General features: G+C 70.7%; 40 protein-coding genes and 2 pseudogenes (2 of these 42 cut by a window edge). 29 read left to right on the top strand and 13 right to left on the bottom strand.

Features of this window, described 5'->3' with window-relative positions:
- Nucleotides 1–1,437 carry the 3' portion of a DNA alkylation response protein gene (locus M2157_RS41905; RefSeq protein ID WP_280868346.1) on the top strand. 219 nt of this gene lie to the left of the window's left edge, so only the last 1,437 of its 1,656 coding nucleotides appear in the window; its start codon lies beyond the left edge, outside the window; the stop codon is at nucleotides 1,435–1,437.
- 677 nt (nucleotides 1,438–2,114) lie between these two features.
- Here M2157_RS41905 and M2157_RS41900 read toward each other — a convergent pair.
- Nucleotides 2,115–2,702 (bottom strand): hypothetical protein, encoded by a 588-nt coding sequence (locus M2157_RS41900; protein WP_280855924.1) that lies wholly within the window; start codon nucleotides 2,700–2,702, stop codon nucleotides 2,115–2,117.
- Between the two features lie 285 nt (nucleotides 2,703–2,987).
- Between M2157_RS41900 and M2157_RS41895 the strand changes: the two genes are divergently transcribed.
- Together M2157_RS41895 and M2157_RS41890 are read left to right on the top strand one after the other, a co-directional pair.
- Entirely contained in the window at nucleotides 2,988–4,073 is a 1,086-nt protein-coding gene (locus M2157_RS41895; RefSeq protein WP_280867785.1) for an exo-alpha-sialidase, read from the top strand.
- A gap of 2 nt (nucleotides 4,074–4,075) precedes the next feature.
- A pseudogene (locus M2157_RS41890) lies at nucleotides 4,076–4,141 on the top strand (uracil-DNA glycosylase); the annotation flags it as partial.
- A 102-nt stretch (nucleotides 4,142–4,243) separates the two neighbouring features.
- On the opposite strand, the gene M2157_RS41885 reads toward M2157_RS41890, so the two are convergent.
- Nucleotides 4,244–5,098 carry a class II fructose-bisphosphate aldolase gene (locus tag M2157_RS41885; protein WP_280855927.1) on the bottom strand — a complete coding sequence of 285 codons (855 nt, stop codon included), beginning with the start codon at nucleotides 5,096–5,098 and terminating at the stop codon, nucleotides 4,244–4,246.
- Nucleotides 5,099–5,298: 200 nt separating this feature from the next.
- Here M2157_RS41885 and M2157_RS41880 point away from each other — a divergent pair.
- Nucleotides 5,299–6,089: pseudogene (locus M2157_RS41880) on the top strand (DeoR/GlpR family DNA-binding transcription regulator).
- 62 nt (nucleotides 6,090–6,151) lie between these two features.
- On the opposite strand, the gene M2157_RS41875 reads toward M2157_RS41880, so the two are convergent.
- The 3 genes from M2157_RS41875 to M2157_RS41865 are packed head-to-tail and all read right to left on the bottom strand — an operon-like array spanning nucleotide 6,152 to nucleotide 9,287.
- Nucleotides 6,152–7,039 (bottom strand): carbohydrate ABC transporter permease, encoded by an 888-nt coding sequence (locus M2157_RS41875; protein ID WP_280855928.1) that lies wholly within the window; start codon nucleotides 7,037–7,039, stop codon nucleotides 6,152–6,154.
- The gene (locus M2157_RS41870) at nucleotides 7,036–8,001 is read right to left on the bottom strand and encodes a sugar ABC transporter permease (protein WP_280867784.1); all 966 of its coding nucleotides are present in this window, start codon (nucleotides 7,999–8,001) and stop codon (nucleotides 7,036–7,038) included. Before M2157_RS41870 ends, M2157_RS41875 begins: the two co-directional genes overlap by 4 nt.
- Before the next feature lie 5 nt (nucleotides 8,002–8,006).
- A complete protein-coding gene (locus M2157_RS41865; RefSeq protein ID WP_280867783.1) occupies nucleotides 8,007–9,287 on the bottom strand; it encodes an extracellular solute-binding protein in 1,281 nt (426 codons plus the stop codon).
- Between the two features lie 173 nt (nucleotides 9,288–9,460).
- On the opposite strand from M2157_RS41865, the gene M2157_RS41860 reads away from it, so the two are divergent.
- From M2157_RS41860 to M2157_RS41815, 10 genes are all read left to right on the top strand, one after another.
- Nucleotides 9,461–10,360 carry a sugar isomerase gene (locus M2157_RS41860; RefSeq protein ID WP_280867782.1) on the top strand — a complete coding sequence of 300 codons (900 nt, stop codon included), beginning with the start codon at nucleotides 9,461–9,463 and terminating at the stop codon, nucleotides 10,358–10,360.
- Nucleotides 10,361–10,776: 416 nt separating this feature from the next.
- Nucleotides 10,777–13,749 carry a TIM-barrel domain-containing protein gene (locus M2157_RS41855; protein WP_280868344.1) on the top strand — a complete coding sequence of 991 codons (2,973 nt, stop codon included), beginning with the start codon at nucleotides 10,777–10,779 and terminating at the stop codon, nucleotides 13,747–13,749.
- Nucleotides 13,750–13,856: 107 nt separating this feature from the next.
- A complete protein-coding gene (locus M2157_RS41850; protein WP_280867781.1) occupies nucleotides 13,857–15,725 on the top strand; it encodes a DUF4091 domain-containing protein in 1,869 nt (622 codons plus the stop codon).
- Nucleotides 15,722–19,375, top strand: a complete 3,654-nt coding sequence (locus M2157_RS41845) for a beta-galactosidase (RefSeq protein ID WP_280867780.1) — start codon at nucleotides 15,722–15,724, stop codon at nucleotides 19,373–19,375. Before M2157_RS41850 ends, M2157_RS41845 begins: the two co-directional genes overlap by 4 nt.
- A gap of 35 nt (nucleotides 19,376–19,410) precedes the next feature.
- The gene (locus M2157_RS41840; RefSeq protein ID WP_280855934.1) at nucleotides 19,411–20,601 is read left to right on the top strand and encodes an SGNH/GDSL hydrolase family protein; all 1,191 of its coding nucleotides are present in this window, start codon (nucleotides 19,411–19,413) and stop codon (nucleotides 20,599–20,601) included.
- Nucleotides 20,602–20,682: 81 nt separating this feature from the next.
- Complete coding sequence (locus tag M2157_RS41835; protein ID WP_280867779.1) at nucleotides 20,683–22,758, top strand: GDSL-type esterase/lipase family protein; 2,076 nt, start codon at nucleotides 20,683–20,685, stop codon at nucleotides 22,756–22,758.
- An 11-nt stretch (nucleotides 22,759–22,769) separates the two neighbouring features.
- On the top strand, nucleotides 22,770–24,218 hold the full coding sequence (locus tag M2157_RS41830) for an alpha-L-fucosidase (RefSeq protein WP_280867777.1): 1,449 nt from the start codon (nucleotides 22,770–22,772) through the stop codon (nucleotides 24,216–24,218).
- 5 nt (nucleotides 24,219–24,223) lie between these two features.
- Nucleotides 24,224–25,168: a hypothetical protein gene (locus M2157_RS41825; RefSeq protein WP_280867776.1), complete on the top strand. Its 945-nt coding sequence runs from the start codon at nucleotides 24,224–24,226 to the stop codon at nucleotides 25,166–25,168.
- A complete protein-coding gene (locus M2157_RS41820) occupies nucleotides 25,165–26,070 on the top strand; it encodes a beta-glucosidase (protein WP_280867775.1) in 906 nt (301 codons plus the stop codon). Before M2157_RS41825 ends, M2157_RS41820 begins: the two co-directional genes overlap by 4 nt.
- A gap of 20 nt (nucleotides 26,071–26,090) precedes the next feature.
- Nucleotides 26,091–29,189: an alpha-N-acetylglucosaminidase gene (locus tag M2157_RS41815; protein WP_280867774.1), complete on the top strand. Its 3,099-nt coding sequence runs from the start codon at nucleotides 26,091–26,093 to the stop codon at nucleotides 29,187–29,189.
- 70 nt (nucleotides 29,190–29,259) lie between these two features.
- Here the strand turns inward: M2157_RS41815 and M2157_RS41810 are convergent, their stop codons facing one another.
- Nucleotides 29,260–29,937 carry a uracil-DNA glycosylase gene (locus M2157_RS41810; protein ID WP_280855940.1) on the bottom strand — a complete coding sequence of 226 codons (678 nt, stop codon included), beginning with the start codon at nucleotides 29,935–29,937 and terminating at the stop codon, nucleotides 29,260–29,262.
- An 81-nt stretch (nucleotides 29,938–30,018) separates the two neighbouring features.
- Between M2157_RS41810 and M2157_RS41805 the strand changes: the two genes are divergently transcribed.
- Together M2157_RS41805 and M2157_RS41800 are read left to right on the top strand one after the other, a co-directional pair.
- A complete protein-coding gene (locus tag M2157_RS41805; RefSeq protein ID WP_280867773.1) occupies nucleotides 30,019–31,011 on the top strand; it encodes a BadF/BadG/BcrA/BcrD ATPase family protein in 993 nt (330 codons plus the stop codon).
- Nucleotides 31,012–31,106: 95 nt separating this feature from the next.
- Nucleotides 31,107–32,030 (top strand): hypothetical protein, encoded by a 924-nt coding sequence (locus M2157_RS41800; RefSeq protein ID WP_280855942.1) that lies wholly within the window; start codon nucleotides 31,107–31,109, stop codon nucleotides 32,028–32,030.
- Between the two features lie 80 nt (nucleotides 32,031–32,110).
- On the opposite strand, the gene M2157_RS41795 is transcribed toward M2157_RS41800, so the two are convergent.
- Together M2157_RS41795 and M2157_RS41790 are read right to left on the bottom strand one after the other, a co-directional pair.
- Complete coding sequence (locus M2157_RS41795; RefSeq protein ID WP_280855943.1) at nucleotides 32,111–33,142, bottom strand: lactonase family protein; 1,032 nt, start codon at nucleotides 33,140–33,142, stop codon at nucleotides 32,111–32,113.
- A gap of 113 nt (nucleotides 33,143–33,255) precedes the next feature.
- Nucleotides 33,256–34,743: an FUSC family protein gene (locus M2157_RS41790; RefSeq protein WP_280867772.1), complete on the bottom strand. Its 1,488-nt coding sequence runs from the start codon at nucleotides 34,741–34,743 to the stop codon at nucleotides 33,256–33,258.
- Between the two features lie 210 nt (nucleotides 34,744–34,953).
- Between M2157_RS41790 and M2157_RS41785 the strand changes: the two genes are divergently transcribed.
- Both M2157_RS41785 and M2157_RS41780 read left to right on the top strand, forming a co-directional pair.
- A complete protein-coding gene (locus M2157_RS41785; RefSeq protein ID WP_266524116.1) occupies nucleotides 34,954–35,430 on the top strand; it encodes an Lrp/AsnC family transcriptional regulator in 477 nt (158 codons plus the stop codon).
- A 20-nt stretch (nucleotides 35,431–35,450) separates the two neighbouring features.
- Complete coding sequence (locus tag M2157_RS41780; RefSeq protein WP_280855946.1) at nucleotides 35,451–36,140, top strand: HAD family phosphatase; 690 nt, start codon at nucleotides 35,451–35,453, stop codon at nucleotides 36,138–36,140.
- A gap of 39 nt (nucleotides 36,141–36,179) precedes the next feature.
- Here the strand turns inward: M2157_RS41780 and M2157_RS41775 are convergent, their stop codons facing one another.
- Nucleotides 36,180–37,595 (bottom strand): FAD-binding oxidoreductase, encoded by a 1,416-nt coding sequence (locus M2157_RS41775; protein ID WP_280855947.1) that lies wholly within the window; start codon nucleotides 37,593–37,595, stop codon nucleotides 36,180–36,182.
- A 100-nt stretch (nucleotides 37,596–37,695) separates the two neighbouring features.
- Entirely contained in the window at nucleotides 37,696–40,332 is a 2,637-nt protein-coding gene (locus M2157_RS41770) for a LuxR family transcriptional regulator (protein ID WP_280867771.1), read from the bottom strand.
- Between the two features lie 292 nt (nucleotides 40,333–40,624).
- On the opposite strand from M2157_RS41770, the gene M2157_RS41765 reads away from it, so the two are divergent.
- Nucleotides 40,625–43,429 (top strand): beta-L-arabinofuranosidase domain-containing protein, encoded by a 2,805-nt coding sequence (locus M2157_RS41765; RefSeq protein ID WP_280867770.1) that lies wholly within the window; start codon nucleotides 40,625–40,627, stop codon nucleotides 43,427–43,429.
- Between the two features lie 60 nt (nucleotides 43,430–43,489).
- On the opposite strand, the gene M2157_RS41760 is transcribed toward M2157_RS41765, so the two are convergent.
- On the bottom strand, nucleotides 43,490–43,987 hold the full coding sequence (locus M2157_RS41760; protein WP_280867769.1) for an FBP domain-containing protein: 498 nt from the start codon (nucleotides 43,985–43,987) through the stop codon (nucleotides 43,490–43,492).
- Between the two features lie 70 nt (nucleotides 43,988–44,057).
- On the opposite strand from M2157_RS41760, the gene M2157_RS41755 reads away from it, so the two are divergent.
- Both M2157_RS41755 and M2157_RS41750 read left to right on the top strand, forming a co-directional pair.
- A complete protein-coding gene (locus M2157_RS41755) occupies nucleotides 44,058–44,639 on the top strand; it encodes a TetR/AcrR family transcriptional regulator (protein WP_280867768.1) in 582 nt (193 codons plus the stop codon).
- Nucleotides 44,640–44,643: 4 nt separating this feature from the next.
- Nucleotides 44,644–45,813, top strand: coding sequence for a GDSL-type esterase/lipase family protein (locus M2157_RS41750; RefSeq protein ID WP_280867767.1), 1,170 nt, complete (start codon nucleotides 44,644–44,646; stop codon nucleotides 45,811–45,813).
- A 440-nt stretch (nucleotides 45,814–46,253) separates the two neighbouring features.
- Here the strand turns inward: M2157_RS41750 and M2157_RS41745 are convergent, their stop codons facing one another.
- Entirely contained in the window at nucleotides 46,254–47,048 is a 795-nt protein-coding gene (locus tag M2157_RS41745; RefSeq protein WP_280855953.1) for a LysR substrate-binding domain-containing protein, read from the bottom strand.
- 58 nt (nucleotides 47,049–47,106) lie between these two features.
- Here M2157_RS41745 and M2157_RS41740 point away from each other — a divergent pair, with 58 nt between their 5' ends.
- Together M2157_RS41740 and M2157_RS41735 are read left to right on the top strand one after the other, a co-directional pair.
- Nucleotides 47,107–47,490 carry a DUF5997 family protein gene (locus tag M2157_RS41740; protein ID WP_280867766.1) on the top strand — a complete coding sequence of 128 codons (384 nt, stop codon included), beginning with the start codon at nucleotides 47,107–47,109 and terminating at the stop codon, nucleotides 47,488–47,490.
- Between the two features lie 90 nt (nucleotides 47,491–47,580).
- On the top strand, nucleotides 47,581–49,752 hold the full coding sequence (locus M2157_RS41735) for a hypothetical protein (protein WP_280867765.1): 2,172 nt from the start codon (nucleotides 47,581–47,583) through the stop codon (nucleotides 49,750–49,752).
- Between the two features lie 262 nt (nucleotides 49,753–50,014).
- On the opposite strand, the gene M2157_RS41730 is transcribed toward M2157_RS41735, so the two are convergent.
- Complete coding sequence (locus tag M2157_RS41730) at nucleotides 50,015–50,881, bottom strand: fructosamine kinase family protein (protein ID WP_280867764.1); 867 nt, start codon at nucleotides 50,879–50,881, stop codon at nucleotides 50,015–50,017.
- 192 nt (nucleotides 50,882–51,073) lie between these two features.
- Here M2157_RS41730 and M2157_RS41725 point away from each other — a divergent pair, with 192 nt between their 5' ends.
- From M2157_RS41725 to M2157_RS41695, 6 genes are all read left to right on the top strand, one after another.
- Nucleotides 51,074–52,408: a sugar ABC transporter substrate-binding protein gene (locus M2157_RS41725; RefSeq protein WP_280867763.1), complete on the top strand. Its 1,335-nt coding sequence runs from the start codon at nucleotides 51,074–51,076 to the stop codon at nucleotides 52,406–52,408.
- Nucleotides 52,405–53,325: a sugar ABC transporter permease gene (locus M2157_RS41720; RefSeq protein ID WP_280867762.1), complete on the top strand. Its 921-nt coding sequence runs from the start codon at nucleotides 52,405–52,407 to the stop codon at nucleotides 53,323–53,325. The genes M2157_RS41725 and M2157_RS41720 overlap by 4 nt, the downstream gene beginning before the upstream one ends.
- Complete coding sequence (locus M2157_RS41715; RefSeq protein ID WP_280867761.1) at nucleotides 53,322–54,266, top strand: carbohydrate ABC transporter permease; 945 nt, start codon at nucleotides 53,322–53,324, stop codon at nucleotides 54,264–54,266. The genes M2157_RS41720 and M2157_RS41715 overlap by 4 nt, the downstream gene beginning before the upstream one ends.
- A 26-nt stretch (nucleotides 54,267–54,292) precedes the next feature.
- Complete coding sequence (locus M2157_RS41710; RefSeq protein ID WP_280867760.1) at nucleotides 54,293–55,201, top strand: 5-dehydro-4-deoxyglucarate dehydratase; 909 nt, start codon at nucleotides 54,293–54,295, stop codon at nucleotides 55,199–55,201.
- Nucleotides 55,198–56,451 carry a glucarate dehydratase family protein gene (locus tag M2157_RS41705; protein ID WP_280867759.1) on the top strand — a complete coding sequence of 418 codons (1,254 nt, stop codon included), beginning with the start codon at nucleotides 55,198–55,200 and terminating at the stop codon, nucleotides 56,449–56,451. The genes M2157_RS41710 and M2157_RS41705 overlap by 4 nt, the downstream gene beginning before the upstream one ends.
- A gap of 826 nt (nucleotides 56,452–57,277) precedes the next feature.
- Nucleotides 57,278–57,671 carry the 5' portion of a hypothetical protein gene (locus M2157_RS41695; protein ID WP_280867758.1) on the top strand. 26 nt of this gene lie beyond the right edge of the window, so the window shows 394 of its 420 coding nt (coding positions 1–394); the start codon lies at nucleotides 57,278–57,280; its stop codon lies off the right edge, out of view.

Genomic DNA, 57,671 nt, shown 5'->3' with positions numbered 1-57,671 from the left:
GTACTGCGTACGCACGACCGCTATGGCAACCGCGTCGACGAGGTCGACTTCCACCCGAGCTGGCATCACCTGATGAGGACCGCCGTCGCCGAGGGACTGGCCGGCACCCCGTGGTCCGAAGACCGGCCCGGCGCCCATGTCGCGCGTACGGCCGGCGGGTTGGTGTGGGGGCACACGGACGCCGGCCACGGCTGCCCCACCTCGATGACGTACGCGGCGATCCCGGCGCTGCGCAAGGAGCCGGAGCTCGCGAAGGTCTACGAACCGCTGCTGACCGGCCGCGAGTACGAGCCGGAGCTCAGGGTGCCGGCCGAGAAGCGCGGTCTGCTCGCCGGCATGGGGATGACCGAGAAGCAGGGCGGCTCCGACGTCCGCACGAACACCACGGTGGCGACGCCCACCGCGGAGTCAGGCGTGTACCGGCTGCGCGGGCACAAGTGGTTCACGTCGGCGCCGATGTGCGACGTGTTCCTGGTGCTGGCGCAGGCGCCCGGCGGGCTGTCGTGCTTCCTCGTCCCGCGCGTCCTGCCGGACGGCAGCCGCAACACCTTCCGCATCCAGCGCCTCAAGGACAAGCTCGGCAACCGGTCGAACGCCTCCTCCGAGCCCGAGTTCGACGGGACGGTCGCCTGGCTGGTCGGCCCCGAGGGACAGGGCGTCAAGACGATCATCGAGATGGTCAACTGCACGCGGCTGGACTGCGTGATGATGTCGGCGACCCTGATGCGCAGGACGCTCGTCGAGGCGGGACACCATGCCCTGCATCGCAGCGCGTTCGGCGCCCGGCTGCTGGACCAGCCGCTGATGCGCAATGTCCTGGCCGATCTGGCGCTCGAGTCCGAGGCCGCCACCGCCCTCACGCTACGGCTCGCGGGCGCCGCCGACCGGGCGGTGCGCGGGGACACCGGCGAGCAGGCGTTCCGCCGTATCGCCACCGCCGTCGGCAAGTACTGGGTCACCAAGCGGGGCCCGGCCTTCACCGCGGAGGCCCTGGAATGCCTCGGTGGCAACGGCTACGTGGAGGACTCGGGCATGCCCCGGCACTACCGGGAGGCACCCCTGCTGTCGATCTGGGAGGGGTCCGGGAACGTCAACGCCCTCGACGTCCTGAGGGCGTTGCGCCGTGCGCCTGACACCGCTCAGGCGCTGTTCGGTGAACTCGCCCTGGCCCAGGGGGCGGACGCCCGCCTGGACGCGGCCGTCGCCCGGCTCAAGGACCTGTTGGCCACGACGTCCGAGGCGGGCGCACGCCGGCTGGTGGAGCACATGGCCCTCACCCTCCAGGCCTCCCTCCTCGTCCGGCACGCCCCGTCCGCGGTCTCCGACGCCTTCTGCGCGACCCGACTCGGTGGCGACTGGGGGCACGCCTTCGGCACCCTGCCCGACGCGGCGGACGTGGACGCGGTCCTCGACCGAGCACTGCCCGGCCGTCACTGATCCCTCCACCGCTGTCCGGATCACTCACCGTCACCCGCCGATTCCGCTTGGTTGTCAGTCCCGTGGTGCAGACTCCGATCAGTTGGTACTTCGCCTGGGGAGACAACGGTGTTCACGGGGATCGACGAGGGTCGACTGGGCCTCGCTGCGGCATGCGTACGGCAGCGCGGAGGACGTGCCGGGCTGCTGCGGGGGCTCGCCTCCGCGGACCCGGCATCCGTTTCTGCTCGCGCTCGCGGCGAGCGGGGAGTGGGGAGTGGACCGGGCCGGCATCGTCGAACTCCCCGTCAGATCGGGGCGGAGGACACGGGACAGGAGGACGACGTCGGGAGCGGGCTCTGCGCTCGGGCCCGGTCGGCGTGCGCGCCGGAGCCGAGGTGTTCGTCCGGCTGACGGGGGCGTCGGCCCCTCCGTCCGCCGGGCCGCCCCCGACGAACCGGCCCGCGTGCTGGGCCTGTTGCGCGAGCGCTGCGCGCCGACGGGGTGCCCGTTCCGCACGCGCCGGACCCTCACCGCCTGCCTGGCCGCCCTGGGGCGTCGTCCAGCACGTCATGGCTGCCGTGTCCACCGGACGGTGATGCCAGATGCCGTCGCCCGGCCGCCAGTTCCGTATGAAGGAGATCGTGGAGTGGGGCTCCGACAGGGCAGCCCTGTCTGCAGCGCGCGTCCCGCCGGTGCTACCTCCCGTCGGCCCGCCTCCCGCCCCACAACGGTCCGAAGTGCGCCCAGTCCGTGTCCCACTGGTCGAGGCGGCGGCGCTCCATCCGGCCACGGAGGACCCGACCGCCCACGAAGGGGACGGCGGCGGTGCTGAAGCCGACCAGGATGCCGATCATCGCGGCGCGGATCCGGGCCTGGCCCTCGGTGGCGGGCTGGGTCATCAGACGGCCCCGGGCGTCGGTCCAGACGGTGACCGGGGTGCCCTGGGTGCTGCCGGGGTCGACACGGACCTGGCCCTCGTGGGCCGAGCCGTCGGCCCCGGTCCAGGCCACCTTGCCCCACACCCGTTCACCGCTCGACGTGCCCGGGTCGGCCGTGCCGGGCGCCCGGTCGACGAGACGGGCCACCACGGGCCGCCACTCGACGCGCTCCAGCGCCAGCTGGTGCTCGACGGACCGGCTCACCCCCAGACCTGCGAACACCCCGGCCAGCACGGTGAGCAGCCAGGCACCGAGTACGACCCACGCCTCGACGGTGTCGGCGCGGCGTCTGAGCGGATTGCGCCGCCAGCGCCACAGCCAGACCTTGGGACCACGGAACGCCATCGAAGGCATCCTCCTCATGAGCGACGGGCGCACGAACATGCCGGACCGACCTCCCATACGGGGGAGCCGTCCTCGATGCTCACGACTCACGGCGAGTTCTCCGTCACGACGGTCCCTCCGGCCGCCCGCCGCTGCGGGCATCTTGCCGAAAGCCGCCCGTCAATCGCCGCAGCCGGTTACCATCCCCGCCCTGACCTGCGGTGAAGGCCTTTCCAGAGGTGACTGTCAGTGGCGGGGTGCAGACTGGCCGGTGTCTGGGACAAAGACGTCACGGAGGTGATCGGTATGACTGAGAAGCTGCTTGCCGTGGGGACGCGCAAAGGTCTGTTCATCGGGCGTGGTCGCGGCGGCACCTGGGAGTTCGACGAGAGCCCGTATTTCAACGCGCAGGCCGTGTACTCGGTCGCCATCGACACCCGGGGGGAGCGTCCGCGGCTGCTGGCCGGCGGTGACAGCGCGCACTGGGGCCCGTCGGTGTTCCACTCCGACGACCTGGGCCGCACCTGGACGGAGCCGGCCCAGCCCGCGGTGAAGTTCCCGAAGGACACCGAGGCCTCCCTGGAGCGGGTCTGGCAGCTGCACCCGGCGGCCGCCGAGCCGGACGTGGTGTACGCGGGCACGGAACCGGCCGCGCTGTACCGCTCCGAGGACCGCGGGGAGAGCTTCGAGCTCGTCCGTCCCCTGTGGGAGCATCCGACCCGTTCGAAGTGGGTGCCGGGCGGTGGCGGTGAGGGCCTGCACACCGTCCTGACCGACCAGCGGGATCCGCGCGCGGTCACGGTGGCCGTCTCCACCGCCGGCGTGTTCCGCACCAAGGACGGCGGCGCGAGCTGGGAGCCGTCCAACTCCGGTGTCTCCGCGGTGTTCCTGCCCGACCCGAACCCGGAGTTCGGCCAGTGCGTGCACAAGGTGGCCCGGGACGCGGCCGATCCGGACCGGCTGTACCTCCAGAACCACTGGGGTGTGTACAGAAGCGACGACGCGGGGACGCACTGGACGGACATCGGCGAGGGACTGCCGTCCACCTTCGGCTTCGCGGTGGCCGCCCATCCGCACCGCGGTGAGACGGCGTACGTCTTCCCGATCAACGCCGACGCGGACCGCGTCCCGGCCGGTCACCGATGCCGGGTCTTCCGCACGGCGGACGCGGGCAAGAGCTGGGAGCCGCTGACGGCGGGTCTGCCGCAGGAGGACCACTACGGCACGGTGCTGCGGGACGCGATGTGCACGGACGACGCGGACCCGGCCGGCGTCTACTTCGGCAACCGCAACGGCGAGGTGTTCGCCTCGGCCGACGACGGCGACAGCTGGCGGCAGCTGGCCTCGCATCTGCCGGACGTGCTGTGTGTGCGGGCGGCGGTGGTCGCTTGATCCAGCCCTTCGACGAGGTACGGGTACTGATCGTCGGTCAGGACCCGTATCCGACACCGGGGCATGCGGGAATCGGATGACGGAGACGGGTCACGGGCCTCCGCCGGCTCGCCTGAACGTCCGGAGCTGGCCACCTCGGTGATCGTCTCGCGCCCCGACACCGGAACCCGTCAGCCCGTCCCGTGCCCACCGCCCGACAGGGTCCGCAGCGCCGAGGTCACCGCATTCGCCATGGCCCGGCGCGCCGCGGTGAGGGCAGGCCGGGGGTCGACGGTCGCGGGCGCCGCGGCGAGTGTGTCGCGGACCGCGCCGGTGAAGGCGGCATTCAGTGCCGTCCCGATGTTGACCTTGACCATGCCGGCCGCCACCGCCTGCCGGAGCTCCGCGTCGGGCACGCCCGTCGAACCGTGCAGTACCAACGGCACGGGGACCGCCTTGGCGAGGCGGGCGATGAGACCGTGGTCCAGCCGGGCGGTGCGCGTGGTCATCGCGTGGGAGCTGCCGACCGCGACGGCCAGTGCGTCCACCCCGGTGGCGGACACGAAGTCACGCGCTTGGTCGGGGTCGGTACGTGCCGAGGGTGCGTGCACTCCGTCCTTGCCGCCGATCTCGCCGAGTTCCGCCTCCAGCCACAGACCCTGGCTGTGCGCCCACTGCGCCGCCGCGCGCGTGGCGGCGACGTTCTGGGCGTGCGGCAGCGCGGACGCGTCGAACATGACGGATCCGAAGCCGCAGTCCGCGGCGCGGCGCAGCAGCGCTTCGTCGGTGACGTGGTCGAGGTGCAGCGCCACGGGGACAGCGGCCGTCTCAGCGAGCGCTGCGGTGGCGCGGGCTATCGGGGCGAGCCGGTTGCCGTGGAACCGCACGGCGTTCTCGCTGATCTGGCAGATGACCGGGCGCCCCGCGGCTTCCGCCCCGGTGACCACGGCCTCGGCGTGCTCCAGGGTGATCACGTTGAACGCACCGACGGCCCGCCCGTCGCGGTACGCCGAGCTCACCACTTCGGCGGTGGGAGTCAGCGGCACGGACGGCCTCCGATCGCGGTGTGCGAGGGCCGCGACAGCGGCAGGGCCATGAGCGTGGGTGAGGGGATGGGCGTGGGTACGGGTTTGCGTGAAGTGCAGGGTTTTGCTCGTTTGGCGACCATAAAGCACCCAATCATGCGCTGTGGTTTCATTGAGGTGCGCACTTCGCGGCGCACACCACCGACAGGGAGTTGTGAGACATGGCGGCACCGCAGGCCCGGTGGAGCGCGCTGCTGGAGATGCTGACGCGCGACGGGCGGATCGAAGTCGAGCCGGCCGCCGAGGAGTTGCGGGTCTCCGCCGCGACCATCAGGCGCGACCTCGACGAGCTGGCCCGCCAGCAGATGGTCACCCGCACACACGGCGGAGCCGTGATCAACGCCATCGCCTATGACCTGCCCCTGCGCTACAAGGCCGCACGCAAGGCTCCGGAGAAGGAGCGGATCGCGGACGCGGCCGCCGGCCTGGTGAAGGCAGGCGCCGTGGTGGGACTGAACGGCGGCACCACGACCACCGAGGTGGCGCGGGCTCTGGCCACCCGCGCCGACCTGAGTTCGGGCGGCGCCGAGACGGCGGTCACCGTGGTGACGAACGCCCTGAACATCGCCAACGAACTGGTCGTACGGCGTCACGTCAAGCTCGTGGTGACCGGCGGGGTGGCCCGGCCGGCGTCCTATGAGCTGATCGGACCGCTGGCCACCGAACTGCTCGCGGAGATCGCACTGGACCAGGTCTTCATCGGAGTGGACGCCATCGACGTGGCCCACGGGGCGACCGCCCACCACGAGGGCGAGGCCAGCATCAACCGGGCGCTGGCCCGCCGCGCGCAGCAGGTCGTCGCGGTCGCCGACTCCTCCAAGCTGGACCGGCGGGCCTTCGCCCGCATCTGCCCGGTGGCGGACATCGACGTACTGGTGACCGACAAGGCCGCCTCTCGGACGAACTGACCGAGTCGTTCGAGGCGGCCGGTGTGGAGGTCATTCGCGCCTGACACCGCGCGCCGCGCCCGCACCGGCCCCCGCGACGGCCCCGGCTGCGATACGGATCCCGTCGTCATCCCCGCACGCCGCCCGCGGTCAGGCCGGCGACGAGGTAGCGCTCCACGAAGACGAACAGCACCACCACGGGCACGATCGCCACGATCGAGGTGGCGAACAGGTACTGCCACTGCTCGTGGTACGAGGTGACGAAGCCCGGAATCGCCCTGGTCAGCGTCATCCGGTTGCCGGACGAGGTGATCGTGAGCGCCACCACGTACTCGTTCCACGCGCCGATGAAGGTGTAGACGAGCGCGGTCACCACACCGGGCATCGCGAGCGGCAGGATGACACGGGTCAGGGCGCCGAACCGCCCGGTGCCATCCAGCCAGGCCGCCTCCTCGAGTTCCTTGGGGATGCTCGCGAAGTACGCGTTGAGGATCCACACGCAGAACGGCAGGTTGAACGCGGCGTTCACGAGGATGAGGCCCTCGGCGGTGTCGGTCAGGTTGAGGCTGACCATCTCCCGGTAGATGCCGACCAGCAGCGCGGTCGGCGCGAACATCTGGGTGACGAGCACGAGGATCAGGAAGGCGCCGCGCCCCCGGAAACGGTGCCGTGCGGTGTAGTACGCGGCGGGCAGCCCGACGGCCAGGGCGAGCAGAGTCGACGCCCCGGCGACGTACAGCGAGAAGAGCAGCGCGTCCCCGACGCGCGGGTCGGTGAGCGACCAGATCTGCGTGAAGTTCGACCACTGCCAGTGGGAGGGCAGATAGGACGGCGGGGACTCCATCAGTTCGGGCGTCGGTTTGAGCGCCGTCAGCAGCATCTCCGCGTAGGGCGCGAGAAACGCGAGCGCCACCAGCCAGCCGGCCGCGGTGAGCAGGACGGTGCGCAGTTTCATCGGTCGTGGCCGCCTTCTGCGCGGCGCGGAGGTGCGGGGGCTGACGGCGGTTCTGCTCACGCGGTGTCCTCCTGTCGGCGGACGACGCGCAGATAGACCAGCACCACGGCGAGGACCAGCCCGAAGTTGACGACGGCCATGGCGGCCGACTCCCCCACCGACTGGTTGTCGAAGGCGAGTTTGTACAGGTAGGTGGTGGTCGTGTCGGTGCTGAAGCCGGGGCCGCCGCGCGTCATGGCCCAGATGATCGGAAACGAGTTGAACACGTTGATGACGTTGATGATCGCGGCGACCACCAACGAGGGCCGCAGCAGCGGCAGCGTGATGCTCAGGTAGGCGCGGACCGGGCCGGCGCCGTCCACGCGCGCCGCCTCGTACACCTCGCCGGGGATGCTCTGCACACCGGCCAGCAGGACGAACGAGGTGAACGGCAGCGAGACGAACACCGCCACGCCCATCATCGCCGCCAGGGCCTGCCCGGGATGGGCCAGCCAGTTGACAGGGGCGTCCAGCACGCCGATGTCCATGAGCAGCCGGTTGATCACGCCGTAGAAGTTGTTGAGCATCCAGCGCCAGATGAGCGCTGTCATCAGCACGGACGAGGCCCAGGGCACGATCATCGCCCACCGCACCAGCCGGCGCCCGGGGAAGCTCGCGTTCAGCAGTTGGGACAGGCCGAGGGAGACCAGGATCGTGACGGTGACGACCCCGATGACCCATACGACGGTGCGCAGCAGCACTCCGGGCAGGTCGCCCTCGGCGAACAGGTCGGTGTAGTTGCTCAGGCCGGCGAATCCCTCGGACAGACCGGTGGAGCTCACCTTCGTCAGGGACGTGCGGATCATCTCGATGATGGGCCAGACGACCATGGTCAGGATGAGGAGGGTCGCGGGACCGAGCCACAACAGGGGCTCGAGCCCGCGCCATGTAGTGCGACGGCGGCGCGGCAGAGGCGGCGCCTGCGCCGCCGGGGCCGGGTCTTCGGCCCCGGTGGCGCTTGCGGTGACATCGTGTACGGCCACCGAAGTCAGTCGCCCTTCTGCGCGGTCTTCTGGATCTCGCCCAGGACCTTCGCCGGGTCGCCGCCCGCCACCCCCGTGCCGATGCGCTGTTTCACCGCACCGTCGACCGCGGCCCATGCGGGGTCGTCGGTGGGGGCGAACTCGGCGCTGGAGAGGGCGTCGACGAACGGCTTGTAGTAGGCGGCGTTCTGGCTGTCGGAGCTGAGCACCTGACCGGCCGACTCGGTGACCGACAGGAACCCCTCGGTGGAGACGAACTTGGCGGCGTTCTCCTTCTGGTAGAAGAAGTCGAGGAACTTCTTGACCGCCGCCTTGTTCGACCCGTCGCTCTTCTTGAACGCGACGAGGTAGTCCTGCACGCCGAGCGTCTTGTGGGTGCTGCCGTCCTTGCTGGGCAGGGCCGCGACGCCGTAGTTCAGTTTGGCGTCGACCGGGTCGATGAAGCCCTTCCGCATGAAGACCGCCCCGTTGAGCATGCCGATCTTGCCCTGGGCGAACTGGTTGAAGACGTCCTTGCGGTTGGTGGCCTCCGGGTTGGGCTGGGTGACCTTTTCCTTCGTCAGTTTCCGCAGATAGCTGAGCGTGTCGACGTTGGCCTGCTGGTCGATCGCCCACTTGCCCGAAGTGTCGGTCCAGCCGCCGCCGTTGTTCATCGCCCAGATCTGGAACTCGGCCTGCGCCTCCTCGGGGCCCAGGGGCAGCCCGAGGCCGATGTAACCCGCCTGCTTGATCTTCTTGGCGTCGGCCTCGACCTCGGCCCAGGTGGTGGGCGGCTGGGCTATGCCCGCCTTGGCGAAGATGTCCTTGTTGTAGAAGAACAGGCGCGCGCTGGAGATGAAGGGCAGGCCGTACTGGGCCCCCTTGTACTGCGCCCTCTGCCGGAACAGCGGGAGGAAGTCGGCCAGCACCTTGGGCGAGACGACATCCTGCGCCTTGTGAACCAGGCCGTCCCGGGCGAAGTCGGAGAACTTGTTGTAGTTGAGGATGTCCGGTTCCTGCTTGGTCTGGACGTACGTCTTGACCTTGGAGTCCATCTGCTCCCAGTCGACGACTTCGAGGTTCACCCGGTAGCCGGGGTTGGCTTTTTCGAAGTCCTTGATCAGCGCAGTCCAGTAGGCCTGGGTGTCGTCGTCGTACTTCGCCGCGACGAACCTGATCGTCCTGCCGTCGGATCCGCCGCTGTCCGAGGCGCTGCCCTTGCCGCAACCGGTGAGGGCCAGTGCCAGGGCCAGTCCCCCGGCGAGGCCCGCGAGGTGCCGTTTCACGGAGTACCTCTCCGCACGCATGGCGTGCTTGGTCAAGCGCGTGCTCGCCTGATTGCGCGCCCGCTTGCTTGTTTATGCTCGATTGCTGGTGCTATCAATCATCAAACGACATGATGCTCAATGAAACGCGCACAGTGTCAAGGGCCGTCGCATCACGTATCGGTCACGCCGTGCGCCCTAGAGGGGAGTCCCCGATGAGTCAGACCGACATCGAGATCGCCACCCAGCCCGACTGCTGGCGGCAGGCCGTGGCACTGGCCCGGAGGCCCGACGGGCCCGTCTCCGCCTCGCTGCCCCGGCCCGGCGAGCGGGTGGCCGTCGTCGGCTGCGGGACGTCCTGGTTCATCGCCCAGGCGTACGCGGCACTGCGGGAGTCGGGCGGCCACGGCGAGACCGACGCCTTCCCCGCCTCCGGGATGCCGGACGCGCGGGCCTACGACAGGGTGATCGCGCTGACCCGGTCCGGCACCACGACCGAAGTACTGGAGCTGCTCGGCCGGCTGCGCGGAACAACCCCCACGACCGCGGTGACCGCGGTGCCGCAGTCGCCTGTGACGGGCCCGGCGGACGCTGTCGTCGTGCTCGACTTCGCCGATGAGACCTCGGTCGTCCAGACCCGTTTCGCCAGCACCGAACTGGTCCTCCTACGGGCCCACTTGGGCGAGGACCTGGAGCAGCTGCCGCAGCAGGGGCGCTCTGCGCTGGAGGAACCGCTGCCGGCGGGGGTGTTGGAGGCGGAGCAGTTCACCTTCCTGGGGCAGGGCTGGGCCTACGGGATCGCCCAGGAGGCGGCGCTGAAGATGCGTGAGGCGGCGGGCGCCTGGACCGAGGCCTACCCGGTGATGGAGTACCGGCACGGCCCGATCAGCGTCACCGCACCCGGCCGCGTGGCGTGGTGGTTCGGGGACCCGGCGGCCCTGCCGTCCGGTCTCGCCGACGAGATCGCGGACACCGGCGGGCAGTTGGTGGCGCTCGGCCGGGACCCGCTGGCAGATCTGGTCGTGGTGCACCGGCTGGCCTCCGCCCTCGCCTCGGCACGCGGGCTGGACCCGGACAATCCGCGCCATCTGACCCGTTCCGTGATCCTGGCCTGACCGGGCGTCCTCCCCGGAAGATCTCGGGGGCCACAGAATTTACGCGTCCGTTACGAACGGTTTCCGGGCCCGCCGAGGCCGGTCGGCGGGCCCCGGAACCGACCGCCACCAGGAACAACAACCGCTCCACGACCGCCCTGGGGGCACTCGTAACGCCCTGTGCCCCCCATGTTGACAGGTGGCGATTCCCGCAAGAGCATGTGCGAAATCGCTTCGAATCTTGCATCTGCACGCAGAATCAAGCAGACCGCAGCCCTGGCGGGCACCGCGCTTCTTCGTGACCGTGCGCTCCGCACGCCACCGGCACCACGCACCGCCGCTCCTGAGCCACCGTCCTGTCCGACAGGAGGACACGAGTGCACGCCCGATTGAGCAGTCCCGGCGGCCTGTTGCTCGCTGCCGCACTGACCGCCGCCATGCTGATGGCGCCCCTCACCGGCTCCACCGCCGCGGCCACGGCCGCCGCCCGTCCCACCACCGCCACCACCGAGGGGCCGAAGGTGACCCGCACCGCGAACGCCGTCACGGTCTCCGTGCCGGCCTCCGCCGGCACCCCCGGCTACACCCTCGACGTGGCCACCGACGAACTCGCCCTGACCACACGCCGCGCCGGGAAGACCGTGCTCGCCACAACAGCCGGCGACACCGGCGCCCTGCGCTTCACCACGGCCGACGGCACCTGGCAGCACGCGACGGGCGTCACCGACTGGACGTGGAAGAACGGCGTCCTGACCGTCACCGCCGACAGCACGCTCGACGGCGCCACGGTGGAGGCCCGGATCACCCCCGGCGCCGACCGCTACCAGCTCGACTGGGACGTCCGAGGCGGCGCACCGACGCAGTTGGGCCTCACCTACGACCTGTCGTCGGCCGGCCACTGGTACGGCCACGGCGAGGCGGAGACCCCGCAGGGCGGTCCCGGCACCGACCAGCCCTGGCCGCTGGACGCCGGCGAGGTCGACCATCCGACCTTCGGCCCGGCGTCGTACCACATGATCGACCCGTTCTGGTACACGTCCAAGTCGACCGGTCTGCGCGTCGACACCGGGAACGTCATGGACGTGGCGCTCAACAAGGGCAAGGACGGCCTCGGCAGCTTCGTCGTCGAGTCGCCCGACACCTACAAGGCCACCGTGTTCGTCGAGTCGACGCCGCTGGAGGTCTACCGCGACTACATCGGCATCGTCGGCAAGCCCACCAAGTCGGACGCCCCGTACGAGCAGTACGCCAAGCCGTTGTGGAATTCCTGGGCGCAGTTCTACACCAAGGTCGACCAGGAGAAACTGCTCGACTACGCCACCGACCTCCACGACAACGGTCTGGACGGGCACACCATCCAGCTCGACGACAAGTGGGAGTCGAACTACGGCAATCTGACGTGGGATCCGAAAACCTTCCCCGATCCCAAGGGTCTCTCCCAGAAGATCCACGACATGGGGTTCGACTTCGGCGTCTGGGTCACCCTGTGGATCAACCTGGACTCCGCCAACTACCAGTACGCGGTCGACCACGGCTATCTGCTCATGGACGCCAAGGACAAGACCAAGCCGTGTGACGTGACCTGGTGGAACGGCGAGGCGGGGATCATCGACCTGGCCAACCCCGAGGCCAAGGCCTGGTACGAGGGCAACCTCAAGTCCCTCATGGACACGTACGACATCGACGGGCTGAAGTTCGACACGCGCTTCTTCGACGAGAGGTGCGCGCCGCGCGAGGGCTCGCAGGTCACGGACTACCAGAAGCTCGGCACGCAGCTCGCCGACGAGTTCGACCTCCAGGGCGCCGGCATCCGGGTGCACTGGAACAAGACGGCCCACGAGGCCGGCTTCGTCACCCGCCAGGTCGACAAGGGCACCGGCTGGGACTCCCTGCGCGCCTCGGCCTCCCAGAACCTGGCCATCTCCACGATCGGCTATCCGTTCGTCGAGTCCGACATGATCGGCGGCTCGGGCGGCCAGCCCGCGCCGACGAAGGACGTACTGGTGCGGTGGGCGCAATCCGCCTCGCTGATGCCGCTGATGTACGCCTCGACCTCGCCGGTGGACACCAACGACACCACCACCGGACAGAAGGTGGACTACGACCAGGAGACGGTCGACCTCTACCGGCAGGCGATCAAGACGCACGAGAAGCTCGCCCCCTATATCTGGGACCAGGTGCAGAGCACCCTGAAGACCGGCGATCCGATCATGCGGCCGCTGTTCTTCGACTTCCCGAAGGACGAGGCGAGTTACACGGTCGCCGACGAGTGGATGCTCGGCCCGGCCGTGCTGGCCGCACCGAAGCTGAGCACCGGAGCCACACGCTCCGTCCATCTGCCGCCGGGCACCTGGTACGACGTGAACCAGGGCACGGTGATCCGCGGTCCCCAGACCCTCAAGGGGTACGCGGCGCCGCTCGGCGTCACCCCGGCCTTCGTCAACATCAAGGCCGAGGGCGCGGACAAGGCCATCAAGGCGCTCAAGCGCGTCGACGCTCCGGCCGCCTCCGTCCTGATCACTCCGGACGCCCCGGCCACCGACGCGGGCAAGCCGTTCCAGGTGACCACCGAGGTGACCAACTGGAGCACCGGGACCCTCAGGAGCGTCAAGGCGGCCCTGGACCTGCCTGATGGCTGGAGTGCCAAGTCGACCGGTCCGACCACCGCGGACTACCTCAAGAACGGCGCCACACTCACCACCACCTGGACGGTGACCCCGGCCGAGGACGCCCGCTGGGGCAGCCACGACCTCACCGGCACCGCCACCTACAACGGATCCAACGGGTCGCAGAGGGTGTCGGACACCGTGCAGGCACAGGTGAAGGCCGCTCCCAGCAGCGTGCAGGCGCCGTACCTGACGACCGACACCACCTCCGAGGATCCCCAGTACGCCCAGGCCGGTGACCAGTTCGCCATCTGGGCCGGCGGCCAGGACCTGTCCGGCTGGAAGGACGAGAAGGGCGTCATCTACCGCGACGACGCAGCCGGCGAGAAGGCCACCGTGCACGCCCAGTTGGTCTCCCAGAACAGCGCCTCACCGGTCGGCAAGGCGGGCATCGCCCTCGCCAACGACCTGACCGCACCCGAGCAGGGCGGTTACGCGGTGCTGGTCATGACCCAGAGCTACGGCCTGGAGTTCATGACCGACAGCGACGGCGACGGGAAGCTCGACACCTGGGCGGGCGGCGGCGCCACCTACCACCCGGCGTATCTCAAGCTGACCCGGGACGGCGCCACCTACACGGCGTACGCCAGCAAGGACGGCCAGGCCTGGTCGCAGGTCGGTACCGCCCAGGTGCCGTCGGCCGCCGGCACCGAAGACGCCGGGATGGTCGCCAGCGCGGCCAACGTCAACTACCCCGGCGAGGACATCGAAGCCGTCTTCAGCGGATTCACCGTCACCTCCTGACACGCCGGTATCACCTGCATCCCCCGGTTTCCCGGCAGGCCCACCGCCCCCATGGGGCCTGCCGGGGACCACTCCCTGCACAGCCGTGAGAGAGGGACCCCATCCCCATGGCACGTACATCCTCAGTTGCCGCCGGCTTCGTCGCCGGCGTCGTCGTGGCCGCAAGCACCACCGCGATCGCCGTCACCGGTACGGCGACCACCGGCACCGACCTCAATTCCAAGGCCACCACCACCTGGCTGACCGTCAAGGTCGCCGACGCCATGGGTACCAGAGACACCATCACCTGGGTCCCCACCGGCTCCTTCGCCGGTTCCGCGGAGGAGCGGGTCCCGCGTTATCCGATGACCCCCATCCAGGGCAAGGACACCAAGGAGCTCAAGCTCTCCGCAGTGCGCAACGAGCAGGTCTCGGCGCAGCTGGCGATCGCCTCCGGCCACAATCTCGACGACGTCAAGGCCGTGGTCGGCGACCTGACCGGGCCCGGCGGCGCGAAGCTGTCCGGTGCCGACACCCAGCTCCGGTTCGTCAAGTACGTGCCCGTGCAGCGTTCCAAGAGCGAGGTCGACTGGTCGGCCACCATCGACCAGGTCAGCTCCGGGAAGGAGGTGTCCGGCGACCGTAACCCCGATGTGGTCGGCGACCCGCTGGCGGAGGGGTCCTCGGTCGACGTACCCGCGTACGCGGCGCAACCGCTGTGGTTCACCTTCCACATCCCCGAGGGGGCCAAGCCCGGCACGTACACCGGCGCGGTGAAGGTCAACGCCGACGGCCGTACCCAGAGCACGTACCCGCTGACCATCGAGGTCGCCGACGCGAGCGTGCCCGACCCGAAGGACTACAGCTTCTTCCTCGACGTGTGGGCGCAGCCGGAGACGATGGCCAAGAACCACGGCGTCAGGCTCTGGTCCGACGAGCACTGGAAGCTGATCGACAAGTACGACCGAGACCTGGCCTCGCGCGGCCAGAAGGTCATCAACACCACCATCGTCGACAACCCCTGGCACCACCAGTGGTCGCTCGGCACCCGGGAGTCACAGACCGCCACGCCGTACACCAGCATGGTGGGCTGGACCTGGAACGGAAAGACGTTCTCCTTCGACTTCAGCCGCTGGGACAAGTACGTCGAGACCGCCAGACGCGCCGGTCTCGGGCCTGACATCGGCGCCTTCTCCATGCTGGCCTTCCAGGACCAGGAGCACCTCACCTACACCGACACCACCACCGGCAGGACCGTCTATGAGAACGTCGATCTGGGCGGCGACCGCTGGCGTCAGGCATGGGGAACCTTCCTCCCCGCCTTCGAGAAGCACGTGAAGGCGAAGGGCTGGCTGGACCACACCTGGCTGTCCTTCGACGAGCGGCCCATCGACACGATGACCGTCGTCAAGAACTTCGTCCACGAGGTCGCGCCGGCCTTCGACGACCGCATCTCCGTGGCAGGTTCGATCAACACCGAAGGCGTCGCGTCCAACCTGTCCGTCGACTGGGGCGGCATCGACGCGATGACGAAGGAGAAAGTGGAGGAGCGGCGCAAAGCCGGCAAGATCACGACCTTCTACGTGTACGGCGCTCCGGCCCACCCCAACACCCTGTCCTACTCTCCCGCCGTCGAGTCGCGGATGCTGCCCTGGATCTCCGCCCAGCGGGATCTGGACGGCTTCCTGCGCTGGTCGTACAACAGCTGGACCAGCGACCCCTTCAATCGGCCGGTGCACATCTTCACGCAGGGCGACGAGTACCTGGTCTACCCGGGCAAGGACGGCCCGATGTCCAGCATCCGCTGGGAGCAGCTGAAGGAGGGCATCGAGGACTACGAACTCATCGCCCAGCTGCGGAAGAAGGACGGCGGCACCGACAGCGACGCCCTGACCGAGGCCCTCACCACCGCGACCCGGAACCTCGACGGCCGGACGAAGGACGTGGGCGACATCGAGACCGCGCGGGCGGCAGTCGTGAAGGGGCTGACGTCATGAGGGGCAAGTGGAGATCTCTGCTGCTTGCCGGAGCGCTGACTGCCATGTCCCTGACCAGCGCGGGTGTCGCGACACCGGCCCAGGCGGAGCAGCAGACCCCGGCGCGGCACACCGTCACCTACGACCAGTATTCCGTACAGGTCGACGGCAAGCCCCTGTACCTCTGGGGCGCCGAGTTCCACTACTTCCGGCTGCCCAGCCCCGACGCGTGGCGCGATGTCCTGCAGAAGATCAAGGCGGGCGGATTCAACGCCGTCTCGCTGTATTTCGACTGGGGCTACCACTCCTCCAAGGCGGGGTCGTACGACTTCACCGGCACCCGTGACGTGGAGCGGCTGCTGGACGAGGCCGAGCGCGCGGGCCTGTATGTGATCGCCCGGCCGGGCCCGTACATCAACGCGGAGGTCTCCGGCGGCGGCATGCCCGCCTGGCGGTCCACACAGGCCGGCGTGAACCGTACCTCCGAGCCGGAGTACCTGAAGGCGGCCCGGGAGTGGATGAGCCGGATCAACCCGATCATCGCGCGCCATCAACTCACCCGTGGCACAGGGTCGGTGATTTTGTATCAGGTCGAGAACGAGTACCAGGGCGGTCGCCACGACGCCGACTACATGCAGACCCTCATCGACTGGGCGAAGGAGGACGGCATCGATGTTCCCACCTTCGTCAACGACGGTGGCGCCAACCAGAACTGGGTGAGCGGCAAGGGCGCCCCGGACATCTACGGCTTCGACGCCTACCCGCAGGGCTTCGACTGCAAGGACCCGGACACCTGGAAGAACCTCCCGGACTATTCGTACGTCAACGAGTGGAAGCCCGAGTCCCCGCTGATCATCCCGGAGGCACAGGGCGGCGCCTTCGACCCGTGGGGCGGCACCGGTTACCAGGACTGCGCGAAGCTGACCGGCACCGACTTCACCCGGGTGTTCAGCAAGATGAACATCGCCGCCGGGGTGAGCGGCCAGTCCTTCTACATGACGTACGGCGGCACCAACTGGGGCTGGCTCGCCGACCCCAACGCGGTCTACACGTCGTACGACTACGGGGCCCCGATCAACGAGTCCCGCCAACTGACCGACAAGTACCAGGAGTTCAAGCGCCTCGGGTACATGGTCAACTCTGTCACCTCGTTGGCGCGCACCGACAGGGCCGAAGCGCCCACGCCTTCCGACGACGCCCTGCGTATCGACCGGCGCGTCAACCCCGACGACGGCACGCAGTTCTTCACCGTGCGGCACGGCGACACCCGTGTGAAGGACAAGGACGAGACCACCTTGTCGCTGAAGGGTGCGGACGGCGACTACCCGCGCGTACCGCAGCAGGGCGAGATCACCATCGACGGTCGGGACGCCAAACTCCTCGTCGCGGGTTACGACTTGGGCGAGGACCAGCGGCTCGTCTACTCCACCTCGGAGATCATGACGCACGCCAAGATCGGCGACCGCGAGGTGGCGCTGCTGTACGGGCGTGCAGGCGAAACCGGCGAGACCGTGCTGCGGTACGCCGAGCGGCCCAAGGTGACCGTCCTCGACGGCGACGTCACCACCACCTGGGACGCCGAACGCGGTGACCTGCGCCTGAACTACACCCACAAGGGCCTGGCCCGGGTGCTGGTGAACGGCATGGAACTGCTGATCGCCGACACCGCCGAGACCGCCCACTGGTGGCGGCAGGACACCGCGGCGGGCCCGGTTCTCGTACGCGGGCCGTCCCTGGTCCGTACGGCTGAACTTGCCGACGGGACACTGAAGTTGACCGGCGACTCCACCAAGGCCGCGAAGATCGAGGTCATCGCGGACGCCAAGAAGGTGACCTGGAACGGCAGCGATGTCGCCGTCACCCGGGCGCCGCTTCCCGTCGAGCTGCCCAAGCTGACGACGTGGAAGTACAAGGAGGAGGCGCCGGAGTCCGCTCCCGGCTTCGACGACGCCACCTGGACCACCGCCGACCACCTGACCGCCAACAACGCGGCGCTTGCCGGTTCGCTGCCGGTCCTCGCCATGGACGAGTACGGCTTCCACCACGGCAACGTCTGGTACCGCGGCCGGTTCAAGACCACCGGTGCCGCCACCGCGCTCGCACTCGACGCCAAGACCGGCAACACCGGCCAGTACGCGGTGTGGCTCAACGGCCGCCATCTCGGCAGCTCCGGCGACGGCGCGCACACCTTCGACATCCCGGCGGGCACGCTGAAGTCCGGTTCGGACGGCGGGGACAACGTCCTCTCCGTCCTCGTGGAGAACGCGGGCCACAACGAGGAATGGGGCCACGACTACTCCAAGGAGCCACGCGGTCTGCTCTCCGCCGAGGTGATCGGCGGGGCCTCCACCCTCACCTGGAAGATCCAGGGCAACCGGGGCGGCGAGGACCCGGTGGACACCGCCCGGGGGCCGTACAACAACGGCGGGCTGTACGGGGAGCGGGCCGGCTGGTCGCTGCCGGGCCTCCCCGACGGCAGCTGGCAGAGCACCACTCTCTCCCAGCAGACCGCAAAGACCGGGCCCGGGGTGCGCTGGTACCGCACCTCCGCCTCGCTCGACCTGCCGCAGGGCCAGGACAACGGGCTCGCGCTGGACCTGGCTGAACCCCCAGGCGGCAGCACCGGCTATCGCGCCGAGATCTTCGTCAACGGCTGGCTGATCGGTCGCTACCTGCCGGGCACCGGACCCCAGACACGGTTCGTCATCCCCAAGGGCCTCCTGCGTGAGCAGGGCAGCAACACCATCGCCCTGGCCGTCTGGTCCACCGAGGCCGGCGCCGGCCCGGGTTCGGTGAAGCTCGTCGACGTCGGCGCCTCGGCGGGCGGGATCAAGGTCGGTACGGTGGCGGCGCCCTCGTACGACGCCAAGACCTACGCCATGCCGGTCGCGGGCGCTCAAGTCACCGTCGATGCCGAGCCGTTCCTGAGCACCGGCACCGCGACCAAGGTCCCCGTCACCCTCAGCGTGCCGAAGGACGCCCCGACTGCCTCGAACGTCGGCCTGACGCTGAAGGTCCCGGACGGCTGGACCGCGACCACCGACGACCCGACCCGCTTCGACCGGGTACGGCCCGGCGACAAGGTGACAGCGGACTACACCGTGACCCCGCCCAGCGATCCCGTGCACTACGCCGTCCTGTCCGCGAACGCCAAGCTCACCCAGCCCGGCCGTCCGGGAACCGTCACCGGTGTACGCGCCGTACAGGTGCCACCGCCCGCGCTGTCCGCCGACGCCTATGTGAGCGACCTGGCCCTGGTCAAGGCGGTCAACGGCTGGGGGCCGGTGGAGAAGGACTCCTCCAACGGGGAGGACGCGGCGGGTGACGGTCGTCCCCTGAGCATCGGCGGCACCACGTACACCAAGGGCCTCGGCGTGCACGCGAACAGCCAGGTCCGGGTCTATCTCGGAGGTGGCTGCACCCGCTTCACCGCGACCGCCGGGGTGGACGACGAGGTCGGCGACGGCGGCAGTGTCTCCTTCCAGGTGATCGCCGACGGCCGTTCGCTCACGACAACCCCGGTGGTGCGGGGCTCCGACGGCGGCAGCGGCATCGACGTGGACGTGACCGGCGCCCGCTGGCTGGACCTGTCGGTCGACGGGGACGGCGATGTTTCCTCGGACCACGCCGACTGGGCCGACGCCAGGCTGACCTGCGGCGGCGGTGCCTGATGATCGTGCCGGCGATACGCGGCAGGCTCTTTGCGTTGCTGCTGACCGTCTCGGCCGTCATGGCCGGTACCGCTGTGCCCGCCGGCGCCGGTCAGCAGGACGACCGGCGCGGCTGGACGGGGACCTGGGCGACGGCGGCCAGTGAGCACTACGAGGTCTCGGGGATGTCCGAGGTGACGGTACGGATGCCGGTGCACATCAGCGTCGGCGGTTCATCCGTGCGCATCCGGCTGACCAACGCCTACGCCACCGACCCGGTGACGATCGGGCACGCGACCGTGGGCCTGCGCGACGGCGGTTCCGCCGTGGCCCGTCCCTACGACCTGCGGTTCGGCGGCAAGCGCGCGGTCACCGTCCCCGCGGGCGGCCAGGCGGTCAGCGATCCGGTCGGACTCGCCGTGCCGGCCCTGGCCGACCTGGTCGTCAGTCTCCATCTGCCCGGTCCGGTCACGCACATCACCGATCACTGGTGGGCACAGCAGACCGTGTACTGGACGGACTACGGTGCGGGCGACCACACGGCCGACACCACCGGCGACGCCTACACCTGGACCACCACGAGCTGGCCGTTCCTCAGCGGCGTCGACGTGACCGCGCCGAGGACCGGGGCGGTGGTGGCGCTCGGCGACTCGATCACCGACGGGTCCTACTCGACGGCCGACACCAACCAGCGCTGGCCCGACCTGCTCTCCGCCCGGCTGAACGCCTGCCTGCCCGGCGCAGGGGTGCTCAACGCGGGCATCACCAGCAACCGGATCACCGCCGGGACCGAGACCAACCCCTCGGCCCTCGACCGGCTCGAACGCGATGTGCTCTCCCAGCCGGGCGCCAGGACGCTGATCCTCTTCGAGGGGATCAACGATCTCGGCGGGGCGAGTGCCGAACAGATCATCGCCGGGATGACGGAGATCGCCGACCGGGCGCACCAGCGCGGGATGCGGGTCGTCGGCGCCACGATCACCCCGTACAAGGACTTCACCTGGGGCGGTTGGAGCGAGGAGACGGAGGCGCGGCGGCAGCAGGTCAACGCGTTCGTCCGGGACTCCCGCGGGGTCTTCGACGACTACGCCGACTTCGACCGGGCGGTCCGGGACCCGGCGGATCCACGGCGGCTGGGCGCGGCGTACGACTCCGGTGACCATCTGCACCCCAACGATGCCGGGATGAAGGCATTCGCCGACTCCATAGACCTGAGCGAGCTCGGCCTCGGCCGCGGCTGTTCCTGAGGAGGAACCGTGACTGGACGGCTTGAACACCGGCGGGGGCACCGAAGATTCGCAGTCCTGTCCACGGCGTTGGCTGCCACCGTGGCATCCCTGCTTCCGGCGGCGCCCGCCGCGGCCGAGACGGCGCAGCCGGGGTGGACGGGGACGTGGGCGACCGCCCAGCACGCCGCGTACGACCCGGGCACCTCGGAGGTGACCGTGCGGATTCCGGTACGGGTGAGCGCGGGCGGGTCGAGCGTGCGCATCCGCCTGACCAACGACTTCACCACCGAGCCGGTGACCATCGGTCACGCGACCGTCGGACTTCGGGATGGCGGTTCCGCCGTCACGAAGCCGCAGAAGCTGCGGTTCGGCGGGAAGAGTGGGGTGACGATCGCGGCCGGCGAGCAGGCGGCCAGCGATCAGGTCCAACTCACCGTGCCCGCCCGCAGCGACCTGGTCGTCAGCCTGTACTTCCCCGGCCGGCTCACCCACATCAGCCAGCACTGGATGGGCCTCCAGACCGTCTACTGGACGCCCGACGGCGGCGGCGACCACGCCGCGGACGCCGACGGGGACGCCTTCACCAAGACCGACTCCACCTTCCCGTTCCTGACCGGCGTCGACGTCCAGGGCGGAAACGCGGCGGGCTCGGTGGTCGCGCTCGGCGACTCCATCACCGACGGCGCGGCCTCCACCTCCAACGCCAACCGGCGCTGGCCCGACTACCTGGCGGGCCGGCTGTCGGCCTGCACGACCACCGCCGGGGTGCTGAACGAGGGCATCAGCGGCAACCGGATCACGGCCGGTGTCGACGGCAACCCGTCGGCACTGGACCGGCTGGAACGCGACGTGCTGTCGCAGCCGGGCGCCCGGACGGTGGTCCTGTTCGAGGGGGTCAACGACCTCAGCTGGGGCGGCGCCACCGGCGATCAGGTGATCGACGGCATGAAGGAGATCGTGCGCCGCGCCCACGAACGCGGACTGCGCGTGATCGGCGCGACGGTCGTGCCGTATCGCGGCTGGGGCGACTGGTGGACCGAGGCCAAGGAGGCCGACCGGCAGAAGGTCAACACGTTCGTACGCGAGGGTGGCGTCTTCGACGGCTACGCCGACTTCGACAAGGCGGTGCGGGACCCGGACGACCCCACTCGCTACGGCGCCGCGTTCGACTCCGGTGACCATCTGCACCCCAACGACACCGGGATGAAGGCGTTCGCCGACGCGGTCGACCTCGCCGGGCTGCGGGTGGCCCGTGACTGCCCCTCGGCCCGCGTCCGTCTCACCCCGTACCGGCCGACCGTGCAAGCCGGCGGCGACGGCACGGAGATCACGTCGACCGTCACCAACACCGGTCCCGCGACAGTCACTCAGGTCAGCACTCGCCTCGATCTCCCGGACGGCTGGTCCGCCGAACCGGCCGGCAGCACGCGGCCCCTCTCTCTCGCGCCGGGCGACAGCGCCAAAGTCATCTGGACGGTGACCCCGGCGGCCGACGCGACCTGGGGCACCCACGAGATCGGCGTACGCACCTCCTTCGTCCAGGACGGTCGCACCCGGCGCGACTCCGACAGCGTGGACGCCACGGTGACCCCCGCTCCGTCCGAGGTGCGGGCGCCGTATCTGACGGCCTCCACCACCACCGAGCAGGCCCAATACGCCCAGAACGGCGACCAGTTCGCCATCTGGGCGGGCGGCCAGGACCTGTCCGGCTGGAAGGACGAGAAGGCGGCCGTCTATCTCGCCGACGCCGCGCCACCGTCCGGCACGGTGACCGCCCGGGTCGTCGGTCAGACCGGCAGCGGCCCGTCCGCCAAGGCGGGGATCGCCGTGGCCAACGACTTCACCGCGCTGGAGGCGGGCGGCTACGCGGTGCTCACCATGTCCGCGCAGTTCGGACTGGAGTTCCTGACCGACAGCGACGGTGACGGGAAGCTCGACACCTGGGCCGGGGGCGGCAGTTCGTACCACCCCGCCTGGCTGAAGCTCGTCCGCGACGGCACCGCCTACACCGCGTACGCCAGTTCCGACGGCACCGCCTGGCAACAGGTCGCCACCGCCACCGTGCCGTCCGCGAGCGGCACGGGCGACGCCGGTCTGGTCGCGAGCGCCGTCAACCTCGACTACCCCGGCCAGATCACGACCGCACTCTTCGACTCCTTCTCCACGCACAGCTGAGAGGCACATTCATGGCAGTCGACCGCAGACACTTCATGACCACCGCGGCCGCCCTCGGTGGCGCGGTGCTGCTCGCCCCGCCCGGCACCGCCCAGGCACTCAGCCAGGGCACTTCGTCCGGAGTCCCGGGCATCCCCGACTACCAGCCCACCAAGGCCTCCCTCGACACCCACCCGCTGCCGCGCTGGTACAAGGACGCCAAGTTCGGCATCTTCGTCCACTGGGGCATCTACTCGGTGATCGGCGGCGCGACACCGAGAAGCGCCTCGGAGTGGTACCTGTGGTACCAGAGCACCAAGGACACCGCCGAGTGGAAGTACCACCGCGACACGTACGGCGAGAACGTCACCTACGACGATCTCATCCCGCAGTTCAAGGCCGAGAAGTACGATCCCGACGCCTGGGTGAAGCTGTTCGAGCAGGCGGGCGCCGAGTACTTCGCGCTGACCAGCAAGCACCACGACGGATTCGCCCTCTACCCGAGCCAGGTGACGGACCGTCACTCCGTGGCGTACGGCCCGAAGCGTGACCTGGTCGGTGAGCTGATGACCGCGGCCCGCAGGCGCGGCACCGTGCGGCCGGGCCTGTACTACTCGCTCGGCGAGTTCTTCAACCCGGCGATCGGCCGGCCGATGCGCAACTTCTACACCGACGAGGAGATTCCGATGACCGGCTACAAGCCGGTCCAGGACTACGTCGGCGACTACGAGCTCAAGCAGCTGTACGAGATCATCGACCGTTACGACCCGGAGCTGCTCTGGGCCGACGGCCAGTGGTTCCGGCCCACCGGCAACCCGCCGTGGCGCAGCGAAGAACCCATGGCGCACTACTACAACCAGGCCAAGAACCGTAAGTACCCCAAGGGTGTCGTGATCAACGACCGGTTCGACACCCACTTCGACTTCGCGACGTACGAGCAGCGCACCAACCCCACGATGGACCCGCAGAAGTGGGAGTGCTGCATGACCATCGGCTACTCCTGGGGCTACAACAAGCACGAGCCGGACGAGGACTACAAGACCTCCGAGTTCCTGATCCGGCTGCTCGCCGACGTGGTCAGCAAGAACGGCAATCTGCTGCTCAACATCGGTCCCAAGCCGGACGGCACGATCCCCGAGATCATGCAGGAACGGCTGAAGGACATCGGCGCCTGGCTGAACGTCAACGGCCCCGCGATCTACGGGTCGACACCCTGGGTGCGGGCGGAGGAGGAGGGCAGTGCGCTCGGCATCCGCTACACCGTCTCCCCCGGCAAGTTCAACATCATCGTGCTGGGCAAGCCCAGCGGCACCCTCTCGGTGCCGGGTGACATCCCCATCAGCGCCACGTCCCGGGTTCGGCTGCTCGGCACGAGCGGCAGTCTGCGGTGGACCCGCGGCGACGGAAAGATCAACATCACCGTCCCGTCCTCCCTGCCCAGCGACATCGCCAACGTCTTCACCGTCGACTGGGCCCGGTGAGCGGCATGGGAATCAGCAACGGTACCCAGTTCGACGCCCTGGGCCCCACCCTCACCGTCACCTCGCAGCCGGCCGAGCCGGCGGGCGGTGACACGGTCACCGCCACGGCGGTCCTCACCAACGACTGTCCTTTCCCCCTCCTCAACGCCGTGCTCCATCTGATCAACCCCCGGGCCACCACGGCGGCGAAGACCATCCCGCTCGGCGACCTGCGGCCCGGCGCGAAGACAACCCGGCGCTGGGAGACGGCGATCCCGGCCGACGTGGCCGGGGACGTGTCGTTCACCGCGCACGTGGTCTTCGACGTCGACGAGCACAGCAGCGACTGCGCGCGGTCCGCGAAGACGTTCACCGTGCCCTACGAGCCCAACGAGGTGCGGGACCCTTACCGGACGTTCGCCACGACCGACGACGCGAAGTTCGGGCAGTACGGCAGCCAGTTGGTGATCTGGGCGGGAGGCCGCGACTTCTCCGGAGGCACCGACGAGAAGGCAGGCATCCTCCTTCCCGGCTCCGCCGCCGAGTCGAGCGTGGTGCAGGTCGAGACGGTCAGCCTCACCGGCAGCGACAACCCCACCGCGAAGTACGGCATCGCCGTCGCCAACGACCTGACCGCGCCGGAGAAGGGCGGCTACGCCGTACTCACCATGTCGAAGTCGTACGGCGTGGAGTTCATGACCGACAGCGACGGCGACGGACACCTCGACACCTGGGCCGGCGGCGGCGCTTCCACCCATCCCGCCTGGCTGCGCCTGGACCGTGACGGCACGACGTGCACCGCGTACACCAGTACCAACAACGGTCTTTCCTGGAACGAGATCGCGAGCGCGACCGTGCCCTCCGCGAGCGGCGCCCTGGACGCGGGTGTGGTGGCGAGCGCCGTGAACCTCAACTATCCCGGCACGACGGTCCAGGCCGTGTTCGACCACTTCACCGTGGAGGCGTCGTGACCGCCTACCGTCCCGAGGAGGACTTCCTCTCGCCTCCCGTCTCGCTCACCGTCACGCCGGCCGCACCCGAGGCCGGCAAGACCGTGACCCTGACGGCCACCCTCACCAACTCCACCAGGATCGCGCTGCGCAGCACCGTGCTCTATCTCGCCGTGGACGACTCCGCCGAACAGGACGGCCTGGGCGATCTCGCGCCCGGACGGTCGGTGACCCGCACCTGGCGGACCCGGCTCGCCGCCGAGGCCGAGGGCCGGGTCGTGTTCACCGCGCACGCCCTCTTCGACGTGCACCCGCACGGCTCCGACTGCACTCGCACCACCTCCTCGGCCCTGCTGCCGTACCGCTCGTTGCCGAAGGCCTTCGACAACGCGGGGATCTCCACCGAGGACGCCCTCACCGTCGCGAACATCGACGGCTCGAACTCCAGCCTGTCCGCCGAGGCGCTGGCGTCGGTGGGGCTGACCCCGGGTGCCACGGTCACCTACGACGGGGTGCCCTTCACCTGGCCGGACACCCGGCCCGGGAGCAACGACAACGTCATCTCCTACGGCCAGACCGTGCTGTTGTCCGGTTCCGGTTCCCGGTTGTCCTTCCTCGGCACCAGCACGTGGGGCGACGGCAAGGGTGACGGGAAGGTCGTCTACGCCGACGGCACCGAGCAGGCGTTCTCGGTCGCCGTCCCCGACTGGTACGGCGCGAACGCCTCCGCCGCGGTGGTGCTGCCCTACCGCCACATCAGCTCCGGCCGTGACGACAACCCCGTCAGCCTGTTCACCTTCGGCGTCGATCTGACAGCCGGGAAGGAACTGCGTTCCGTGGTCCTGCCCAAGGTCAGCGACGGCGTCCAAGCGGGCGCCCCCGCCCTGCACATCTTCGCCATGACGATCACGACGATCAACTGAGCTCGGCCGGAAGGACGTTCATGCACGACAACCGAGGTGACCTCGACCTCCCAGGCGTCACCCGCAGACAGATCCTCACGGGCGCGGTGGCGCTGGGCGGCGCCGCGCTGCTGCCCCTGCCGCAGAACGCGTACGCGGCCGACGGCGCCCTGTTCGACACCGCGCCCGCCGCGGCCGCGCTGAAGCGTCTGCTTCCCGACCACTACCAGCAACTCATCCTGCGGGCCGTCAAGGACGTCACCGACCGCTTCCGGGTCACCGGCCGGGCCGGGCAGATCACGGTGGAGGGCACCAGCCCCGCCGTGCTGCTCGCGGGCCTCCACACCTACCTGAGGCGGACCGCGCACGCCTCCGTCTCCTGGACCGGCGAGCAGTTGAACCTGCCGCGGACCCTCCCGGCGCCCGCCACGGAGATCACGGGAACGGCCAACGTGCCGCACCGCTTCGCCTTCAACGACACCAACGAGGGATACACCGGCGCCTACCGCGACTGGGACGCCTGGCAGTACGAGTTGGACGTGCTGGCCGTGCACGGGGTCAACCGGGTCCTCGTCTACATCGGTGGCGACGCCGTCTACTACGACACGTTCCGTCAGTTCGGCTACACCGACGCCGAGATGCGCGCCTGGATCCCGGCCCCGGCCCACCAGCCCTGGTGGCTGCTGCAGAACATGTCGGGCTTCGGCGGGCCCGTGTCCCGGCAGCTCATCGAGAAGCGTGCCGTGCTCGCCGAGAAGATCGTCGACCGGATCCGTGAACTGGGCATGAAGCCGGTTCTGCCGGGCTACTACGGCAGCGTCCCGGACGACTTCCCCGCCAAGCACGGCGGCGACGCGACCGTGGTGGCGCAGGGCTCCTGGGGCGCCTTCAAACGCCCCGACTGGCTCGACCCGCGCACCACGGCCTTCGAGGACGTGGCCGCCACTTTCTACCGTGCCCAGAAGGAACGGCTCGGCGAGAGCACGATGTACAAGATGGACCTGCTGCACGAGGGCGGCAACGCCGGTGACGTGCCGGTGGGCGAGGCCGCGGGGGCCGTCGAGGCGGCACTGCAGAAGGCCCACCCGGGCGCCGTCTGGGCGATCCTCGGCTGGCAGAACAACCCGGCCAAGGAACTGCTGGACGGAGTCGACAAGAGCCGGATGCTGATCGTGGACGGCCTGTCGGACCGCTACACCACCGTCACGGACCGGGAGAGCGACTGGGGCGGCACCCCGTACGCCTTCGGCAGCATCTGGAACTTCGGCGGCCACACCCCGATCGGCGCCAACGCCCCGGACTGGGTGGAGCAGTACCCCAAGTGGCGTGACAAGAAGGACAGTGCGCTCGCCGGTATCGCGGCGATGCCCGAGGGAGCGGACAACAACGCGCCCGCGCTCGCCCTCCTCACCGACCTGGCCTGGACGCCCGGCACCGTGGACCTCGACGACTGGTTCGCCGCGTACGCCCTGTCCCGCTACGGCGGCCCCGACCGGCACGCGGCCGCGGCCTGGCAGACGATCCGCGACACCGCGTACAACATGTCTCGCGCGGACTCCTGGAGCGAGGCACCCGACGGCCTGTTCGGCGCCCGTCCGAGCCTGACGGCGAACAAGGCCGCCGCCTGGGGGCCGGAGAAGGACCGCTACGACACCACGGCCTTCGATACCGCACTCACCGAACTCCTCGCGGTACAACCGGGGTTGAGGGGCAGCTCGGCCTACCGGTACGACGTCGTCGACGTGGCCCGGCAGGTCCTGTCCAACCGCAGCCGGGTCCTGCTGCCGCAGATCAAGGCGGCGCACGATGCCGGGGACAAGGCCCTGTTCGGCAAGCTGACCAAGACCTGGCTGGGCTGGATGGACCTCCTCGACGACCTGCTGGCGACCTCCGGCCCGCATCTGCTCGGGCGATGGCTCGCCGACGCGCGCTCCTGGGGCGTGGACCGGGCCGAGAAGGACCGCCTCGAATACGACGTCCGCTCCCTCATCACCACCTGGGGCGGACGCCAAAGCAGCGAAGAAGGCCTGCACGACTATGCGAACCGGGAGTGGTCCGGACTGGTCGGCGGCCTGTACCGCACCCGCTGGCAGACGTACTTCGACGCGCTCACCACGGGAAAGGACCCGTCGACGATCGACTGGTTCGCCCTGGAGGACCGCTGGGCACACGCGCACGAGACGTACCCGACCGATCCCCACGGCTCCCCGTACGCCCTGGCCCGCAGCGTGCGCGACCTGCTCACCGCCACTCCCTACCAGGCGGCCCTCACGGCGGGTGTCGACCGGGGAGCGGTGGCCGAGGGCACGCCCGCGACGGTGACGGTCACGTTCACCAACAGGAACGGGTTCACGGCGGCCCGCGGCGTGACCCTCTCCGTCACCGCCCCCGAGGGCATGACGGTGAAGCCGCTCGATCCGGTGGGCACGGCGTCGGTGGCATCCGGCGAAACCTTCGCCGCTCGCTTCGAGGTCTCTCTGGCGGGTGCGCCCACGGAACTGGTCGGCCGGGTCGTCGCGGCGGCGGTGTACGCGGGTGGCGGAAAGGTGGTGGCGCCGGTACGGCTGATGGCCGCGGCCGGGGTCGGCGACCCGTACCGCACGGTCTCCTTCAACGACGCGGTGTTCGGCCAGGCCGGCGACGAGATCGCCGTCGAGGGCGCGGGGGCCGACCTGTGGGGCGCCACCAACGAGTTCGGGGCGGTGTACCGGGCGGGCGCGTACGGCGACGGGACGGTGGCCCAGGTCACGGTCACGTCCCAGGACGCGTCCGGGGGCTGGGCACGGGCGGGCCTCATCGTCCGCAACGACCTGGGCACGCAGGGGACCGCGGGCTATGTGAACCTGGCGATCACACCGTCCAACGGCTGCGCGTTGAGCTGGGACGCGGACGGTGACGGCCGTTTCGACTCGATCGAACTGTCGGGCTCCTTCACCGCGCCGGTGCGGCTGCGGCTGACCCGGTCCGGCTCCTCGTACACCGGTGAGGCCAGCACGGACGGCGTCAACTGGACGACGGTGGGCACTGCCACGCCGGGAGGCGCGGCCGCCGCACAGGACGTCGGGGTCTTCATGACCGCGGCCAACGGCTGGACCGACGGACGGGGCATCGCCACGTTCGACGGATTCACGGTGGCCTGATCGCGGTGACCGCGACGCCCGCGGTCACGAGACAGCGGCCCGGCCCCTTCCACCGCGCGGTGGAGGGGGCCTACGGCAGTCGCCAGTCCACCGGCTGGGCGCCCTGCCGCAGCAGCAGATCGTTGGCCCGGCTGAACGGACGCGAGCCGAAGAATCCGCGGTCCGCCGACATCGGCGAGGGATGAGCGGACTCAATTGCCGGAAGGTCCCCCAGGAGAGGCCGCAGATTACGCGCGTCGCGCCCCCACAGGATCGATACCAGCGGCTTCCCTCGAGCGGCAAGCGCCCGGATGGCCTGCTCGGTGACCTCCTCCCAGCCCTGGCCGCGGTGCGCGCCCGGCTTGCGCGGGGCCGTCGTCAACGCCCTGTTGAGCAGCAGCACACCCTGTTCGGCCCACGGCGTCAGATCGCCGTTCGACGGCCGGGCCAGCCCCAGGTCGGAGTGCATCTCCCGGAAGATGTTCTCCAGGCTGCCCGGCAGGGAACGCACCTCGGGCGAGACCGCGAAACTCAACCCGATCGCCATCCCCGGCGTCGGGTACGGGTCCTGACCGACGATCAGAACGCGGACGTCGTCGAAGGGCTGCTGGAAGGCCCGCAGGACATTCGCCCCGGCCGGCAGGTAGGTACGGCCCGCCGCTATCTCGGCCCGGAGGAAGTCCCCCATGGCGGCGATGCGTTCGGCGGCAGGCTCGAGAGCCTTCGCCCAGCCTGCTTCAACAAGTTCGTGCAAGGGTCGTGGTGCCACGGCGTGTCACTCTACTGGCAGGCACCGGGGGCCAAGCACAGTCTCGTACATGGATGCCGCATCACCGGGAAGGCGGGGAGCTTGTCACTTGACGGGACCGGTACGGGGGAAGGGTTTCTCGCCGTCGACTCCGGCGGCTCCGGCCTGCGGGTCGTCGTCGGCACGCCCGGCCGGGGGACCACGGCCCCGCGGGAGTCCCGGGTGCCCGTGCGGACGGGTGCGCGCGGGATCGACCCGGGGCACCTGATGGAGCAACTGACGCCCATGGTCCGGGCGCTGCTGCCCGAGGCGGGATTGACCGGACTGGACACCGCCGTCGTCGGGGCGGCCGGTCTCGCGACCCTGGGTGATGCGCTGCGGGCCGAGCTTCCCAGCGCGCTGGAAAGGGAGTTCGGGGTCCGGACCGTCGCGCTCGTCGCGGACGCGGTGACGGCGTACACCGGCGCTCTCGGTCCGCGCCCGGGTGCGGTCGTCGCGGCCGGTACCGGTCTCATCGCGATCGGCACCGACCTCGAGTCCTGGCGCCGGGCGGACGGCTGGGGTCATCTGCTGGGCGACTGCGGGGGCGGCGCGTGGATCGGGCGGGCCGGGCTGGAGGCCGCGCTGCGGGCCCACGACGGGCGGTCCGGGGGCTCGGCCGCTCTGCTGGCGCTGGCCGAGGAGTCGTTCGGACCGGTGCGGGAGCTGCCCGGCAGGGTGTACCCGCGTACGGACCGGCCCGCCGTGCTCGCCTCCTTCGCGCCCCAAGTGGCGGCCTGCGCCGGGAGCGACCCGGTCGCCGGGAGGATCCTGCGCGAGGCGGCCCGGCACATGGCGGACTCGACGGCCGCGGTCTGTCCGGCTCAGGGCGAGGCGTATGTCAGCCTCACCGGTGGCTTGTTCAGGATGGGTGCCGCCCTCGTCGTACCGCTGGAGGCGGAGCTGAAGCGGCGACTGCCGCACGCACGGCAGGTCGCGGCGGCGGGCGGACCGTTGGAGGGATCCGTACAGATCGCCTCAGATCTGGCGTGTGGCTCGCTCACTCTTCCGAGCGACGAGTCGATGTTGTACGTCGTGACCCCAAAGAGGGGCTGAAGCGGACGTAACTCATCAGACAAAACCGGACGGATACCGCTCACCTGCACCCTCCCCGAACAGGGGAGCCCCGGAAACCAGTAACATGCGTCGCCATGAGCTCCCCCACTGGGCCCGCGTCCGGCCTGCCAGTACGAATGCCGCGACCTCGCCAGCCCGGGCGGCACCGCCGACCCGAGCCTTTGGCGGCTCCCGAGGGCGCGCCCGCGCTCGTCCTCGCGGTTCCGGGCACGCCCGCGGCCGCCACGCGCAGCCTCGCCGAGGAGGTCGTGAGCATCGCCCGCTCCGAGCTCCCCGGCCTCGACGCGCGGATCGGGTACCTCGACGGGGACGACTCGGAGTTCCCCACGCTTCAGGCCGTCCTGACCCATGCCGCCGAGGAGCGCACCGCCCGTTACGAGCAGGCCAAGGCCGCCGGGATGGACGTCAAGGAGCCCGACGGCCCCGTCGCCGTCGTGGTGCCGCTGCTCGCCGGTCCGGACAGCGCGCTGCTGCGCAGGATCCGCCAGGCGGTGATGGACAGCCGGATCGCGGCCGACCTCACCGATGTGCTGGGCCCGCACCCGCTGCTCGCCGAGGCGCTGCACGTACGTCTGTCGGAGGCCGGGCTGGCCCGCGCCGACCGCGCTCGCCTGTTCGCCGTGACGACCGCCGCGGACGGCATCATCCTGGGCGCGGTGGGCGGCGAGGAGGCCGTGCAGGCGGCCGGGATCACCGGCATGCTGCTCGCCGCGCGTCTCGCCGTGCCGGTGATGGCGGCGGCGCTCGACCAGGACGGCTCGATCGCGTCCATCGCCGATCAGCTGCGGTCCTCCGGTTCGCAGCAGCTGGCGCTCGCGCCGTATCTGATAGGGCCGGAGATCGACCCCGCCGTCATCGAGGAGGCGGCCAGGGAGGCCGGCTGCTCCGCCGCCGAGCCGCTCGGCCCCTACCCGGCGATCGGCAAGCTCGTCCTCGCCAAGTACACGACCGCGCTGGGCATCGCCCCGCAGCAGGCGCAGGGCGCACCGGTGCGCTGAGCGCCCCCCCCTGCGACCGCGTCACCGAAAGGGCCCGCTCCATCCATCGGAGCGGGCCCTTCGGTGTGGCAGGCGGTGGATCAGTCGAAGACCACGCAGGACGCGGCCGGGACCTCGATCGAGCCCTCGTACCTGGGCAGGCCGGTCGCCGGGTCCACGGCGAACCAGGTCACCTCGCCGGAGCGCTCGTTCGCCACGTACAGGAATCCGCCGGACTCCGTGAGGGCCCTGGGCCAGCGGCCGCCGCAGATGACCGTGCCGACCAGCCGCAGGTCGTCGCCCTCGACGGCGAACGTGGACAGGACGTCCTCGCCCCGGGTGGCGGTCCACACGAAACGGCCGTCGGGGGACGTGACGACGCCCGACGGGTAGGCGTCGCCCTGCGGGGCGCCCGCCAGCACCGGGATCTCCCTCAGGGGCTTCAGGGAGCCCTCCTCGGCGTCCCAGCGGCAGCTGATGAGGGTCGGGGTGAGTTCGTTGAGGACGTAGGCACGGGTCCCGTCGGGATGGAAGGCCAGGTGACGCGGGCCCGAGCCGGGGCGCAGGGCGACCTCGCGGTGCACGTCGAGCGCGCCGTCCGTCAGGGTGCACACCCGCACGGAGTCCGTGCCGAGGTCGACGCTGACGATCCACCGCCCGCTCGGGTCGGGCTGCACATGGTGGGCGTGCGGGCTCTGCTGGCGGGGCGTGTGCGGGCCCGAGCCGGTGTGGCGCAGCACGCCGGAGTGGGCAGCCGCGAGGGAGCCGTCGGCGCGCAGCGGCACGGTGGTGACGCTGCCGGAGCCGTAGTTGGCGGTCAGGACGTGTCCGGCGTGCACGGCGAGGTGCGTGGGCGAGTTCCCGTCGACCGGCACCGGCGGGCCGGCCGGCTCGGGCCGGTCGCCGTTCACCCGGTACGCGGCCACCGCGCCCTGGGCCGTCTCGCTGACCGTGTACAGCATGTCCCCGCGGGCCGACAGGGCCAGATACGACGGATCGGGTACGCCGTTCAGGCCGCTCAGCACCTTCAACGCACCCGTGTCCGGGGCCACCGCCGCCGTCACGATGCCGGGGCCTCCCGCCGCCGTGAAGGACCCGATGTAGGCCCGTCGCCGCCCGTCGCCGTCTGCCACAGTCGTCCCCTCTCGGTCGGTGCCGTCCGGGGCGACGGTAGCAGTCGATCAGCACCGGTCTAGACCAACCTCGGTCACCTTCACAGGGACGTCACGGACATGCCGGCGTGGGTTCAGGCTCCCACCAGCGGTGAGCCGGTCGGCGTGCGCAAGGGCGCGGCCAGCTCAGCGAGCGCCCTTTCCAGTCCGTGCAGATGGGCCAGTGCGGGTTCCTCGGCGAGGGGGCGGTCCGCCACCGGGAAGTCCGTGCCGTCCGTGAGGGACTCCACAGCGGCCTCCACCCGTCGGCACGCGGCGGTCAGGCGGGCGTCGTGCGAGGCCTCGGGGTCGGCCGCGACGGTGACCAGGCCCCGGATCTCCCGGGCGCAGTCGTCGAGGAGGGCGAGGACGCGGCGGGCGCGGCGCTTGCGGGCCGGCATGGGGTTGAGGGGGTGGACCAGCGGGGCCACCGAGAGCCGGACCCTGCCGAGCAGCTGCTCCAGTTCGGTCACACGGCCGGCCGGGTCCGCGCCCGGAACTCCCGCGAGGCGGGCCGCGGCCTCGGCGGTGCAGGCGTGGACGCAGCGCAGGGCGCGCTGGATCCAGGCGTCGGTGACCGCGTGGGTGGTGATCGGCAGGACGAACAGCACCGCGAGGACGGCCCCGACCGCGCCCACGCCGGTCTCCGCGAACCGCAGGGCCAGCAGTCCGGGGTTCAGGACGCCGAGAAGGCCGTAGAGGAGCTCGGCGAGCAGCGTGACCCAGAGCATCATCCACGTGTACGAGACGGCGGCCGTGTAGAAGATGCCGAAGACGCAGACGGCGAGCAGGGCGGCCGTGGGCGCCGCCGCCCCGTGCAGCGGTAGGGCGACGAGCAGGCCGAGGCCGATGCCGATCACGGTGCCGAGGACCCGGCGGAAGCCGCGCACCAGGGTCTCGCCGCGCGAGGTGGTGTTCACGAAGATCCACCAGGTGGCGCCGACGGCCCAGTACCAGCGCTGGCCGGAGATCAGCTGGCCGACGACGAGGGCGAAACCCGCGCCGGCCATGGCCTGGACCGCCTGGCGGGTGGTCGCGCGGGCCAGGCCGGTCCCGGCGGGCGGGGCGGGCACGGGGGCCGGGGGGAGCCGGCGCTCGTAGCACCACAGGCCGAAGCGGACGGCGGCGGCGGTGAGCACGGACAGCAGGACGGCGGCGTAGAGCTCGGGCAGTCGGTCGGTGGTCGCGTGCAGGAACTGCGCCACGAAGAAGGTCATGAACGCGAAGACGCCGAGGCTGTGCCCGCTCGGGCCCCAGCGCCGGGCGTACACGCCCGCGCCGACCACGGCGAGAAGGACGAGGTCGCGGGCGACGGGGTGGTCGTGGAGCTCGGCCGCGGCGGCGAGGACGGGCAGGCCGACGGCGGGCAGCAGGGCGGTGGTGAGCGCCTGCCCGCTGACGGTGGCGTCCGTGACGGTGAACAGGGCGAGCAGCGCGGCGAGGCCGCCGGTGACGGCACCGGCAAGCGAGTGTCCCGCGAGGCCGCACACCAGGACCGCGAGGCCGATGCCGAGCACCGCCCGCGCGGCGAAGCGCAGCCGGGCCCGGCCCGGGTCCGCCGCCATGAACACCCTCTTCAGCACGTACCGCCCCCTGAAAGTCCTGGACACCGGCTCGACACCGGCATGGAAAAGGCGCCGCGGGGTCCGCAGCGCCATCGACGGGCTCATTGCAGCATCCTCGCCGCTGTCGGCTCAAGTGAGGTCGAATATGCTGGGCCATCGGCACAGTGAAAGCGGTCCTGGAGCGTCCACCGGCGGGCCAACGGACCAGGGACGAGGAGGCCGTACGTCATGGCCGTGGACGAGCTCGACACCCGCATCCTCCGGCTGCTGCTGGAGCGGCCGCGGACGAGCGTGCGGGAGTACGCGCGGATTCTCGGCATCGCGCGGGGCACCTTGCAGGCGCGGCTCGACCGGCTGGAGCGGGACGGCGTGATCACCGGTACGGGGCCCTCGCTGTCGCCCGGCGCGCTCGGTCATCCGGTGCTGGCGTTCGTGCACATCGAGGTGACCCAGGGGCGGCTCGACGACGTGGGGGACGCGCTGGCCGCCGTGCCGGAGATCGTCGAGGCGTTCTCGATCGCGGGCGGCGGGGATCTGCTGACGCGGGTCGTGGCGCGGGACAACGCGCATCTGGAGGACGTGATCCAGAAGGTGATCAGCCTGCCGGGAGTGGTGCGGACGCGTACCGAGGTGGCGCTGCGGGAGCGGGTCGCGTACCGGCTGCTGCCGCTGGTGGAGTCGGTCGGGCGCGCTGCCCGGAGTTGATCTTTGACATCCTGGGGGCCATGAGCAGGCTCAGCGGCATATCGGTCATCTTCGATCTCGACGGAACGCTCGTGGACAGCGAGCCGAACTACTACGAAGCGGGTCGGCAGACCCTCGCCGAGCACGGCGTCCCGGACTTCACCTGGACCGACCACGAGCGGTACGTCGGGATCAGCACGCAGGAGACGGTCACGCGGTGGAAGTCGCTGTACCGGCTGCGGGCGTCCGTGCCGGAGCTCCTCGCGGACAAGAACCGGCGCTATCTGGAGCTGGCCCGCACCGCCACACGCGCGTACCCCGAGATGCGCAAGTTCGTGGAGCTGCTCGCCGGCGAGGGCGTGCCGATGGCGGTGGCCTCGGGGTCCTCTCCGCAGGCCATCGACGCGATCCTGGCGGGGACGGGCCTCGACGCGTATCTCCGTACGGCCGTCTCGGCCGACGAGGTCGCCCACGGCAAGCCCGCGCCGGACGTCTTCCTGGAGGCGGCCCGCCGGCTCGGTGCCGACCCGGCCGACTGTGTGGTCCTGGAGGACGCCGCCCCGGGCGCCGCCGCCGCGCACGCCGCCGGGATGCGCTGCATCGCGATCCCGTACGTCGCGGCGCAGGCCGACGCCCCGGAGTTCACCCGCGCCGGTCTCCTCCTGCGGGGAGGTCAGGAGGAGTTCACGGCACGGGCGGCTCATGACTGGCTGGTGCGGAGCCGGAGCTGACGGCGCAGCGCCCGTCCCCGGCTCCGCCGAGCCACCGTCCTACGGCCGCGCCCCGTGCGACGGCTTCGGTGCCGGCTGGATGTTCTGGTTCAGGCGGAACACGTTGTCCGGGTCGCGGTCGGCCTTGATCCGGGCCAGACGGTCGTAGTTGCCGCGGTAGCTGGCGCGGACGCGTTCCTGGCCCTCGTCCATCATCATGTTGACGTAGGCGCCGCCCGCCGAGTGCGGGTGCAGGGCGTCGAAGTAGTCGACGGTCCACCGCTTGACCAGCTCGGCGTTGGCCGGATCGGGGTCGACGCCGGCGAAGACGGAGGCCCAGTTTGCGTGGCGGTAGGCCCAGGGGGTCTCGTCCTGGCCCACGTCGTGGGCGGCGCCGTCGATCGGGTAGAGGTGCATGGTCGACTGGACGGTCGGCACCTCGGCGCCGAACTTGGCGTGCAGCTGGACCGCCTCGTCCGGGACGGTCTCGACGAAGTCCGCCCGCCAGTACCACTGGTGGCCGGGCGGGTAGAGCCCGTCGAACGCGGACTGGATGTCGGGGTGTTGCATGGGCATGGGGGCGTGCAACAGCGGCTGGGGCAGGGCGTCGAGCAGCGGGGCCATCTCGCGTGCCGCGGCCTCGGTGTCGTCGCCGGTGTAGCACCAGACCACGCCGGCCGTCTTGCGGAGCTGGACCTCCTCGGGGAACGGCGGGGCGGGCGGGACGGTGCCGTGCAGGAAGAACCCGCCCAGCTCGCGGGGCGCGTTCAGGATGAACTCACGGTAGGCGGAGAGGACCTCGGCACTGTCCTCGACGGCCCAGAAGGTCGGCCCGGCGATCACTGTGCTGATCTCGTGCAGCCGGAAGACGAACGAGGTGACGACGCCGAAGTTGCCGCCGCCGCCCCGGATCGCCCAGAACAGGTCGCTGTTCTCGTCGGCGCTCGCCCGTACCCGGCGGCCGTCGGCGAGGACGATGTCGGCCTCCAGCAGATTGTCGATGGTCAGCCCGCAGCGGCGGGTGAGGTGACCGAGCCCGCCGCCGGTGGCGATGCCGCCGACCCCGGTCGTGGAGACGATGCCGCTGGGCGTGGCCAGGCCGTGCGCGTTGGTGGCGCGGTCCACCTCGCCCCAGACACAGCCGCCGCCGACCCGCACGGTGCGCGCCTCGGGGTCGACCTGGATGTCCTTCATGGGTGACAGGTCGGCGACCACTCCCCCGTCGACGGTGCCGAGTCCGGCGCCGTGGTGCCCGCCGCCCCGCACGGCGAGGGGCAGGCCGTGGGCGCGGGCGAAGCCGATCGTGCGGGACACCGCGTCCGCGTCGGCACAGCGGGCGACGAGGGCGGGGCGTTTGTCGATCATCGCGTTGTAGACGGTACGAGCCTCCTGGTAGCCGGCGTCGTCGGGGCCGATCAGCTCCCCGGTGAATCCGGTCAGCTCACGACGTGCGGCCTGGGCGGGCGTGCTGGACATGAAGTCCCCCGTTTCCGAATCGGGTAGATTCGTCCGTTCTACTCGCGTCACACCGCAGCGGATATCCGTGACCGTCACCCAGCTCGGCGCTCCGGGATACCTAGCTCTCGGAGCCGCCGGGCAGCAATCCGAGCTCCGCCGCGCGTACGGCGGCCTGGCGGCGGCCCGGTGCGTCGAGTTTGTCGAGCACCGCCCGCACATGGTTGTCGATCGTGCGGACCGACACGACGAGCCGGGCGGCGATCTCCGCGTTGGTGAGCCCTTCGGCGAGCAGCCGTATGACCTGGAGCTGGCGGTCGGTGAGCCCCGCGGGGTTGTCGCGGGTCGCGGCGAGGGGGCCGCGCGGGACGTGGCGCACGCCGAGCCGCCGCAGCTCGACGCGGAGCAGGTGGGCCGCCGGTTCGGCGCCCAGCGCGTCGAAGGCGGCCAGGGCCTCCAGCTTGGCGGCGGGGTCCGGGCTCTCGGCGAGCGCGGCGGCATGTTCGTAGGGACAGCCCGCGGCCTGCCAGAGCGCGGCGGCCCGGCGCCACTGCCCGCGCGCCTGCAGGGCGTACGGATGGTCGGAGTCGTCCGGTGGGACGCGATGACCCGCCTTGGTGAGCCAGTAGCCCAGTTCGGGCCGGTGGGGGGCACCAGGCAGGCGGCTCGCCTGGGCGTGGACGGGCGCGGCCGCCGCGATCACCCCTTGCGCGTCCCCGCGCAGCCAGGCCGACTCCGCCCGTGCCACCGCCACCGGTCCGGTGCGCTGCAGTTCCTTCGTCCCTACGGCGATCTCCCAGGCCTCGCCGAGGAGTGCGTCGGCGCCGGGGCGGCCGCGGCGGATGCGGACCCGGGCCAGGACGGTCAGGGCGGGACAACGGGCCGGGATGAAGTCGTGCATGCCGTACTCGGCGTGCTTCTCGGCGTCGTCCCAGTCGGCGGCGGCGAGCCTGCGCATGGCGAGCTCGACGTGGAGGTAGTTGAGGAAGCCCAAGTGCTCGGCACGGTCGGCGAGTTCCATGGCCGGAGGCAGGAACGTGTCGGCCTCGTCGTACTGGAGGTTGTCGAGCAGGGTCCAGATGATGTTGGCGTAGGAACGGCAGGCGTGCTCGACCTCGCCGGCGGCGAGCGCGACGTCGAGGCTCTCCTCCAACTCGGCCCGCCCGCGGGGGTCTCCGGAGCGCCAGCGGGCGGTTCCCACGTTGTTGAGGGCGTGCGCGAGGATCGCCGGGTCGTCCGCCTTGCGGGCCAGGGCGATGGCGCGCTCGCCGTGTTCGACGGCCTCGGCGTAACGCTCGGACAGCATCCGCAGCTGGGCGGTGTTGCTGACGGCGAGTGCCAACAGTCGGTCGTCGCCCGCGTGTTCGAGCACCGCCACCGCTTCTCGGGCGGCCTCCTGGGCCTGGTCGGCGTTGCCGGCCCACCAGTGGATGCGGGACAGCCAGCGCAGGTCGGCGCCGAGGGCGAGGGTGTCGCCGAGGGCGCGGCGCAGGGCGACGGCCTCGCGCTGGGCGGCGACGGCGGCGGCCGAGTCGGCGATGGTGTAGCTCTCGACGGCGTAGCGTTCGAGCAGGTCGGCGAGTTCGGCGGGGGCGTAGCGGTGCCGCTCGCGCAGTACGAGCCGGAGTTGGGCGGCGGCCTCGCGGTGGGCGCCCGCGGAGGAGGCGTCCTTCGCCGCGTCGGGGGCGTAGCGGGCGATGGCGTCCTGGTCGCCGGACTGGGCCGCATGGTGGACGATCCGGGCGGCGTCGGATCCGGGCCGGGCGACGAGAGCCGCGAGAACGGTCCGGTTGAGGCCGATGCGGCGGGCTGCGGGCAGGGAGTCGGCCACGGCCCGGCGGATCAGCTCGTGCCGGAACGCCACCCGTTCCGGGGTGACGCTGAGCAGACCGCGCTGCTCGGCGGCGGCCAGGACGGACACCCCGTCGGTGAGCGGGCCGTGTTCCTGCGGCGCCGCGAGGACGGGCGCCCCGTCCGTGAGCAGCGCGTCGACCAGCGGGCGTTCCACGGCCGAGGGAACGACGGCCAACTGCTCCAACGCGTCCACGGTGGCGCCGGGCAGACCTCGCAGCCGGGCGAGCACGGCGTCGACGACGGTCGGGGGCACACTCCCGGTGCCACCGGCGGCGACGATCTCGGCGACGAAGAAGGGGTTGCCGTTCGTGACGGCGTACACCTGGGCCGGGTCGACACGGCCGGCGCTGAGGGTGCGTACGGCGTCCAGGGACAGGCGGGCCAGCGGCAGCCGGTGCACGCGGGGCGCCCGGGACACCTGGCCGAGCAGATGCCGTAGGGGATGCCCACGGCTCAACTCGTCGTCGCGGTAGGTCAGGACGAGCAGGGCGGGCAGGCGTTCCATCCGCCGGACCAGGAAGCGCAGGGCGTCCAGGGAGGCCTCGTCGGCCCAGTGGACGTCCTCGACGACGAGTACCGCTCCGCGTAGTTCTTCGAGCAGAGCCTCGTGGACGCGATGGCGGTCGCCGCCCCCCGCCACGGCACCGGCGAGTTCGCCGCCGACGCTGCCGATCAGGTCGCGGAAGGGGCCGAGGGGCCTGCGGGTGGCGAGGTCGTCGCACTCGCCGACGAGGATCCGGGTGCCGTCCGGCAGATGGTCAGGGAGGGCCTTGACCAGGCTCGACTTGCCGATACCGGCCTCTCCGAAGACGAGCACCACGGATCCGGCCCCGTCCGCCGCCTCCCGCGCGGCCGAGGCCAGTCGCGCCAGCTCGGGCTCCCGCTCGAGGATCCCCCAGTCCACCCGCCCGATTCTGCCACCGGCGACGCCGGAACGCCCCTGCTCCACTGACGGTCCGCTTCCCTCGGCACGACGCGGGGCACGTCGTGCCGCACGGGCTGCGGTTCAGGGGGGACGGGAGGGGTGGGCGTATCGGCGTACGGCTTCGCTGCGGAGGTGTTGTCACCGTTGCCCGGACCTGGCCCCTCCAGACCCGTTGACCCCCGCCCACCTCTTCCCTATCGTCTGGTCGATCACTCGCACATCGTTCGAAATACCGACCCCCCTGACGCGAGCGACCCACGGAGGAGCACCCATGGCACCGCCCCTCTCCAGACGATCCCTTCTGCAGGCCGCCGCCCTCGCGGCAGCGACCCCCGCCATCACCCACGCGGCGACCGGCCCGGCCGTCGCCGCAGCTTCGGAGGCACCGTCCGTGTGGACCGCCCAGCCCTTCGCTCTCGATGACGTCGCCCTCGGCCCGGGCCTCTTCGCCGACAAGCGGGAGCTCCTGCTCGACCACGCCCGCGGCTACGACGTGAACCGGCTGCTCCAGGTCTTCCGCGCCAACGCCGGCCTGTCCACCGGCGGTGCGGTCGCGCCCGGCGGCTGGGAGGGGCTGGACGGCGAGGCCAACGGCAATCTCCGCGGCCACTACACCGGGCACTTCCTGACCATGCTGTCGCAGGCGTACGCCGGCACCGGCGAGCAGGTCTTCGCCGACAGGATCGCGAGCATGGTGAGCGCGCTGACCGCGGTTCGCTCGGCCCTGCGCACCGACCCGAAGATGCTCGCCGTGACCGGGAGGTTCGGGACCGCCCAGGAGAACGTGCGCGGCTCCTACCAGTACGTCGACCTGCCGACGGCCGCCTTCGGCGGAGCCTCCGCGGTCACCCTGTCCGCGTGGGTCAAGCCCACCCACGCCGACAACTGGGCCCGCGTCTTCGACTTCGGCAACGACACCACCAAGTACCTGTACCTGGCCGCCCGCAACGGCTCGGGCGTGCCCCGCTTCGCCATCACCGCCAACGGGGCCGGCGCCGAACAGGGACTCAACGGCACCGCGGCTCTGCCACTGAACCAGTGGAGCCACCTGGCCGTCACGATCTCCGGCACGACCGGCACGCTGTACGTCAACGGCACGGCCGTAGCGACAAACACCTCGATGAGCCTGAACCCGGCCGCGCTCGGCACCCTGGCCCACCACTGGCTCGGCCGCTCCCACTACTCCGGCGACCCCGTCTTCGCGGGCGCCTTCGACGAGTTCAACATCTGGTCCCGGGCACTGACCGCCGCCGAGATCACCGCCCTCCAGAGCAACCGGGTCTCCGCCACCTCCGCCGGACGCGGCACCCTGGCGTCGTACGACTTCTTCGAGACCACCGGCGGCACCTTCGCCGACGCCTCGGGTCGCGGTCTGACCGCGACCCTGCGCCGGACGTGGGGCGGGCCGAGCCACCCGGGGTTCCTGGCGGCGTATCCGGAGACGCAGTTCATCCAGCTGGAGTCGATGACCGGCAGCGACTACTCCAGGGTGTGGGCGCCCTACTACACCGCGCACAAGATCCTCAGGGGCCTGCTGGACGCGTACACGGCCACCGACGACGACCGCGCCCTCGACCTGGCGTCGGGCATGGGCGACTGGATGTACTCGCGGCTGTCCGTGCTCCCGGAGGCAACCCTGCAGCGGATGTGGGGCATCTTCTCCAGTGGCGAGTTCGGCGGCATCGTGGAGGCGATCGTCGACCTCCACTCGCTCACCGGAAGGGCCGAACACCTCGCGCTGGCCCGCCTGTTCGACCTGGACACACTGATCGACGCGTGCGCCGCGAACACCGACACCCTGAACGGGCTGCACGCCAACCAGCACATCCCCATCTTCACGGGCCTGTTGAGGCTGTACGACGCGACGGGCGAGCAGCGCTACCTCGCCGCGGCGCGAAATTTCTGGGGCATGGTCGTCCCGGGGCGGATGTACGGCATCGGCGGCACCAGCACCGGGGAGTTCTGGAAGGCGTCCGGGGTGATCGCGGGCACGATCAGCGGCGCGACGGCGGAGACGTGCTGCGCGTACAACATGCTGAAGCTGAGCCGGACGCTGTTCTTCCACGAGCAGGCCCCGAAGTACATGGACTACTACGAGCGGGCCCTCTACAACCAGGTGCTCGGATCCAAGCAGGACAAGTCCGACGCGGAGAAGCCCCTCGTCACCTACTTCATCGGGCTGACGCCCGGTCATGTACGGGACTACACGCCCAAGGAGGGCACCACCTGCTGCGAGGGCACGGGCATGGAGAGCGCCACCAAGTACCAGGACTCGGTGTACTTCAAGGCCGCCGACGGCAGCGCGCTGTACGTCAACCTGTACAGCCCATCCCGACTCACCTGGGTGGAAAAGGGAGTGACGGTCACTCAGGCCACGAGCTACCCGGCGGAGCAGGGCACCACGCTCACCTTCGGTGGCGGCAGCGCGGCCTTCGGGCTGAAGCTGCGGGTGCCGTCGTGGGCCACCGCGGGCTTCCAGGTGACCGTCAACGGCGGTGCGGTGAGCGGGACTCCGGTCGCCGGGTCGTACTTCACGGTGTCGCGGACCTGGAAGGCGGGGGACGTCGTCCGCGTCACCGTGCCGTTCCGGTTGCGCGTCGAGAAGGCCCTGGACGATCCCACCCTGCAGACCCTGTTCCACGGCCCGGTCAACCTGGTCGCCCGCAACTCGGCCACCACCTATCTGCCGTTCGGGCTGTACGCCAACGCGGCCCTGTCCGGCGACCTCCTGCCGACGCTGACCCCGGTGAGCGGCAAACCCCTCCACTTCACGCTGAACGGCACCGAGTTCGCCCCCTTCCACGAGGGGACCGAGGACCCGACGCATGCCTACTTCCGGCGCTCGGAGCCCAGGGTCGTCTTCGGTGGACTCGACTCCGGCGTGGCCAACCCCGTGAAGTCCGACGGCACTTCACTGCTCGACGAGATCTGGGCCGGGGCTCCCTTCGCCACGAAGAGCGCGCTCGTCGCCCGGGTGCAATCGACGGTGGACTCCTGGGTGGCGGCCGGGTCGCTCACCCGGGCGAACGGCGAGACGGTGGTGAACACGGCACAGCAGGCGACGTACGTCTCCTGAAGTCCCCGAGTGAAGCCCCGAGTGAATTTCCCGGCTGAACTCCCCCAGGGCGCGGGCGCCTTACACGGCGCCCGTCACCTTGGCGACGAAGGCGGCGAGGTTCGTCACCGTCCGCCGGATCTTCTCGTCCAGGGTGAGCGTCTCGTGCAGCCGCGCACCGGCGCCCGCGTCCTTCTTGCCCCGCACATACAGCGAGCAGGCGAGGTCGTCGCACATGTAGGCGCCGACCGAGTTGCCCTGCTGCCCTGCCTTGCCCGCCCTCCGCGCGACCATCAGGGAGACCCCGCCGGAGTGGGTGGTCAGGCACAACGAGCACATGCTGCGCCGCGTCTGCCAGGAGCCGGCGGCGGAGCCGCGCAGCGCGAGGGCCGTCGGTCGGCCGTCCAGCCTGGCCACCAGGTAGGCGCGGTCGGGGGCCTGCGGATCGCGCCAGCCGAGGTAGTCCAGGTCCTCCCAGGGACGCTCGGCCAGGTCACGCGGTACGGACAGCCGCTTCGCCTCGCCCTTGGTGCAGTTCACGAAGGCGGCACGGATCTCTTGCTCGGTCAGCGGTTCCATATCCTCACGCTAGTTTGCCTAAAAGCTTTAGGCAAATGCATAATTGCTTCTGGCAAACGAGAGGACTGCTATGGCACGAGTAGGGCTGACCACGGAGCGACTGGTCCGGGCGGGCGCGGAGCTGGCCGACGAGACGGGCTTCGAGCAGGTGACCGTCTCGGAGCTCGCCCGGCGGTTCGGCGTCAAGGTCGCGAGCCTGTACTCGCACGTGAAGAACTCCCAGGACCTCAAGACCCGGATCGCCCTGTTCGCCCTGGAGGAGCTCGCCGACCTCTCCGCCGACGCGGTGGCCGGACGGGCCGGCAAGGACGCCCTCACCGCCTTCGCGAACGTCTACCGCGACTACGCCCACGCACACCCCGGCCGTGCCGCCGCCGCCCGGCTGAGGCTCGACCCCGAGGCCGCGGCGGCCAGCGCGGGCGTACGGCTCGCGCAGATGATGCGGGCGATCCTGCGCGGCTACGACCTGCCCGAACCCGACCAGACACATGCCGTACGGCTGCTGGGCAGCACCTTCCACGGCTACGCGAGCCTGGAGGGGGCAGGAGGGTTCAGCCACAGCTCGCCCGACTCCGAGGAGTCCTGGACGCGGATCCTGGACGCCCTCGACTCGCTGCTGCGCAACTGGCCCGCCCCTCCATCGACAGGCTGAGGACATGCACGACTGGATCACCACACCCGTCACCGCCGACCTGCTGCGCGGCGCCCTCGACGTGGAGCACACCGAGCACGGGGTGCTGCCGCACCGGCTGCCCGCCCGGGCGCGCGCCCAGAACACCGACGGGCAGCTGGCGATGGCCGAGTCCCAGCCCGCCGGGGTACGGCTGGTCTTCCGCACCCGGGCCACCGCGGTGGAGCTGGACGCGCTGCCGACCAAGCGGACGTATGTGGGTGCGCCGCCCCGGCCCGACGGCGTGTACGACCTGGTCGTCGACGGGCGGCCGGCCGGGCAGGGAAGTGTGCTCGGCGGCAACGTCATCACCATCGACATGGCCGAGGGGACGTCCGAGGTGCGGCCCGGGCCGCACGGCACCGTCCGTTTCGACGGACTGTCCGGCGAGGTCAAGGACGTCGAGATCTGGCTGCCGCACAACGAGACCACCGAGCTGATCGCCCTGCGCACCGACGCCCCCGTCGAGACCGCGCCGCCCGCTGATCGCCGGGTGTGGCTGCACCACGGCAGCTCCATCAGCCACGGTTCCGACGCGGCGAGCCCCAGGAACACCTGGCCCGCGGTCGCCGCGACGCTGGGCGGGGTGGAGCTGATCAACCTGAGCCTGGCCGGGAGCGCGCTGCTCGACCCGTTCACCGCGCGGGCCGTACGGGACACGCCCGCCGACCTGATCAGCGTCAAGATCGGTATCAACATCGTCAACCACGACGTGATGCGGCTGCGCGCCTTCGGTCCCGCGGTGCACGGTTTCCTCGACACGATCCGCGAGGGCCACCCGGACACGCCCCTGCTGGTCGTCTCGCCCATCCTGTGCCCCATCCACGAGGACACCCCGGGGCCCTGCTTCCCGGACGTCAGCGAGCTCGGCGAGGGCCGGCTGCGATTCAGGACGCTGGGCGACCCGGCGGAACGCGCGAGCGGAAAGCTGACCCTCCAGGTGATCCGCGAGGAGCTGACCCGGATCGTGAAGCAGAGGGCCGCCGAGGACCCGAACCTGCACTACCTCGACGGGCGCGAGCTGTACGGGGAGAGCGACTCGACGGAGCTGCCGCTACCGGACGACCTGCATCCGGACGCGGCGACGCACCGGCGGATGGGAGAACGGTTCGCGCGGGTGGCGTTCGGGGCCGACGGGCTGTTCGGCAGCGACTGAAGCGGCGAGCCGCGCGTCCGGGTGCAGGCGGATCGCTGGGGCGGCTCGCACGGCACGACCGGGATCACCACCGTCGGCGCCGCCTGAGGGGACCGGACCGCGGCCGTGGGACGGAGGGGCCGTGACGCCGCGGGGACCCGACTCGCAGCCCTGGGCTCCCAACTCCTGGGAGCCCGGGCTCGGAGCTTCCGGCTCCCGATCACCGCGCACCGGCCCCACGCTCTGGACTCACAGACCCGGCTTCCGACCCCTGGCCCCTGGGCCTCCGGCTCCCAGTCACCGCCACCGGCCCCACGCTCTGGACTCACAGCCCCGGCTTCCGACCCCTGGCCCCTGGGCCTCCGGCTCCCAGTCACCGCCACCGGCCCCACGCTCTGGACTCACAGCCCCCACGCTCCCGACGCCAGGCTCACGACGTCAGGGCCCCGAGTCCCAGGAGGCTAGCCCCTCCGCTTGGGCTTGCCGCGTCGGGCGCCCGTGCCCTTTGAGTTGCCGGATCCGGACCCGCCGCGGAAACCCTTGGCCCCGCCGGAGGATCCCCGCCCCGCGCCCTTCCCGACGCCCGCCGCGGGCTTGCGGCCGGCGCCCTTCTCGGGGCGTTGCTTGCGTTCCGGCTCCGGTTGGGTGCGTCCCCGTGAGCTGTTGACCGTCCGCCCCCGGACGATGCCGATGAAGTCCTCCACCATGTCCGTCGTGGCGTCCTCCCGCCAGGACAGGGCGATGTCGGACTGCGGGGCGTCCGTGACCGGGCGGTAGGTGAGGTCACGGCGGTGGTGGAGGCGGGCCAGGGACTGGGGGACGACGAGGACCCCGATGTTCGCCGCCACGAGCTCGATCGCGTCCGCCGTGGTGGCGGGGCGTTCGAAGGCCGGTTCGCCGGGCGGCCGGTCCCAGCCGAGGACGTCGTCGAGGGGGTGGAGGACGACCTCGTCGGCCAGGTCCTCCAGGGTCACCTCCTCCGCCGCGGTCACCACGTGGTCCTTGGGGACCACGACGACCGACGTCTCGGTGTAGAGGGGAATCGCGCTGAACACCGTACGGTCGACCGGCAGCCGTACGAGACCGGCGTCCGCACCGCCGTCGCGCAACACGTCGGAGGCCTCCTGGGCACTCACCTGGAGGAGTTCCAGGGGGACGTCCGGCAGGCGCTCGTGCCAGATCCGCACCCACTTGGCGGGCGTCACCCCGGGGACGTAGGCGAGCCGGAAGGAGGGGGGTTCTGGCGAGTCTGTCACGCGGCAAGGTTACCCACTGTGGTCGGAGGTCTCGTGCGCGGCCGATAGTCTGGACTCCATGAAGTCGCACCAGAGCACCCAGACGATGAAGCCCGCGACCGCGGCGAAGAAGCTGGGTGTGTACCTCCCCGCCACCCCCTCGGAGTTCCAGGAGGGCGTGGTCTCGCGCGCCGAGCTGAACGAACTTCAGGCCAATCCGCCGCAATGGCTCCAGGACCTGCGCCAGAACGGCCCGCACCCCCGCCCGGTCGTCGCGGCCAGGCTGGGCGTCTCCATCGCGGGCCTCGCACGCGGCGGGGTCACCGAAGCCCTCACCACCGAGCAGATCGAGGCGCTGCGGCAGGACAGTCCCGACTGGCTGGAGAAGGAGCGCGCCACGCAGGCGGAGGTCCGCAAGGAGGCGGCGCGCATCAAGGAGAAGAAGCAGGGCCAGGAGTCCTGACCCCCGGGCCCACGGAGGACCCGGGCCCGCAAGACCGGGGCCCCGAAAACTCCGGTGCGCCGGGTCGAACACCTCTGCGACCATTCCGGAATGGTCCACCGTCTGGAACGCCTGGTCATCCGGCACACCCTCCGTCTCCCCTCCCCCGCGGGTCCCGTCGGGGAGGGCGCCGTCGCGGCGCGGCAGTTCGACGCCGCGCTGATGTCCGTCGGCTTCAAGCTGTCGGCGGGTGCGCTGAGGCGACTGTCGGGGCTGTCGGAGGCCACGGTCGTCGACACCGCCGTGCCCACGCTCGCCGCCGTCCGTGAGATGGCCGGCGACCATGTGCGGCACAACGTCTACTTCAAGGACTTCCCGGCGAACGTCCCGGACACCTTCGAGTTCTGGATGCGCTGCGTGCGTGAGGCCCTGGAGGACGGCAAGGCCCGCTCCGGCGTCCTCACCCAGCTGCGCAACGGTGTGATCAACCTGCTCACGCTGCCGTCGTACGGCAACTACCAGCACACGTACGACGAGATGCTCGCCGCGCACGACGAGCTGACGGCCGCGGTGGGCGACCGGCTGACGGTCCTGCACCTGGGCGGCGCCCTGGACGACGAGGTCACCGCCCTGTACCTGGCGCTGGCCGGGAGCGCCACGCCGCTCGGCGACGAGCACCTGGCCGACCTCAAGGTGCTCGCCGAGCACTGCGCCGACGGGCCCCAGCCGGACGAGATCCCGGTGCGGGAGAACCGTGCCGTCGTCAACGAGGCCCGGCTGAAGGCGGGTTCCGGTCTGCTGCTGGACACCGTCACCGATGTGCTGCGGCTCGCCTGCGCGCTGTCGGGCGGGGATGTGTCCCTCCAGGAGCCGACCCGGTTCCGCGCGCTGTCGCGGCCGGCCCGCCGGGCCCTGCTCGCGGGGCTCGACTCGGTCGTCGCGGCGGCCCCGGCCAAGCTCGCCGACGTCCTCGCGCACCGCGAGGCCTTCAAGCGGCTCGGCGAGCGTCTGCACCCGCACGAGTACCCCCAGTGGCCGCGTGCCGCCGAGGTGTTCGGCGTCGCCCGGGGCGAGCAGAAGGCGTACACCTTCGACGCGCGCATCGAGGCACTGCTCGGTGCGGACGACGTCACCGGGGCGGCGGAGCTGCTCAAGTCCGCGCCCGGCCGGCTCTTCCGCGCGCTGGACCGGCTGCTGCGCACCGCGCGCACGCAGGAGGAGCGGGACGCCGTGGTGGCCGCCGTAGACCAGACCGCTTCGGAGGTCTCCGGGCGGGTCGTGCTGTCGGTGCGTGAGTACCTGCACAACCGGGCCGCGGAGACGGGCCGGAAGCGGGTGTTCATCAACCGTCTCGGCCGCGCGCATGTCGCCGACGACACGCGTACGGCCGTACCGGAGGCGGACCGGGAGCGTCTGATCGCCGCGCTCGACGCGGAGATCGGCCGTCGACTCCCGTCCCCGGAGCGGCTGTTGGTCGGCCCCGACGTCCTCGGCGTGGCGCTTCCGCTCAGCGGGCGGGCCACCTCGGCCGGACTCGGTGTGCTGCCCCGCGGCTCCGTCTCGCCGGTCGACGGAGAGCTGCTGCGGTTCTTCGTGTACTGGAAGCAGGCGCAGCGGGTCACCGACTACGACCTGTCGGCGCTGCTGCTGGACGCGAAGTACGACACGGTGTCCTGGCTGTCGTACACCAATCTCCGCGAGGTGGAGGGCGAGCACTCGGGTGACATCACCAACGCCCCTGACGGCGCTTCGGAGTTCATCAATCTGCGGCTCGGAGCGGTGCGGGGCACGTACATCGTCCCGCAGGTCAACATCTACTCCGGGGAGGGGTTCGAGGAGGCCGAGGAGTCGTTCTTCGGGTTCATGCTGCGCGAGGCCGAGCAGCGGGGGCGGCCCTTCGAGGCGCGTACCGTGCGGATGAAGTCGGAGCTGCGCGGGCCGGGCCGGGTGGCGCTGCCGCTGGCGTTCCGGCGTGCGGAGGACGGGAGTTGGCACGCCAAGTGGCTGCACCTGTACCTGAAGGGGCATCCGGCGTACAACCGCGTCGAGGGCAACCGGGTGTCGGTGGCGACGCTGCTGCGCGCCGTCGTCGAGCGCGAGCAGCTCACGGTCGGGTATCTGACCGAGCTGATGGCGAACGGCGGTACGGACGTGGCGGCTTGGGACGCCGAGTCGGTGCCGGACGTGCCCGTGACCTACATCGGCCTGGAGCGTCCTGAGGGGCTGCACCCGGACTCGGTGGTCATCACCCCGGAAAATCTGCGCGACTTGATCCCCGAGTGACTGCTAGCGTCTGTCTTGGCGAGGCCATGAAGGGGCTTCCTTCTCACCGGCTGAAAACCGGGCCTCCAAAGCTCCAGCCCCTTCGCTTTCCTCGCCGTCGACGTCGCACCGGGCGGCACCCGCGGGTCACCGCGGCCGTACCGCCCGTGGCGAGGCCATGAGGGTGCTTCCTTCTCAGCGACTGCCTCTCGGGGCTTGAAATCAGCTCCCTCGCTTTCCTCGCCCGCGATGTCACACGCTCAGGCGGCCCGGACCGGTGTACTCACCGTTCCAGGGCCGCCTTCGCCGTGCTGAGTGCCTGTTCCGCGTATCCCCGTCCGAACAGCACGGCGTGCACCAGCAGGGGGAACAGCTGGTGGAGCCCGATGCGGTCGGACCAGCCGTCGGCGAGCGGTGTCACCTGTTCGTAGCCGCGCAGCACCTCGTCCAGGTGCGGGCAGCCGAAGAGGTGGAGCATCGCGAGGTCGGTCTCGCGGTGGCCGCCGTGAGCGGCGGGGTCGATCAGCCAGGCGTGGCCGTCGGCGCCCCACAGCACGTTGCCGTTCCAGAGGTCGCCGTGCAGCCGGGCCGGGGGCTCGGCGGGGCCCGCCAGACCGGGCAGCCGCGCGCAGAGCCGCTCGATCAGCCCGGCCTCCGAGAGCGTCATCGTGCCGTCGTCCACCGCGGTCCGCAGATACGGCAGCACCCGGTGCTCGGCGTACCACTCGGGCCACTCGTCGCCTTCGACGTTCCGCATCGGGGCTCGCCCGATGTACGCGTCCCGTGGGCCACCGGGCGGCGCCGAGCCGAAGGCGGGCGCCCCGGCGAGGTGCAAGCCGGCCAGCGCCCGGCCCAGGTCGAGCGCCGCCTCCCGGTTCGGCCGCCCCCGCGCGATCAGGTCGGTCACCAGCCAGTGGCCGTCCTGGCCGTACACGATCGGCACCCGGACCGGGCCGGTTCCGGCCAGCCAGCGCAGCCCCGCCGCCTCCGCCCGGGCCTCCTCGAGACTGTCGGCGCGCTTGACCATCACCGTCCGGCCGTCGTCGAGGACCACCTCGGCCAGCCCGCCGGACAGCGGGCGCTCCTGCGTCGCCGTACGGCCGGTGAGCCGCGCCGCCGCCGCACCCGGGCCGTCGCTGTCGTCGTACACCTGTGTCTCCCTGATCACTCGCGCCACTGCTTTCTCAACAGCGTTCCCGAAGGGCTCGTGCACAGCCTCTGTGAAGACTCTCGGCCATGTCTTGACATACGGAAGAAACAATCCGTAGCTTGGCCGATCATTTAGATTCGTGAAGCGGGTTCACGGATATGAACAGTTCACGGATATGAGCGGAGAGTGTCCATGGGCGATCGCCGACGACGACGCCGCCTGGCCGCGGCGGCCACCGTCGCGGGATTGATGTTCGGAACGGCCGCCTGTGGCTCCGGCTCCGACAGCGCGGGCAGCAGCGATCCGAACACGCTGGAGGTCTGGACCCGGAGCAATCCGGACTCGGCCGCCACCTACGACCGGGTCTTCGCCGCCTTCACCAAGAAGACCGGCATCAAGATCGACTACCAGCCGGTCATCAACTTCGACCAGCAGCTCCAGAGCCGGGCGTCCACCAAGGACCTGCCGGACGTCATGATCAACGACACGGCGCTGATGGGCAGTTACCAGAGCCAGGGCCTGCTCAAGCCGATCGACCCCGCCTCGATCGCGGGCGGTGACCGGATCACCGACAAGTCCTGGTCCTCCACGGTCGGCATCGACGGTAAGCACTACGGCATCCCGTACTCCCGTCAGGCACAGGCCCTGATGATCAGGACCGACTGGCTGAAGAAGCTCGGGCTGAAGGCGCCGACGACCTGGCAGGAGATGCTCTCCGTCGCCAAGGCCTTCGCCACCGAGGACCCGGACGGCGACGGCAAGGCCGACACCTACGGCATCGTCGCCCCGGCCAGCGCCCAGAACGGCTACGCCGCCTGGTGGGGCGCGAGCTTCCTGTGGCAGGGCGGCGCGCAGATCATCGCGCCGGACGGCAAGGGCACGTACACCCCGGCCATGGACTCGGCCGCCGCGATCAACGCCGTGACCTGGATGAAGGACAACCTCTTCTGCGGCAAGAAGGGTGTCGTCCAGCCCGGCGCGATCACCGCCGTCACGGCGACGGCCACCAACTTCCAGGACGGCAACGCCGGGATGTACATGACCGGGCCGTACAACATCACCACCTTCGACGCCACGCCCGGCAAGGACAAGTACGAGGTCGTCCCCGCCCCCGCCGGCCCGGCCGGCGGCGATGTGCTGGCCGACGGCGAGAACGTCTACCTCGGCGCCAAGACCGGCAAGGACCGACAGGAGCTGGCGCTGGCCTCGTTCCTGGTCTCGGCCGAGGGCCAGAAGATCGCCATGACCAGCGTCGACGGCCACCAGCCCGTCGTCCGTATCCCCGTGAACTCCACGCTGGACGCGGCGAAGGTCAGGAACGACGCCCGCTGGAGTGTCGTACAGAAGGCCTACGAGGACGCCTCCGAGCAGTTCCCGAACGCGCCGGACTTCGCCCCGATCAAGCAGGACACCGCCGACGCGCTGAACGCGATCTTCACGTACTGCGGCGGTGACGTCCGCTCGCAGCTCAAGGAGCTGAACGACACCCTCGCCGGTGACCTCAAGGACCAGGACCTGCTGAAATGACCGCAACCGTTACCGCTCCCGCGGCGCGCGAAGGCACGGGCAGGAGGGCCTTCGACAAGAAGGCCGTCGTCCCCTGGCTCTTCCTGGCTCCGGGTCTGCTGCTCGCCCTCGTCTTCAAGTTCTGGCCGATGGCCAAGGGCATCTGGCTCAGCTTCTTCGACGTCAGGCCCTTCCTCGGCGACAAGTGGATCGGCCTCGAGAACTACGGCCGGGTCCTGACCGACCACCGCTTCCAGGACGCCATCGGGCACACCCTGATCCTGGGCATCGGCCAGTCGGTCGGCGCGATCCTGCTCGGGTTCGCCCTCGCGCTGCTCCTCGAGGGCCAGGCCCGCTCGCTGAAGTTCCTCCGTACCGCGGTCTTCCTGCCCGCCGTCACGGCCACCGCGGTGGTCGGCGAACTGTGGCGGCTGATGTACTACCCGACCTCCGACGGCCTGCTCAACAGCGGCCTGCACTTCTTCGGACTCGGGACCGTCCAGTTCCTCGACAACCCCGACATCGCGCTGTACTCGACGATGGTGATGGGCATCTGGATCTGGGCGCCGTACAACATGGTGATCTTCCTCGCCGGTCTCGCGGGCGTGGACCGCTCGCTGTACGAGGCGGCGGCGATGGACGGTGTCTCGCTGTGGCAGCGGCTGCGTCACGTCACGCTTCCCGCGATCCGCCCGGCGCTCATGATCGTGCTCACGCTCGCCACCATCCGCGGACTGCGCGTGTTCACCGAGGTCTACGTCCTCACCGGCGGCGGCCCCGCCGGGTCCACCGACGTCTGGATGACCCGCGCCTACACCCTGGGCTTCACCCGCAACGACATCGGCGGCGCCTCGGCGGCCTCGGTCGTCCTGCTCTGCGTGACGCTGCTGCTCACCGTCCTGGTCAACAACCTCCGCAAGAGGGGAGAAGCGCGATGAGCGCCCCCGTCATCGACCCCGTCCGGCCGGCGGCACCTGACACCCCGGCCGGACGGACCACCAAGGCGCAGCGGACCACCCCGGCCCGCTTCGACACCGCCGTCGGCTGGAACGACCGGCCCGGACTCGCCTGGGCCCTGCGCATCCTGCTCTGTCTGATCGCCCTCGCCGTCTTCGCGGCGCCGTTCCTGACGATCTTCTCGGGCGCCTTCACCACCAACCCCAGCGGATCCTCGCTGTCGTTCCTGCCGCACGACAGCACCCTGCTGAACTTCAGGGTGGCGGGCGAACGCGGCATCTGGGACTACCTCGGCAACTCCCTGGTCATCGCGGGCGGCGGACTGCTGCTCCAGCTCGTGGTGTGCACGCTGGCGGCCTACGCGCTGGCGCGGCACCGGTTCCGTGGCCAGGCGCTGATCATGATGCTGTTCATGATGACGCTGATGCTGCCCGAGGAGGTCATCGCGATCCCCCTGTCCCTGGTCCTCGGTGACGTCCCGGTGGTCCACCTGGACCTGAAGGGCACGGTCTGGGGTGTCATCCTGCCGCTGGGCGCCTGGGGCTTCTCGGTGATGATGCTGACCGAGTTCATGCGGGACATCCCCGCCGAGATCGAGGAGGCGGCCCGCCTCGACGGCGTCGGCGAACTGCGGATGCTGTGGCAGATCATCCTGCCGCTGTGCAAGCCCGCGCTGGGCGTGGCCGGGGTGCTCGGCTTCATCATGATCTGGGACCAGTACCTGCTGCCCCTGATCGCCTCCAAGGACCCCACCGACTACACGGTCACCGTCGCCCTGTCCATCCTGCGCACGGACCCCGAGGTCGGCTCCGGGGTGGTCCTGGCCGGTGCGGTCATCGCCCTCATCCCCAGCCTGATCGTCTATCTGCTCCTCCAGCGCTCCCTGGTCACCGGCATCGCCGCCGGTGCCACGAAGGGCTGACCCGACCCCCCACGTTTGAGGGAGACATGAAGTTCCAAGGAGTGCTGTTCTTCCCGGTGACGCCGTTCGCCGCGGACGGCTGGCTGGACGAGGAACGGCTCGCGCAGCACATCGACAGCGGCGTCGCTGCCGGTGCGGGCGGCGTGTTCGTCGCCTGCGGCACCGGTGAGTTCCACGCGCTGACGCCCGACGAGATCGAGCGGGCCACCCGGGTCGCGGTCGACACGACCGCGGGCCGGGTGCCCGTCCTGGCCGCGGCCGGCGGCCCCACCCCGGTCGCCCGCGACCAGGCCGCCCGCGTGGCGCGGGCCGGCGCCGACGGCATCCTGCTGCTCCCGCCGTACCTCGTGACGGCCCCGCAACAGGGCCTGGTGCGCTACGTCGAGGAGGTCACCGCCGCGAGCGAGCTGCCGGTGATCTTCTACCAGCGCGGCACCGCCCGCCTCACCGAGGAGACGGCCGCCGAGATCGCCGCACTGCCCAGGGTCGTCGGCCTCAAGGACGGCCTCGGCGACATCGAGCGGATGCACCGCATCGTGCGCGCGGTGCGTGCCGTACCGGGCACGGAGGACTTCCAGTTCTTCAACGGCCTGCCGACGGCGGAGATGACCGCACCCGCCTATCAGGGCATCGGCGTCCCGCTGTACTCCTCCGCCGTGTTCGCCTTCGCGCCCGAGATCGCCCTCGCCTTCCATCGGGCACTCGCCGCGGGCGACCGACCGCTCCTCGACACCCTCCTCGACGAGTTCTACGGCCCACTCGTCCAGCTCCGCGACGAGTTGCCGGGGTATGCCGTGGCGCTCGTCAAGGCGGGAGTGGCCCTGCGTGGACTGGCCGTCGGTGGCGTACGGGCGCCCCTGGTCGATCCGGCCCCGGAGCACATCGCGCGCCTGTCCAAGCTCATCGACCACGGCCTGGAGGTGGTCGGCGCATGAGCGACCCCACTCGGATCAAAGAGCTGATCGTCACCCCGATCGCCTTCCGCGACCCGCCCCTGCTCAACTCCAACGGCGTCCACGAGCCCCTCGCCCTGCGCATCATCCTCCAACTCGTCCTGGAGGACGGCACGGTGGGCCTCGGCGAGTCCCCCGGCGGCGTCGCCCGCCTGGAACGACTCGAGGCCGCCGCGAAGGTCGTCGCAGGCATGGACGTCTTCGACACGACCGCCGTCCGCGCCGCGATCGACGCCGCCCTGCTCCCGACCGTGCCCAGCTCCCACGAGCGCGGCTGGACCACCTCCGCGGTGGAGGTGGCCTGTCTCGACGCGCAGGGCAAGCTGCTCGGCCGCCCGGTCAGCGACCTGCTCGGCGGGACGGTCCGGGACTCGGTGCCGTTCGCCGCGTACCTCTTCTACAAGTGGGCCGAGCATCCGGCCCTCGACGGCCGCGCCGCCGTCGGCGACGACTGGGGCGAGGCCCTGGACCCGGCCGGCATCGTGGAGCAGGCCCGGCTGATGCAGGAGCGGTACGGGTTCAGGTCGTTCAAGCTGAAGGGCGGTGTCTTCCCGCCCGACGAGGAGATCGCCGCGATCAAGGCGCTCGCGGAGGCCTTCCCCGGGCAGCCGCTGCGGCTCGACCCCAACACGGCCTGGACGGTGGAGACGTCCAGGTACGTGGCCCGTGAACTCGACGGTGTCCTGGAGTACCTGGAGGACCCGACCAAGGGCATCGAGGGCATGGCGGCGGTGGCCAAGGACGCGCCCATGCCGCTGGGCACCAACATGTGCGTGATCGCCTGGGAGCACCTCAGGCCCGCGATCGAACAGAACGCGATCCAGGTGCTGCTGACGGACCACCACTACTGGGGCGGTCTGCGCCGCACCCGTGAACTGGCCGCGGTCTGCGAGGCGTTCGGGCTCGCCCTGTCCATGCACTCCAACTCGCACCTGGGCATCAGCCTGGCCGCCATGACCCACGTGGCGGCGGCGATCCCGAACCTCGACCACTCCTGCGACACGCACTACCCGTGGAACTCGGCGGACGACGTCGTCCTCCCCGGCGTCCTGGAGTTCCGCGACGGCGAGGTCAAGGTACCGACCGGACCCGGCCTCGGCGTGGAGCTCGACCACGAGGCCCTGGACCGGCTGCACCACGTCTACCTCGACTCCGGGGTACGCAGCCGCGACGACACCGGATACCTACAGCGCTTCCAGCCCGACTACGAACTCAGGCTCCCCCGTTGGTGACCGTCCCCCCATGAGACAGGGCGCCCGGCGAACCCGGGCGCCCTGCCTTTGCCGACCCCTTGGGAGCGGGGCCGGGCACGGCGGACGCGCCCTACCATGCGAGCCGTACGGCCCGACTGGATCCCGGATCCTCCCGAAACACCCCGAGCACCTGTCCCGCGGCCTGGTCCTGGTGAAGTGGTGGCTGCCGGCCATCACCCACCATCCGGTCCTGGGCCTCGGGGGCGGCATCCGCGCACTGATCGGCCTGCTGCCTTCTTCGGCGGCGTCTCCCTGCTCTTCACCGGCCACTACGCCGGCGGCATCTGGGACCGCTTCAGGGGTTCGGTGTATGTGTGGGATCTGGGCAGCGGCCAGCTCGGCGAACCCCTCCCGACGGCGCCGCCCAGGCACTGGCGTGCACCGTCCTGAACGGCCGCACCATCGCCGCCATCAGCACGAACATTGACGAATTGCACGTTTGGAACATTCGAACACGTGAACGTATAGAGTCCTTCGCAATTCCGGGCGTGAGAGACGTGGAGTTTCTCGCCGATGGCGTAGCGATGGACCGCGATATCGCGGTTGAGCGCCGTGCCCGTCATCTCACGCTCGCAAGGCGTTACGACCGCTGCGGCAGCGGCTCCCTGATCGGCGCCGTCAGGAACTGGACGTGGCACGGGTCGATCTGTTCGCGGCCATCCGAGGGGACTCGCGGAGCGAGGGGCTGTTGATCAGGGCTCTGGCCCGCAAGTACGACGTTCACCGCCGGACGGTGCGTGAGGACAGGTCCAGATAAGTGGGACTTACCCTTGAAGGCTCGACAGGCCCGCGGCAGCATCAACCCATGAGCCGTCGTATCCGCGCCGGGCAGCCGACGTACGACGAAGTTCTCGCAGCGGCCTTCGATTTCCTCCATGCCGAGGGCTTCGTCGGGCCGGAAGCGACCCAACTTGGCCACATCTACCGCCGTCCCGGCCTCCACATCCAAATCTGGCTCCACCTCGGACGCGAGTCGGAGGTCTCCACGCTCGTCGAGCGCTTCACCGGAGACGGCACCCGAGAAGCGGCATGGCTGGAATGCCTTTACGTCGCAGCTGGATGTGGCCCCGCCCAGGACGTACCCGGCTCGGTGCAGTCGGGACGGGCAATGTTCAAGCGGCTCCGGCAGCAAGCCGCTGGGCTCGAACGCCTTCTGCCCGCGATCGCCGGACCGGAAGCGTCAGCCCTTTTCGCCCGCT

Source organism: Streptomyces sp. SAI-127 (genome assembly GCF_029894425.1).
GTDB lineage: Bacteria > Actinomycetota > Actinomycetes > Streptomycetales > Streptomycetaceae > Streptomyces.
The sequence above is the reverse complement of the archived record's forward strand: the minus strand, read 5'-3'. Positions and strand labels throughout refer to the sequence as shown.

Coding starts and splice junctions, on each gene's coding strand:
- M2157_RS41900 (WP_280855924.1), bottom strand. CDS start 2,702: ATGGCGTTCCGTGGTCCCAAGGTCTGGCTGTGGCGCTGGCGGCGCAAT.
- M2157_RS41895 (WP_280867785.1), top strand. CDS start 2,988: ATGACTGAGAAGCTGCTTGCCGTGGGGACGCGCAAAGGTCTGTTCATC.
- M2157_RS41865 (WP_280867783.1), bottom strand. CDS start 9,287: ATGCGTGCGGAGAGGTACTCCGTGAAACGGCACCTCGCGGGCCTCGCC.
- M2157_RS41860 (WP_280867782.1), top strand. CDS start 9,461: ATGAGTCAGACCGACATCGAGATCGCCACCCAGCCCGACTGCTGGCGG.
- M2157_RS41855 (WP_280868344.1), top strand. CDS start 10,777: ATGCTGATGGCGCCCCTCACCGGCTCCACCGCCGCGGCCACGGCCGCC.
- M2157_RS41850 (WP_280867781.1), top strand. CDS start 13,857: ATGGCACGTACATCCTCAGTTGCCGCCGGCTTCGTCGCCGGCGTCGTC.
- M2157_RS41845 (WP_280867780.1), top strand. CDS start 15,722: ATGAGGGGCAAGTGGAGATCTCTGCTGCTTGCCGGAGCGCTGACTGCC.
- M2157_RS41830 (WP_280867777.1), top strand. CDS start 22,770: ATGGCAGTCGACCGCAGACACTTCATGACCACCGCGGCCGCCCTCGGT.
- M2157_RS41825 (WP_280867776.1), top strand. CDS start 24,224: ATGGGAATCAGCAACGGTACCCAGTTCGACGCCCTGGGCCCCACCCTC.
- M2157_RS41815 (WP_280867774.1), top strand. CDS start 26,091: ATGCACGACAACCGAGGTGACCTCGACCTCCCAGGCGTCACCCGCAGA.
- M2157_RS41800 (WP_280855942.1), top strand. CDS start 31,107: ATGAGCTCCCCCACTGGGCCCGCGTCCGGCCTGCCAGTACGAATGCCG.
- M2157_RS41785 (WP_266524116.1), top strand. CDS start 34,954: ATGGCCGTGGACGAGCTCGACACCCGCATCCTCCGGCTGCTGCTGGAG.
- M2157_RS41780 (WP_280855946.1), top strand. CDS start 35,451: ATGAGCAGGCTCAGCGGCATATCGGTCATCTTCGATCTCGACGGAACG.
- M2157_RS41775 (WP_280855947.1), bottom strand. CDS start 37,595: ATGTCCAGCACGCCCGCCCAGGCCGCACGTCGTGAGCTGACCGGATTC.
- M2157_RS41765 (WP_280867770.1), top strand. CDS start 40,625: ATGGCACCGCCCCTCTCCAGACGATCCCTTCTGCAGGCCGCCGCCCTC.
- M2157_RS41760 (WP_280867769.1), bottom strand. CDS start 43,987: ATGGAACCGCTGACCGAGCAAGAGATCCGTGCCGCCTTCGTGAACTGC.
- M2157_RS41755 (WP_280867768.1), top strand. CDS start 44,058: ATGGCACGAGTAGGGCTGACCACGGAGCGACTGGTCCGGGCGGGCGCG.
- M2157_RS41750 (WP_280867767.1), top strand. CDS start 44,644: ATGCACGACTGGATCACCACACCCGTCACCGCCGACCTGCTGCGCGGC.
- M2157_RS41740 (WP_280867766.1), top strand. CDS start 47,107: ATGAAGTCGCACCAGAGCACCCAGACGATGAAGCCCGCGACCGCGGCG.
- M2157_RS41735 (WP_280867765.1), top strand. CDS start 47,581: ATGGTCCACCGTCTGGAACGCCTGGTCATCCGGCACACCCTCCGTCTC.
- M2157_RS41725 (WP_280867763.1), top strand. CDS start 51,074: ATGGGCGATCGCCGACGACGACGCCGCCTGGCCGCGGCGGCCACCGTC.
- M2157_RS41720 (WP_280867762.1), top strand. CDS start 52,405: ATGACCGCAACCGTTACCGCTCCCGCGGCGCGCGAAGGCACGGGCAGG.
- M2157_RS41715 (WP_280867761.1), top strand. CDS start 53,322: ATGAGCGCCCCCGTCATCGACCCCGTCCGGCCGGCGGCACCTGACACC.
- M2157_RS41710 (WP_280867760.1), top strand. CDS start 54,293: ATGAAGTTCCAAGGAGTGCTGTTCTTCCCGGTGACGCCGTTCGCCGCG.
- M2157_RS41705 (WP_280867759.1), top strand. CDS start 55,198: ATGAGCGACCCCACTCGGATCAAAGAGCTGATCGTCACCCCGATCGCC.